Source organism: Amycolatopsis sp. NPDC051371, from assembly GCF_040682155.1.
GTDB lineage: Bacteria > Actinomycetota > Actinomycetes > Mycobacteriales > Pseudonocardiaceae > Amycolatopsis.
Genome location: NZ_JBFBAG010000058.1, coordinates 1 through 53,900, shown reverse-complemented (window position 1 = coordinate 53,900; position 53,900 = coordinate 1). Strand labels below are relative to the sequence as shown.

Here is a 53,900-nt window from a genome sequence, read left to right as displayed (position 1 = left end):
GCCGCGGCCGGACGTCCGGCCGATGCCGCGGCCGCCGTAGGCGTCGCGCCCGAGGGCGAACAGCAGCCGCGAGCCGCCGACGACGCAGGCCAGGCAGCAGCCGAACGCGCTGATCGCGGCGCCGACGCTGATGACGTCGCCGACCCACGCGCCCGCGTACCGGCTGCCGAGGTCGCCGAGCAGGGACGGCGAGTCGTGGAACGCCGTCGCGTCCGTGCCGAACGCCATCATCTCGACCGCGGTGACGACGACGAAGTAGACGCCGCCGAAGATCGCCGTGCCGAGGATCGCGCGCGGGATGTTGCGCTTCGGGTCGTGGGTCTCCTCGCCGAGCGTCGCGGCGGCTTCGAACCCGGCGAAGGACAGGAAGCCGAACACCGCGCCGAGGAACACCCCGGACAGGCCGGAGTCGGGGGTGAAGGTGAAGACGTCCAGGGTGAACCGCGCGCCGCTGGGTGCGTTCCCGGCGAGCAGCCGGACCAGAATTACGACCGTGACCAGCAGGATCACCGCGATGGTCGCGCCTTCGACGGCGAGCAGCGTGCTCGTGCCGCGGCGCGCGGGCACCACGGACAGCAGCCAGGCGCCGATGAGCGCGACCGCCGTCAGCACGAACGGGCCCCACGACGGCGGGTTCGGCCAGATCCCGACCTGCGTGAGGAAAGCGGTGCCGAGCGTGCCCGCGGCCGAGCTCGTGACGACGGCGTAGAACGTGTACGTGCCGAGGAGACCGATGCCGGAGACGACACCGGCGCGCGGACCGAGCGTCGCGCCGACGAACGCGTACACCGAACCGGCGTGCTGGTAGTACTGGCAAAGCTTGACGAAGCCGTACGCGACCAGCAGCACCCCGACCGCCGAAAGCAGGAAGGCGAGCGGGACGGCGCGGCCGGCGGCGGACGCGGTCTGCTGGGGGTTGATGTTGGCGGCCATGCTGGGGGCCATCAACGCCACGGACAGGCCCACGGCCTGCCAGACGGAGAGGGAGCGGCGCAGCCCTGGACGGGTTTCGACGGTGTCTGACACGATCTCCACCTCTTTCCTCCGGTGAAGCAACCAGTGAACATCGACGGGAGCAGGATGAGCCAGCTCGATCGGGCAGAACTCGCACAGCAGGGCGCGCTCCGGGCGGACGGCCTGCGCGCGGCCGGCGTCGAGCTCGTCGCGCTGACCTTCGTGGACAACAGCGGCATCGCGCGGGTCAAGGCCGTCCCGGTCGACCGGCTGTGGTCGGCGGCGGCGTGGGGCGTCGGCGCGTCGACCTCGTTCGACTTCTTCCTGGCCACCGACGACATCACCGACGGGCAGTACTCCCGCGGACCGGTCGGTGACCTGCGGCTGCACCCCGATCTCGACGCGCTCGTGCCGCTGGCCGCGCAACCCGGCTGGGCGTGGGCGCCGGTCCGCAAGTACGACCAGGACGGCGAGCCGCACCCGCAGGACGCGCGGGCGCTGGCCACGTCGGCGACGGCCCGGCTCGCGTCGCTGGGCTACAACGTGCGGACGGCCTTCGAGATCGAGTGGGTGATCACGGCGGCGGACGCGCCGGACGACCCGCGCTCGGCCACGGCGGGCCCGGCCTACGGCTTCGCGCGGCTCTCCGCGCAGGCGGACTACCTGCGTGCGCTGGTGTCTGCTTTGTCCGCTCAGGGGGTGGTGGTGGAGCAGATCCACCCCGAGTACGCGGCCGGGCAGTTCGAGCTGTCGGTGGCGCCGGACGACCCGGTGCGCGCGGCGGACATCGCGGTGCTGACGCGCGAGACGATCCGGACGATGAGCGAGCGGCACGGGCTGCGCGCGTCGTTCACGCCGAAGTTCTCACCGGACGGCGTCGGCAACGGAGGCCACGTCCACCTGAGTCTCTGGGACGGCGATCGGAACCTCTGCTCCGGCGGCGACGGCCGGTTCGGCCTGACGCCGACGGCGGAGGCGTTCGGCGGCGGGATCTTTTCGCGGCTGCCGGCGCTGCTGGCGATCGGCGCGCCATCGGTGGTCAGCTACCTGCGCCTGGAGCCGCACCACTGGGCGGGGGTGTTTTCGGTGTGGGGCCTGGAGAACCGCGAGGCACCGCTGCGGCTGGTCCAGGGCCCGGCCGGGCAGCGCGACCGGGCGGCCAACTTCGAGGTCAAGTGCTTCGACCTGACCGCGAACCCGTACCTGGTGGTGGCGGCGCTGCTGTTCGCGGGCCTGGCCGGGCTGGACACGAAGGAGTCGCTGCCGGAGCCGGTGGACGTCGACCCGGGGACGCTGCCGTCCGCGGTCCGTCTGCCGACCTCTTTGGCGGACGCGGTGACGGCGTTCGAGGCCGACTCGGCGTTGACCTCGGCGTTCGGCGCGGAGTTCGCGACGACGCTGATGGACGTGCGACGCGGGGAGATCGCGCGACTGGGTTCCCTGCCGCCGGACGAGCTGTGCTCGCTCATGCGCTACCTACATTGAGCGCGCCACTTCGTCGCGCAGTTGCGGAAGCTTGGCGTAAAGACGGTCGCCGGGGCATTCGGTGTTGTAGTAGTCGCGGTGGCCCTTGATCTCCTCGACGGGGATGCCGTACTGACGGCAGATGTAAGCGCAGAAGATGACCAGCGCCGCCCACTGCGCTTCGGGCGGCTCGACGCTCGTGTAGGTGCCTTCGTTCTCGATGCCGATGGCGTTGGTGTTCTGCCCGGGACAGTGCGCGCCCTGGATCATGGTGGTGCGGCCGCGCAGGGCGTCGAGGCTGCCGTGCCGCCCTTCGAGCCGGTACCCGCCGCGGCTGACGGTGAAGTGCTGGCCGGTGTCGGACCAGCCGTTGTTGTCCATGTGGTCGTGCTGGTCGTCGCGGGCGACCTGGAAGGCGTGCGCGAGGGAGTAGTCGGTGCTGTTGGCGCCGGCGATGTGGTGGATGAGGATGCGGTTCGCGGGGTGGTCGAGGGTGGTGAGGGCGTCGGAGGGCGGCCGGGCATCCCACTCGGCACAGCTGTAGATGCGGGGTTCGGCTTGGGCTCGGGCCGTCGCGGGAAGCAGGAGTCCGGCGGCTCCCGCGGCGGCCAGGCCGGCGGCGCCGCGGAGGAAGGTGCGCCGCGGGAGGTGGCTGAGGTCCATGGGACGGAGCTTGGCCTTGGCGCGTACAGCTTTTGTACAAGCGCGGGTGCCCGACCAGGCTCTGCATCAGCCTGCCGAAGCCAGCTGCCCCGCCCCGCTGTACAGCCGGATCTTGAACTGGATGTGCTCCTGGTGTTCCCGAAGCCGCGCGATCTGCGACGCCACCCGCTCTTCGTGCTCGCGCAGGACGTCGACCCGCTCTTCGCGCGTCGCCTCACCTGACCGAAGCAGCTCCACGAACCGCAGCATCTCCGCCACCGGCATGCCCGTGTAGCGGAGGCACCGCAGCAGCTGCAGGAACTCCACGTCCTGGTCGGTGAAGACCCGCCTGCCGCCGGCCGTGCGGCCGACGTGGTGCAGCAGGCCGATGCGCTCGTAGTACCGCAGCGTGTCGATCGTGAAACCGGTCTTTTCGGTCACCTGGGCCGGGGTGTAGGACGTCACGGACCCAGAGTGGCACCTGGAGTGCACTCCAGGTCAAGCGGTGGCGACCGCCCGGCGCACACCCTCGGCCAGCTCGGCGGACAGCTTGCGGACGCCGGAAGGGCCCTCGGCCGCCGCCGTGACCAGGGCCGAACCCACGATCACCGCGTCGGCGAACGACGCCACCTGGGCCGCCTGCTCGCCGGAGCGCACACCCAGCCCCACGCCGATCGGCAGGGACGTGTGCGCCCGCGTGCGGCGGACCAGCTCTTCCGCGCCCGCGCCGACCTGGTCGCGCGCGCCCGTCACGCCCATCACCGCGGTCGCGTAGATGAATCCCGAAGCCGCGGCCACCGTGCGGGCGAGCCGCTCCTCCGACGACGACGGCGCCACCAGGAACGTCCGGTCGAGACCATGCGCCGAGGACGCTTCCATCCACGCCCCGGCTTCGTCCGGGATCAGGTCCGGCGTGATCAAGCCGAGCCCGCCCGCCGCGGCGAGGTCGCGCGCGAAACGGTCGACGCCGTAGCGGTTGACCGGGTTCCAGTACGTCATCACCACGGCGCGGCCGCCGCGGGCGGAGATCGACTCGACCACCTCGAACACGTGCTTGAGGCGGAAGCCGTTGTCCAGCGCGGTCACGGACGCGGCCTGGATGGTCGGGCCGTCCATCACCGGGTCCGAATACGGGACGCCGACCTCGATCAGGTCGGCACCGCCGTCGACACAGGCCGCGATCAGGTCCTTCGAGCCCTCAACGGTCGGGAAGCCCGCGGGGAGGTAGCCGATCAGCGCACCCCGGCCTTCCGCCCGCGTCGTCGCGAAGAGGTCGTCCAGCCCGCTCATCCGTTCACCAGCCCGAACCACTTCGCCGCCGTGTCCATGTCCTTGTCGCCGCGACCCGACAGGTTGACGACGATCAGGCCGTCGGGGCCCAGCTCGCGGCCCAGCACCAGCGCGCCGGCCAGCGCGTGCGCCGACTCGATCGCCGGGATGATGCCCTCGGTGCGCGACAGCAGCTTGAACGCGTCCATCGCCTCGGCGTCGGTGACCGGCCGGTACTCGGCGCGGCCGGTGTCCTTCAGCCACGCGTGCTCGGGACCGACGCCCGGGTAGTCCAGCCCGGCCGAGATCGAGTGCGACTCGACCGTCTGGCCGTCCTCGTCCTGCAGCAGGTACGTCATCGCGCCGTGCAGGTTGCCCGGAGTGCCCTTCGTGAGCGTCGCGCCGTGGCGGTTGCCCTCGATGCCTTCGCCGCCCGGCTCCAGGCCGACCAGCCGCACGGACGGGTCGTCGTAGAAGCCGGAGAAGATGCCGATGGCGTTCGACCCGCCGCCGACGCAGGCCGCGACGACGTCGGGCAGGCGGCCGGCCTGCTCGAGGATCTGCTCGCGGGCCTCGGTGCCGATGACGTGGTGGAAGTTGCGGACCATGGTCGGGAACGGCGCGGGACCGGCCGCCGTGCCGAACAGGTAGTGCGTGGTGTCGGCGTTGGTGACCCAGTCGCGCAGCGCCTCGTTGATCGCGTCCTTCAGCGTCCGCGAACCGGTCTTGACCGGGATGACCTCGGCGCCGAGCAGCCGCATGCGCGCCACGTTCAGCGACTGGCGCTCGGTGTCGACCTCGCCCATGTAGACGACGCAGTCGAGGTCGAGCAGCGCGCACGCGGTGGCCGTCGCGACGCCGTGCTGGCCCGCGCCGGTCTCGGCGATGACGCGCTTCTTGCCCATCCGCTTGGTGAGCAGCGCCTGACCCAGCACGTTGTTGATCTTGTGCGAGCCGGTGTGGTTCAGGTCTTCGCGCTTGAGGAACACGCGCGCGCCGCCGGCGTGCTCGCCGAAGCGCTTGGCCTCGGTGAGCAGCGACGGGCGGCCCGCGTAGTCCTTCAGCAGGCGGTTGAACTCGTTCAGGAACTCCGGGTCGTGCCGGGCCTTTTCGTACTCGGCGGCGACCTCGTCGACGACGCCGATCAGCGCCTCCGGCATGAACCGGCCGCCGTACGGGCCGTAGTAGCCGCGCTCGTCCGGGTCGTGCTCGTCGTGCGGTTCGGTCACCGGGAGGGCCTCGGGCAGGCGGGGTGCGATCCGGCGGTGACCAGCTTGACCAGGGAACCCTTCGGGTCGCCGGAAGCGACGAGCCCCTCGCCGACCAGCACCGCGTCGGCGCCGTGGCCGGCGTAGGACATCAGGTCGCCCGGCCCGCGGACACCCGACTCGGCGACCTTGTAGACGTCCATCGGCAGGCCGGGGGCCAGCCGCGAGAAGACGTCGCGGTCCACCTCGAGGGTGTGCAGGTTGCGCGCGTTGACGCCGATGACCTTGGCACCCGCCTCGAGGGCCTTGTCGGCCTCCTCGGCGTTGTGGATCTCCACCAGCGCGGTCATCCCGAGCGACTCGACGCGGTCGAGCAGCGCGGCGAGCGCGTTCTTCTCCAGCGCGGCGACGATCAGCAGCACCATGTCGGCGCCGTGCAGGCGGGCCTCGTGCACCTGGTAGGGGCTGACGATGAAGTCCTTGCGCAGGATCGGGATGTCGACCGCCGCGCGCACCGCGTCCAGGTCGGCCAGCGAACCGCCGAAACGGCGCTGTTCGGTGAGCACGCTGATGACGCGCGCGCCGCCGTCTTCGTAGTCCTTCGCCAGCGCGGCGGGATCGGGGATGTCGGCCAGGTCGCCCTTGGAGGGGCTGCGGCGCTTCACCTCGGCGATCACGCCGATGCCGGACTCGCGCAGCGCGGACATCACGTCGCGGGGCGCCGGGGCGGCCGCCGCGCGGATCTTCAGCTCGTCGAACGGCAGCACGGACTCGCGTGCCGCGAGGTCCTCGCGCACGCCGGCGACGATGTCTTCGAGCACGGTCACCGGGCGCCCCCGCCCGGGTACGCGCTCACGGTTTCCTTCGCAAGGTCGCTCACAAAAACCTTCCCCTTCCCGCCGAAACGATGCTAACCCCCGCATCTGGAGCGCCCGGTTCCGGGTGCGCGCGTTACTCCGAATGCCTCCCCCGGCCCTCCGTCGGATCCTCTCCTTCCGACAGCGCTTCCCACAGCTCGGCGTCCGGGTCACGCGCCTTCTTGCGCGTGGCCGGAGCCGCGTACCGGGCCCCGAGCCGGGCGGCCCGCCCGGCACCCTTGACGGCTGCCAACCCGCCGACGGCGACGAGAATTCCCCCCAGCACGGCCAGGCCGCGGCCCAGCAGCATCTCGGTGACGGGCAGCCCGTCCGCGTAGCCGGAGAACTTGACGCCCGCGACACCCGCCCAGACCGCGGCGACGCCCGCCAGCGCGAGCACGACGCCCAGCACGCGCCGGGCCCAGCCGCCGGTCGCGATCACCCCGGCGACGCCCGCGAGGGCGAGCAGGGCCAGCGGCACGAGCGCCGTCGCGCGCTGCTCGCCGGTCTCGCGGTAGAGCACCGTGCCGCGCACGCCGCCGTCGCGGAACTCGGCGAACCACGTCAGCCGTGACGCACCCCACAGCGCGAGCGCGGCGAGCAGGAGCGCGACCACGATCATCCACAGTGGACGCCGGGACGGGCCTGCCGTCGCCGGCGCCTCGGCCGGCGCCTCAGACACGGGCGGCGTCCGCGGCCGGGTCGAGGGCGCCCGCCGCGACCATCGTCTGCGCGGCGGCGACCGCCGACAGCACGGTCCGGGCCTTGTTCAGCGACTCGGTGTCCTCGTAGTCCGGCACCGAGTCGGCGACCACCCCGCCGCCGGCCTGGACGTGCGCGATGCCGTCCTTGACCAGCGCCGTGCGGATCGCGATCGCGGTGTCCGCGTCGCCGGCGAAGTCGAGGTAGCCGACGACGCCGCCGTACAGCGCGCGGCGGACCGGCTCCAGCTCCTCGATCAGCTCCATCGCGCGGACCTTCGGTGCGCCGGACAGCGTGCCGGCCGGGAAGCACGCCGTGACCGCGTCGAACGCCGTCTTGCCCTCGGCCAGCTCACCGGTGACGGTCGACACGATGTGCATGACGTGGCTGTAGCGCTCGATCTGGAAGAAGTCGACGACGCGCACGGTGCCCGGCTTGCAGACCTTCCCGAGGTCGTTGCGGCCCAGGTCGACGAGCATCAGGTGCTCCGCGCGCTCCTTCTCGTCGGCGAGAAGGTCCTTCGCCAGCTGCGCGTCCTCCTCCGGGTCGGCGCCGCGCCAGCGCGTGCCCGCGATGGGGTGCGTGGTCGCGCGGCCGTCCCGCACGGTGACGAGCGATTCCGGGCTGGAGCCGACGATGTCGAAGCCTTCCAGCCGCAGCAGGTACATGTACGGGCTCGGGTTGGACGTCCGCAGCACGCGGTAGATGTCGAGCGCGTCGGCGGCGGTCGGGATCTCGAACCGTTGCGACGGCACGATCTGGAACGCTTCGCCGGCCTTGATCGCCTCGACGGCCTTCTCGACCGCGGCGTGGAAGTCCGCCTTGGACCGCTTGCGCGTGAACTCGGGCTCGGGCCGGTCGAACGCGGCGACCGTGGCCGGCGCGGGCACCTGCAGCTGCTCGGTCATCGCGCTCAGCCGGGCGACGGCGTCGTCGTAGGCCGCGTCCACGCGCTCGGGCGAGTCGTCCCAGTTGACGGCGTTCGCGATCAGCGTGACCGTGCCCTCGTGGTGGTCGAACGCCGCGAGGTCGGTGGCCAGGAGCATCGTCAGCTCGGGGATGTCGAGGTCGCGTTCGGCCAGCTCCGGCAGCTTTTCCAGCCAGCGCACCGAGTCGTAGCCGATGTAGCCGACCATGCCGCCGGTCAGCGGCGGCAATCCGGGCAGGGGCTCGGTGTGCAACGCTTCGATCGTTTCACGCAGCACGGTGAGCGGGTTGCCTTCGGACGGCAGGCCGACCGGCGGGGTGCCGGTCCAGACCGCCTTCCCGTCGCGGACGGTCAGCGCGGCCGGGGCGCGGACGCCGATGAACGACCAGCGCGTCCAGGAGGCGCCGTTCTCCGCGGACTCGAACAGGAACGTGCCCGGCCGGTCGGCGGCGAGCTTGCGGTAGACCCCGATCGGCGTCTCGCCGTCGGCGAGGACCCGGCGCACGACCGGGATGACGCGGCGGCTCTCGGCGAGGGCGCGGAAGTCCTCACGGGACGGGCTGACCGAGCCGGGACCGGACCCGGCGAATGCGCTGACCATGACCCTCATTGTGCTGCACGCGCCGGGCAGGGGTTCCCTGGACCCCTGAATTCAATGAATGTTGAATTCAGGGGGCGCGTGAGTCATGATGAACGCGTGAGCACCACCGAGCCTACTTCGCGACGCCGCGGGCGGCGCCCCGCCGGCCAGGACACGCGCACGGCGCTGATCGAAGCCGCCCGGGCCGTGTTCTCCGAAAACGGCTACGACGGCGCGACCGTGCGCGCGATCGCCACCCGCGCGGGCGTCGACGCGGCCATGGTCAACCACTGGTTCGGCGGCAAGGAGGGCCTGTTCGCGCGGGCGGTGCTCGAGCTGCCGTTCGACCCGCTGGAACTGCTGAAGGTCCTGCGCGACGGGCCGGACGAGGAACTCGGCGAGCGGATCGTCCGCACCTTCATCACCCGCTGGGACGGCGCGGGCGGCGGGGTGTTCGTGGCGCTCATCCGCAGCGTCACCGGCCACGAGCAGGCCGGGCAGGTGCTGCGCGACTTCTTCCAGAAGTTCTTCACCGCGCTGATCTCCTCGATCGGCTCGGACGACGTCTCGCTGCGCATGACGCTCTGCGCGTCCCAGATGGTCGGCATGGGCATGATCCGGTACGTGGCGAAGTTCGAGCCGTTCGCCACCGAAGAGGTCGAGGTGCTGGTGCGGGCGGTGGCGCCGAACCTGCAGCGCTACCTCACCGGCGACATCAGCTGACCCGCGGCCCGACCGCGTACGCGGGCACGGCGCACGGGCCGGGCGGGACGGTCACCGTCGCGACCCGCCACCCGGTGCGGGCGACCGCACGGGCGCGTCGCCGCCAGCCCGCCGCGGCGACGGAAGCGAACCGCAGCGCGGCGAAGCCGGCGATGAGCGGGATCACGCTGAAGCCGATGAGGGTCCCGTTCTCGTTCGCCTCCTCGGCGGTGCGGGCGTGCTCCGGGTCGGCCGCGTCGTAGAAAACCGTCACGGCGTCACCGGCGTTTCGGCCGCGATCAGCCCGGCGAGCCCGGCGGCGAACACCGCGACCCAGGCCAGGGCCAGGCCTGCCGCGCAGAGGGCGGTCCGGCGCCACCGTCTTTCGAGCTCCATCAGCCGAGAGTAGAACCGACTGCCGGCACCGACGCTGCGAGAAAATGCACACGGCACCGAGGCAACCGGACGGCGCCGCCGAGCGTGTCACTTTTCGCTGACACCATTCGCACATTCGGGGAATCGACGGCATTCGTATCCTTTGCCCATGAAACCGACGTCTTCGGGGCCGGCCGCGAGAACGCTCGCCGCTTCGCTGCGCGAAGAACGCGAAGCGCGCAATGTCGGCCTTCGCCGGCTCGCGGAAATGTTGGGGATCCTGCCGCAGGTGCTTTCGCTGTGGGAGAAGGGGCAACGCCTGCCGAGCGTCGAAGACGTTTCGGCGATCCTCGGTCTCCTGCAGGTGACCGGCGAGCGGCGCGACCGGATCCGGGCTCTCGCCAGGCACGTCCGAGAACCGAACTGGCTCGCGGCGAACAGCACCGACGCCCTGCTGGGCCTGACCACTTTGCTGACCTCCGAAGCGGACGCGTCGCGCGTCACGACCTGGTCTCCGCTGCTCGTCCCCGGCCTTCTCCAGACACCGGACTACATCCGGTCGATCATGGACAACACGCCGGTCACGATCGACGACGCCGACGCCCGGTTGCGGATCCGGCTCCAGCGGCAGCAAGTCCTGTCCCGCCGGTCACCGGTGCGGCTCGACGCGTTGATCGGCGAGCGCGCGCTCCAAGAGAACTTCGGCGGGGCCGGGGTCATGTCCGACCAGTTCGACCACCTGAGAGAAATGTCTTCACGGGACAACATCTCCATTCGCATCGTCCGGGCGGGTATCGGCTACCACCCCGGCATGCTCGGCCCGTTCGACGTCTACGAATTCGACAACGCGATCCCGATCGCCATCATCGAACAGGTGCAGTCGTGCGCCTTCTTCTCCGAGAGCGCCCAAACACGCTCCTATCGACAGACCGCCAAGCTGATCGGCGAGCTGGCACTGAGCGAAGCGGCCTCCCGGGAACTGCTCCAGGAGGCCGCGCAATAGCCCACGACACGGCGAGGCCGTCGTGGCTCGGACGGCCTCGCCGGGCGTGTGCGAGGGAGCGGGGTCAGCGGGCGAGCAACAGCGCGATGAGCGCCAGGGTGCCCGGCAGCACCTGCACGAAGAGGATGCGCTTGTTCGCCGTCGCCGCGCCGTAGAGGCCCGCGATGATCACGCAGACGATGCCGTACAGCTTGAGCTGGAAGCCCGTCGGATCGCTCGCGATCAGGCCCCACACGAGCGCGAGCGCCAGGAAACCGTTGTACAGCCCCTGGTTCGCGGCCAGTGGCGCGCTCTCCTTCGCGAACTCCTCGGTGGTGCCGAAGGCCGCGCGGGCCCGGGGCGTCGTCCAGAGGAACATCTCCAGGACGACGATGTAGACGTGGATCAGGGCGACCAGCCCGACCAGGACGTCGGCGACGATTGTCACGCGTGCTCTTTCTCGTCGGCCAGGAGCAGGCGCTCCTCGGTGTCGAAACAGGTGTGCGTGCCGGTGTGACAGGCCGGGCCGGTCTGGTCGACGCGCAGCAGGACCGTATCGCCGTCACAGTCGATCCGCACCTCGCGGACGTGCTGGTAGTGGCCGGACGTCTCGCCCTTGACCCACAGCTTCCGCCGGCTGCGCGACCAGTACGTGCCGCGGCGGGTGGACAGGGTGGCGGCGAGCGCGTCGTCGTTCATCCAGGCCATCATCAGCACGTCCGAAGTGGCGTGCTCGACGACGACCGCGGCGATCAGGCCGTCGGCGTTGCGCTTGAGGCGCGCCGAGACGGCCGCGTCCAGGGTCATGCCCGTACTCCCAGGATGTGCCGCTTCAGCGGCATCGAGTTGAACAGGACGAAGGCGTAGCCGTACCCGGCGAAGGACAGGCCGGAGAACAGCTTGTTCCACCACAGCGCGGCGCCGAGCAGCAGGAACGCGTGCAGCAGCGCGAACACCACGGTGATGACGAGCCCGCCGATCCGGGCGCTGCCCAGCTTGACCACGAGCCCGGTCGTCACGACGCCGCCGAGGATGAGCGCGAGCGCCGGGAGCCGGAAGATCTCCAGGCCCGAACCGGCGCCGAGCACCGGGATCAGGTCGAGCAGCGCCCAGGCGACCGGCAGCCCGACCAGCAGGACGGCGGTGACCTTGACCTCGACGGGTGCCTGCCAGGACTTCATCGGACCTCGACCCCGCCTTCGCGCAGCGCGTCCTTGACGTCGCCGATCTTGAGCTGTCCGAAGTGGAACACGCTGGCCGCGAGGACCGCGTCGGCTCCGGTGCGGACCGCGGGCAGGAAGTGCTCGACTGCCCCCGCTCCCCCGCTGGCGATCACCGGGACCCGCACGGCCTTGCGGACCAGCTCGATGAGCTCGAGGTCGAAGCCGTTCTTGGTGCCGTCGGCGTCCATGGAGTTCAGCAGGATCTCGCCGACGCCGAGCTCTTCGCCGCGCGCGGCCCACTCGACGGCGTCGATGCCGGTGCCGCGGCGGCCGCCGTGGGTGGTGACCTCGAAGCCGGACGTGGTCGGTTCGCCGCCTTCAGGCACGCGGCGCGCGTCGACCGAAAGGACGATGCACTGGGCGCCGAACCGGCGGGAGGCCTCGTGGAGGAACTCCGGCCGGGCGATCGCGGCGGTGTTGATGCTCACCTTGTCCGCGCCGGTGCGCAGCAGCCGGTTGACGTCGTCGTTGCTGCGGACGCCGCCCCCGACGGTGAGCGGGATGAACACCTGCTCGGCGGTGCGGCGGACGACGTCGAAAGTGGTCTCGCGGTCGCCGGAGGACGCCGTGACGTCGAGGAACGTCAGTTCGTCGGCTCCCTCGGCGTCGTAGCGCCGGGCCAGCTCGACGGGGTCGCCGGCGTCGCGGAGGCCGGCGAAGTTGACGCCCTTGACGACCCGGCCCGCGTCGACGTCGAGACAGGGGATCACCCGCACCGCGACAGACATGGCCACCAGCGTAGTCACGGGCGTTCTAAGCTCGGCCAATGGCACGGGCGGGGCGGCGGCCGGGGCAGACCGAGACGCGCGAGAAGATCCTCGACGCGGCACGGCACCGGTTCGCGGAGCTGGGGTACGACGGCGCGACGGTCCGCGGGATCGCCGCCGACGCGGGCGTGAACGCGGCCCTGCTGCACCACTTCTTCGGCAGCAAGCAGGCCTTGTTCGCGGCGGCGATGAACCTGCCGGTGAACCCGGCGGACCTGGTCCCCGCGATCCTGGTGGGCCCGCGCTCTTCACTGGGCGAACGGCTGGTGCGGGCGTTCCTCGCGGTCTGGGCTTCACCGGAGGGGCGGACGCCGTTCATCGCGATGCTGCGCGCGGCGGCGACGAACGAGCAGGTCGCGTTGATGATGCGCCAGTTCATCGAGCGCGCGGTGCTGGCCGAGGTGGCGCGGGCGCTGGACGTGCCGCGGATCCGGGTGACGGGGATCGCGTCGCAGATGATGGGGGTGGCGCTGCTGCGGTACGTGATCAAGCTGCCCCCGCTGGCGGAGGCGGACGACGAGGAGATCGTCGCCCTGCTGGCCCCGGTGGCGCAGTACTACCTGGAAGGCCGCGAAGCCGTCGGTGGCCCGCCGTAGGCTGTTCATCGGGGGCTGCTCATCACGGCGCGTTCACTTCGTGGCCATCCGATTCGTCTAGTTTGCCGCGCGTGCGCAGACTTCTTCCGGTGGCCGTGGCCGCCGTCTCACTGCTGACCGCCGTCCCCGCCTCCGCGTCGTCTCGTGCTCCTTCGCCGGTGGTGCAGACGCAGGCCTTCGCCGAACCCGCCGACGCCGACGACCCGGCCATCTGGGTCCACCCGCACGACCCGTCGCGCAGCGTCGTGCTCGGGACGCTGAAGGAGGGCGGGCTGGCGGCGTTCGGCCTGGACGCGCGGACGCTGCAGCGCGTCCCGGCGGGCCCGGGCGGCCGGTTCAACAACGTCGACGTCGTCGGCGACCTGGCGGTGGTCAGCGACCGCGGCCAGGACCGCATCCGGGTGTACCGGATCGACCCGCGCGGTGCGGCGGCGGGCGCGCACGTGCTGCGCGACGTGACCGACCCCGCCGCCGCCCGGGTGTTCCCGGAGTCCGCAGTGGACGAACAGCGCACCGCGTACGGCCTCGCGGCGGGCCGCGACCCGGTCACGGGGATCCGCTGGGTGACGGTGACCCGCCGCCACGAGACGCGGGTGGCGCTGCTGCGGCTGGTCGACGAGCCGGGCGGGAAGGTCGGCACGGCTCCGCTGGCGACGGTGGACCTGCCGTCGTCCTTCCGGCTGCCGAACGGGGTTTCCTGGTCGCCGTGCGAGGAGCCGGGCGAGGGCCCGCAACTGGAGGGCTCGGTGCTCGACGGCCGGGTGCTCTACACCGCGCAGGAGGACGTCGGGATCTGGCGGATCCCGCTGAGCCCGGCCGGGTTCGGGCGGCCCGAGCTGGTCGACCGGGTGCGCTCGTACGGCGTCCCGTCGCGCTGGGACGCCGTCGCCGAGGAGTGTGTGCCGGACGGCGCCGACGCGGGCTTCGGCGGCAAGTGGCTCGAGGCGGACGCCGAAGGCCTGGCGGTGGCGCACGGCAAGCTGTTCGCCTCCAGCCAGGGCGACTCGCGGTTCGTCGTGTACGGCCCCGGCCGGACGCGTGACCTGCGGATCGTCGCGGGCCGCGGCACGGACTCGGTGGAGCACTCCGACGGCTCGGCGATCAGCACGGCGTACCTGGGCCGCGAGTTCCCCCACGGTCTGCTGGTGGTCCACGACGGCGAGCGCCGCCCGGCCGCCGGCGACCTCGCGACCACGGGCTTCGCCTTCCTCCGGCTCGAGGACGTCATTCCCCGCTGAGAAACTTCCCACTCCCGTGCATCAGCCCGGCCCGCTCGCGCGTCCAAGAGAGGACGGAAGGGACGCGTGTGCGCTTTGAAGAGTTCGTGGCGGAGCGGCTGGACGGGCTGCTGCGCTACGCCACCGTCCTGACGAACGACCCGCACCTGGCGCAGGACATCGTCCAGGACGTGCTGCTGCGCGCCCAGCAGCGCTGGGCCGGCATCGACTTCCCGCCGACCTACGTGCGGCGGATGATCACCAACGAGTACCTGTCGTGGCGCCGGCGGGCCGTGCGGCGGATGGTGCCGAGCAGCCACGACGTTCTCGACGCGCTCGGCCCGCCGGAAGCCGATCCGTCGGCCGCCTACGACGAGCGCGACGCCATGCTCGGCCTCCTGGAGACGCTGCCTCGCAAGCAGCGCGCGGCGATCGTGCTGCGCTATTACGAGAGCTACTCCGACGCCGAGATCGCCGCTGTCCTGCGCTGCGGGACTTCCACCGTGCGCAGCCAGATCTCCCGCGCCCTCGCGACCCTCCGCCAGGCCCCGCAGCCCACGACCCTCACCGGAGCCCCCGAATGACCCGCAGCGAGCACGAGACCGAGACGCTGATCCGGGACAGCCTCGACCGGCTCGCCGCCCGCGCCCCGGACGGCGACGCGGTCCGGAACGCGCTGGCCCGCGCCGGGCGGCAGCGGCGTCCGGCGGTGAAGCTGGCGCTGGTCGCCGCGGCGGTGGTCGTGCTGGTCGCCGGGGTCTTCGTGGGCACGCAGGCGATCACCACCCCGGACCTCGACCCGGCCGCGAGCCGCCCGGTGCTCGGCTACAGCCCGGGCTGGCTGCCGGACGGCTTCACCGAGCAGTACCGCGAAGGCGGCCCCGGCACCACGCCGCAGGTCCGGCGGTGGTTCGCCGGCCAGGCGGAGGTCACGCTGTCGGTCTACTCGACCGCCGACCCCGAGTGGTCGCAGACCGAGCTGCGGATCGCGTCGATCCGCGACCAGGTCCTGGTGCGCGGCCGCGTCGCCATGGTCACCGGCGACACCGGGACGGCCGCGCTGGTCACCTGGCTCGCCGACGACGACCACGTCTTGACCGCGCGGGTCGGCGGGGTCCCCGACGCCCGCGTGGTGGCCCTGTGGATTGCTCAGGGGGTCACCGCCGCGCCGGTCGGCGTCCGCGGTGAGCTGCGCTTCGGCGCGCTCCCGGCCGGGCTGACCGGGCGCTCGGCCGTGGTCAAGGGCACCGGCCCGGCCGACGCGAGCACCGAGCTGACCGCCGCCGATCCGGCACGGCCGTCGGTGCCCGCGGTCCGCGTCACGGCGAGCGCCGGCTCCCCCGGCGTGAACGGCGCCGCCCCCGTCACCGTGCGCGGCGGCCAGGGGTTCTTCGTGGCGGGACAGGAAGCGTTCGTCGCGGTCAAGCTCCCGTCGGGGCGCTGGCTGACGGTGGCGGGCCCGCGGCCGGAAGCCGAGCTGGTCGCCGTCGCCGACAGCGTCCAGCTCGACCCCGCACCCGACTACCGGTGGCTCGGGCGGCCTACCAGCTGACCATCGGGAACCAGATGATCCCGAGCCGGCCGAGCACGCGAACGTCCCAGTAGAGCAGCGTGAACGTGCCGCCGACGAGCAGCGCCGCGCCGGTCACCGTCGCGATCCGGGCGGGTTTCGCGGCGAGCCAGCGCTGCACGCGCCCGCCCGTGGCGTGCGTCAGGAGCAGGAACAGCAGCGCCATGACGACGATGTTGCCGACCGACTGGAGCGCGAACGCGGCCGCGCCGTAGAAGACGTCGTGCTGCTCGGCGGCGCTGCGGAACATGATCCGGAACAGCGGGTAGGGCCGGCCGATGAGGAACCCGCCGATGAGCGCGCCCATCAGGACGAGCGGCGCCGCGGGGTGGCGGGCGACGAACCCGGCGAACGGGTTCGGGATGATGCCGAGCGCGATCAGGCCCATGACCAGGAAGACCACCCCGACGACGCCGAACGCGACCATCGACTGGATGCTGCGCGGGCTCAGCCCCGTCGTCTGCGCGGTGGAGAACTGCGGCATCCGCGTGCCGACCAGGGCGACGACGACGCCGTAGACGATCGACACGGCGAGCATGCCCGCGGCGATCCAGCCGAGCGGCCTGAGTGTGGTGGCGAAGCGCCGTTTCTCGCCGGCCTGGCCGCCGACCAGCGGGGCGACCGCGCCGAAGGCGGCGATGTTGCAGGCGGTGAAGGAGCCCGCGAGGCCGGAGACGAACGCGAAGAGCGTCCCGGCGAGGACTCCGCTGATCGGCGTGGCCTTCGCGTCGTACCCGAGCAGGCCGTTGGCGACGCTGTCGCCGATGACGGAGTCGACGAACGGCGCCGACCACAGCGCGGTCAGCGCGAAGCCGGCGAGGATCGCGACGACGGCGATCGCGGCTCGGCGCGCGGGATGGGGCCCCGCGCCGAAGAACTGTACTTGCGGACGAACCGGTACCTGCTGCGTGACGGCCATCGACATGCCCCTCCAGGTCGGGGAAACCCCAAGACCACAAAGCGTTTCAGACACGGGCGTTGAAACGCTTCCGCCGGTCGAGTGGGTTCGGGAGGCGAACGGACTACGCGTTTTTCACGCCCCTTGACTCCGGGAACTCACCGGGCGCAGAATTAATCGCATGACTAATTCTGCCCTCGAGGTCACCGGCCTCCGGGTCCGGCGCGGTGGCCGGCCGGTGGTGCGGGACGTGAGCTTCTCGGTGCCGCGCGGCGCCGTCACCGGGCTGCTCGGCCCGAGCGGCTGCGGCAAGACCACGTTGATGCGGGCGATCGTCGGCGTGCAGATCGTCGAAGGCGGCACCGTCACCGTGCTGGGCCTGCCCGCCGGCAGCCCGCCACTGCGGCGCCGGATCGGTTACGCCACCCAGAACCCGGCGATCTACGCCGACCTCACCGTCCGGGAAGCCCTGCGGTACTTCGCCGCGGTGCTGCGCGCGCCGGCGTCCGATGTGGACAGAGTGATCGCCGAGGTCGGCCTGGAAGACCACACCGGCAAGCTCGTCGGGTCGCTCTCGGGCGGGCAGCACAACCGCGCGAACCTCGCCGTTGCCCTGCTCGGCAAGCCGGAGCTGCTCGTGCTCGACGAACCGACCGTCGGGCTCGACCCGCTGCTGCGCGACGAGCTCTGGGCGCTGTTCCGCCGGCTCGCCGACGGCGGCGCCACGCTGCTGGTGTCCAGCCACGTCATGGACGAAGCCGCGCGCTGCGACCGCCTCCTGCTCATGCGCGAAGGCACCCTCCTGGCCGACGACGCGCCGCTCGCCCTGCGCGAGCGCACCGGCGCCGCCGACCTCGAGCAGGCCTTCCTGCACCTGGTGAGGGCCGCGTCGTGAACCCCGCGCTGACGCTCGCGACCACGCGGCGCATCCTCCTGCAGCTGCGGCACGACCCGCGCACCTTCGTGATGCTGATCGTGGTGCCGACGTTGCTGATGATCCTGTTGCGGTACGTCTTCAACTCGACGCTGGTGTTCAGCCACGTCGCGCCCGCGCTGCTCGGCGTGTTCCCGTTCCTGATCATGTTCCTGATCGCGTCGATCACGACGCTGCGGGAGCGGACCACGGCCACCCTCGAACGCCTGATGACGCTCCCCATCGGCCGGCTCGACCTGCTCTTCGGCTACGCGCTGGCGTTCGGCTCGATCGCCGTCGTGCAGGTGGCGCTCGCGGCGGGCGTCTCGCTGTGGTGGCTCGGCCTCGACCTCGCGGGGTCGGTGGTGATGCTGCTGGTGATCGCGGTCCTGGACGCGTTGCTGGGCATGGCGCTCGGGCTGTTCGTCAGCGCGTTCGCCCGCACCGAGTTCCAGGCCATCCAGTTCATGCCGGTGTTCGTGCTGCCGCAGATCCTGCTGTGCGGGCTGTTCGTGCCGCGCGAGGACATGGGCTGGCTGCTGCGGTGGCTCTCGGACGTGATGCCGCTGTCGTACGCGGTCGAGGCGCTGACCCGCGTCACCGCCTCCAGCACGATCGACGCGGTGATCCTGCGGAACCTCGTGGTCGTGGCGTGCTGCGCGCTGCTGGCGCTGGTGCTCGGCGCGGCGACGCTGCGGCGCCGGACGCCGTGACTACCGTGGGCGCATGGCTTCCGAAACGGACCGGCTCGCGGCCGAGCGCTACGTCGTCCTGACCACGTTCCGCCGCGACGGCCGCGCGGTGCCCACCCCGATCTGGGTGGCCGGCGACGGCGGCGAGCTGGTGCTGTGGTCGGAGCGCAAGGCCGGGAAGGTCAAGCGCATCCGCAACAGCGGCCGGGTCGAGGTCCAGGCGTGCGACCTGCGCGGGCAGAAGACGCACGGCGCGGTCGCCTCCGGGCAGGCCCGGCTGCTGGACATTTCGGAGACCGAGCGCGTCCGGAAGGCGATCGCGCGCAAGTACGGCATCGTCGGGCGGGTCACGATGTTCTTCTCGAAGCTGCGCGGCCCGGCGGACCGGACGGTCGGGATCGCCGTCAAGCTGGACGGCTGAAGCTACGGAACCCGCGGCGCAGGTAGTTCGGCAGCGCGTTCGGGTGGTCGAGCGTCGAGGTGTGCAGCCAGACTCGGCGCGCACCCGGTAGCGTCCACGCGTCGGCGACGACGAGGGTGAGCGCGTAGCCGCCGAGCCCCTTGCCGACGAACTCCGGCAGCAGGCCGAAGGTGGTGATCTCGACGTCGCCGCCTTGCCCCGGCTCGACGTCCGCGGCACCCGCGACGTCGCCGCGGTACTCGATGAGCCGGTACTGCCGTTCCGGTTCGGCGAGCCAGCTTTCCCAGTCCTCGTCCGTCCTGGACGCACTCGGCCACCGGTACGGCGCGCCGATCCGGACGTGCAGGTCGCGGATGACGGGTCCGGCCTCGGTGGCTTCGAGCGCGACGCCGTCGACGACCGGCGCGGGGTTGAGCTGTTCGGCGGCGGTCATTTCGAGCTGGGTGACGATCTCCTCCACCCGCGGCAACCTAGGGGAAGCGAGTGCCGCTGTCAGCCCCTTAGACCTGGTCTCAAAACTCGGCGTGTCGCTAGGTGAACCAACGGCCCGCCCCTGGCTCCGCACCGCCCGCCCGTGGGCCCGGCCCGACGGACCGGAGGACTGTCAGAGAGACTGGGGGCCAGTGCCCGCCCTCTCGACCTGGAGCCTTTGATGCCGCAAGGAACCGTCCGTTGGTTCGACGCCGAACGTGGTTTCGGCTTCCTCGCGCCCGAGGACGGCTCGCCGGACGTGTTCGTGCACGCCTCCGAGATCGTCGGGGACGGCGGCGCGAAAATGCTCCGCGAGGGTCAGGCCGTCGTGTTCGAGGTCGGCGAGAACGACCGCGGGCCCCAGGCGCTGCACGTTCGCGTCACCGCCGATGCGGCCACCGGCAGCGCCGTGGGCCTGCTCGGCACCATCAACTGGTACGAGCCGGGCAAGGGGTACGGCTTCGCGTCGCCGGACGGCGGCGGCGCCGACATCTTCGTGCACAGCTCCGCCATCGTGACCGGCGGCGTGGTCACCGAGGGGCAGCGGGTGGCCTTCCTGATCGTCGAAGGCGAGCGCGGCCCGCAGGCCGGGCACGTGATCCCGCTGGGAGCAGGGGCCGGCTCACCCGCTGCGGCTGGTATCGCGGACGGTGCCGACGGCACGGTGGCCTGGTACGACGAGGACAAGGGCTTCGGCTTCATCAACCCCGACTCCGGCGCCGGGGACGTCTTCGTTCACGCCCGGGCCCTGGCCGAGGGGCTGACGTGGCTCGCGGAGGGCGACCGCGTCGCCTACGAGGTGGCTAGTGGAGACAAGGGCCCGCAGGCCCGCGACGTGCACCTGGTCCGGGGCGCCGAGCCCCAGACGGCGCCGCAGCGGTCGGCACCTGCCGCGGCCGCAGGGCCAGCGGCGCGGGACGTGCCCGTACGAGGCGGCGAGGGCGTCGTCGCGCGCTACGACGACGACCGCGGCTTCGGCTTCATCACCCCGGACGCAGGCGGCGACGATCTCTTCGCCCACGCGTCCGTGATCATGGGGTCGGAGCCGCTGCAGAAGGGTGACCGGGTCCGGTACGCGGTGCGTCAGAGCGACCGGGGCCCGCAGGCCGACCGCATCGAACGCCTCTGAAGAGGCGGCCCCACCGATGGCTGATCACTTCCCGACGAGAGTGCTCGTTCATCCCCGTCGATGGTGCCGTCAGCAACGCGGCTGCAGCCTCCTCCAGGAGATCGATCTCCCTCGTGGTGACGGGGGCCCCGTGCCGACCCGAGGACCTGCTCCGCGCTCAGAAGCTCACCAGTCACCCCCACCCAACGACACGGAGCTACCGATGTATCCCAAACGAATGAATGGATGCGTTAGACCTGGTCGCAGAGCTCGATCTTGATGAGCCGGCGGACGTTGATCACGGTGCAGGCCAGCGTGAGTAGCGCCAGCGTGGTGCGTTCGGTCCGGTCGTAGCGCAGCCCGAGGCGTGTGAACCGCAGCAGCCAGGAGAGGGTGCGTTCGACGACCCAGCGGACCCGGCCGAGGCGGGAGTTGCCCTCAATCCGCGCCGGGCGATACGGACCTTGATTCCGCGGCGGGTCAGGTAGCGGCGGCAGCGGCGGTAGTCGTAGCCCTTGTCGGCGTGCAGCTTGTCCGGTCGGCATCGTGGCCGGGCCGCCCGGCCGTGGTGGCCGCGCACGGTCGGGTTCGTGTCCGGCAGCGGCTCGAATAGCATGCTGTCGTGGGTGTTTGCCGCCGACAACATGATGTGCAGCGGTAGCCCGTTCGCGTCGCACAGAACGTGGTACTTGGAGCCGGCTTTACCCCGGTCAGTGGGGCTGCGGCCGGTCAGCTCGCCCCCCTTTTCGACCCCACCGACACCGCGTCGATGCAGCCTCTGGTCCAGTCGAGCTCGTCGACGTTGGACAGCTCGTCGAGCACGAGCTGGTGCAGCCGGTCCCACACGCCGGCGTCCTGCCACTCACGTAACCGCCGCCACGCGGTGTGCCCGGAACCGCATCCGAGCTGCTCGGGTAGGTCTCGCCAGCGGCAGCCGGTGTCGAGCACGAACAAGATCCCCTCCAGCGCGGCACGGTCATCGATCCGGGGCCGCCCACCCGGACCGCGCGGCGCTGGTCGGGACGGGATCAGGGGTTCGATCAGCTCCCAGAGCCGGTCTTCGACCCGCCGCTGCTGCGTCGTCTTCGCCACGACTGCCCACGATCGACGACCAGGACCGGCAGGTTACGCAGTGACACACCCTTAAGTTTTGAGACCAGGTCTTATCGGGGCCACGCTCGCCGCGCGCATCGCCGCGGCCATCGCGGCCGAGTCGTGGTCCGGCCCGCAGCCTTCGACGAGCACCAGGTCACCGGGGATGTGGTCGGCGCGCAGCCGCAGGATCTCGCGGTAGGCGGGTGAGTCGTACCACTCGTGCGCCGCGGCGAGGTCCGGGAACTCGATGACGACGAGCGCGCCGGGCCACTCGCCTTCCATGACCTGCACCGGCGAGCCGTGGACGACGAACTTGCCGCCGTACGGACCGAGCGTCGCCTGGATGCGCTCCAGGTACCGGAAGACGTCCTCGGGCAGCACGGCGGGCGGGCGCAGGTGGGCCAGTCCGTAGGCGGTCATGGCGTTCCTTTCGTTGTCCTGAAAGGAATCCTGACGCTTTCCCCGCACGACGTCGATTACGTCGGAGGGAACTAGACCTTCGCGACCGCGGCGAGGGCCTCGGGCAGCGTGAACGCCCCGGCGTAGAGCGCCTTCCCGACGATGGACCCCTCGACGCCGTCGGAGGCCAGGCCGGCCAGTGCGACGAGGTCGTCCACACTGGACACGCCGCCGGAGGCGATCACCGGCGCGTCGGTGCGGGCAACGACGTCGCGCAGCAGCTCGAGGTTCGGGCCCTTCAGGGTGCCGTCCTTGCTCACGTCCGTCACGACGTAGCGGGACGCGCCGTCGCGGTCCAGCCGCTCGAGGACCTCCCAGAGGTCGCCGCCGTCGGACGTCCAGCCGCGGGCCGAGAGCCGGTGGCCGGCCTCGGTGATCCGCACGTCGAGGCCGATCGCGACGCGGTCGCCGTACTCGCCGATCACGCGGGCGGTCCACTCCGGGTCCTCGAGCGCGGCGGTGCCGAGGTTGACGCGGCGGGCGCCGGTGGCGAGCGCGGCCTTCAGCGAGGCGTCGTCGCGGATGCCGCCGGAGAGCTCGACCTGGACGTCGAGGCGCCCGACGACGTCGGCGAGCAGCTCGCGGTTGCTGCCCTTGCCGAAGGCGGCGTCGAGGTCGACCAGGTGGATCCACTCGGCGCCGTCGCGCTCCCAGGCGAGCGCCGCTTCGAGCGGGCTGCCATAGGAGGTCTCGGTGCCGGCCTCGCCCTGGACGAGTCGCACGGCCTGGCCATCGGCCACATCAACGGCGGGAAGCAGCGTGAAAGTCACGCCCGTAACTCTAGGGCGGAGACCCGCGTCACCCGGTCAGAGGGTCGCGAGCCAGTTCCGCAGCAGCTGCGCGCCCGCGTCACCGGACTTCTCCGGGTGGAACTGGGTGGCCCACAGCGGCCCGTTCTCGACCGCCGCGACGAAGTCCTCGCCGTGGTTGGCCCAGGTGACCTTCGGTTCCTGGCCGGGCAGGCCGGACTCCAGCTCCCACGTGCGGGCGGCGTACGAGTGGACGAAGTAGAACCGCTCGTGCGGGTCGAGGCCGGCGAAGAGCTGCGAGTCCGCCGGCGCGCGCACGGTGTTCCAGCCCATGTGCGGCAGGACGTCGGCGTTCAGCCGGTCGACGACGCCCGGCCACTCCCCCGTGCCCTCGGTCTCGTCGCCGTGCTCGACACCGCGGGAGAAGAGGATCTGCATGCCGACGCAGATGCCGAGCACCGGACGGCCGCCGGCGAGGCGCTTGCCGATGATCCGGTGGCCCTTGACGTCCAGGAGCCCCGCCATGCACGCCGAGTACGCGCCGACCCCGGGCACGACCAGGCCGTCGGCCTCGATCGCGGCATGCGGGTCGGCGGTGACCTCGACTTCGGCCCCGGCGCGCGCCACAGCGCGTTCGGCGGAGCGGAGGTTGCCGGAGCCGTAGTCGAGAATCACCACACGAGACACGCCACCCAGCGTAGCCGTCGCCGTCAGCGGCGCTCGAACGAATAGACGTCCGTCACGGTGTTGCACGGCGCCGGCGGCACGACCTCGACGCGCAGCACGCCGGCGTCGTAGTCGACGCCTTCGGGAGTGAACGTGCCGGTGCAGGTGCTGACCAGCGGAACCTGGCTGATCTCGCGCACCTTCGCCGTGACGTCGTGGCCGTTCACCGGCCGCGGGAGATCGATCTGCAGGAGCTGCAGGTTCGTCGCGTACAGGTCGTTGTACGGATCGCTCGTCGCGCAGATCAGGCGGGTCGGGCTGACGAAGTCGCAGCCCTGGGCGCTGCGGATGTGGTGGTCGAGATGGATGCGGGCGGCGACGGGGAGGTCGCCGGCCTGCTTCGGGCCGCGGGGGTTGAGGAACGGCGTCGGGGAGACGTAGAGGCGGTCGATCTCGCCGAGCGGGCCGGAGACCAGCCACTGGCCGTCGGGGGTGGCCGCGACCTGGGCGTTGGCGTTCGGGGCCGGCTCGTCGGCCTGCAGCGGGTGGACGAACTCCGTCGTCGTCCCGTCGGGCTGGGTGACCAGGTACATCTTCTTCGTGGGCGTCGGGGTGACGGTGTCCTGGTAGACGTCGAAGACGTAGCCGCGCAGCGAGTCCGGGTCGCCGACGTGGCCCCAGCCCTCGTCCTTGAGCGGCTGCGGGATAGTGGCGCCGTTGCGGTAGACGATCTCGGGGGCGTGGCCGGGCAGGCGCAGCGTGGTGATGCCCTCGCCGCTGACCCGGTTCTCGGCGGTCGTGTGCCCGACCTGGCGCCAGGGGTTTTCGTGCGCTGTGGCGACGCCGGTGGCCGTCAGCAGGGTGGCAGTGGTGAGAGCGAGCAGACTGGCCGCGCGCATGTGCGCTCCTCGGGAGTAGAGGCCTTGGCGGCGGCGACGCGATTCTGCCACGGAAGGGTCACCGGCCGGAAGAATCTTGGAGAAGGCCGTTTGAGCGTCCCGGCGACTGGGTATCAAGTCACCCGATCGTGTGGGCTGACCCCGGCACGACCGGACGCCGAGGAGGCGAAGATGGCCGAGGACGACCTGCTGTCCCAGATGCTGCACGCCTGGCGTGACGACATCGAGAGCGTGCCGTTTCCGCAGTTCAGTGAGCTGCTGATCCCTCGCCAGCAGATCCGGCCGCGGTGTTCGCCGTCCGCGTCTGCTGCCCGCGTGACGAACGCCACGCGGAAGACAGACGCCTGACTGTGGTTTCCTGCGGGGGCCGCATCGACGCGTCCCCCGGGAGCCCCCATGAGCCGCACCCCTGATCCGCACGACTTCCTCGACCTCGACGCCGGGCTCGCCGAGGAGGAGCGCGCCATCCGCGACGCCGTCCGCGGGTACGCGAAGGACAACCTGCTGGATCACATCGCGGACTGGTACGAATCGGGCGCGCTGCCGGCCGCCGAGCTGGCCAAGGGCTTCGGTTCGCTGGGACTGCTGGGCATGCACCTGGAGGGTTACGGCTGCGCCGGCACCAGCGCGGTCGCGTACGGCATCGCGTGCCGCGAACTGGAAGCCGTCGACTCGGGGCTGCGGAGCTTCGTGTCGGTGCAGGGTTCGCTGGCGATGTACGGGATCCACAAGTGGGGCAGCGAGGAGCAGCGTCAGGAGTGGCTGCCGCGAATGGCCACCGGCGACGCGCTGGGCTGCTTCGGCCTGACCGAGCCGGACGCGGGCAGCGACCCGGGCTCGATGCGGACCCGGGCGGTGCGCGACGGGTCCGACTGGGTGCTGTCGGGCACGAAGATGTGGATCACCAACGGAACGGTCGCCGACGTCGCGGTGGTCTGGGCCCAGACCGACGACGGAATCCGCGGCTTCGTCGTCCCGACGTCGACCCCGGGGTTCACGGCCAACGAGGTCAAGCACAAGCTGTCCCTGCGGGCGTCCCTGACGGCGGAGCTGGTCCTCGACGGCGTCCGGCTGCCTGCGTCTGCGGCATTCCCCGAGGTCCGGGGCTTGAAGGGCCCGCTGTCGTGCTTGAACGAGGCGCGCTACGGGATCTTGTTCGGCGTGGTCGGCGCGGCTCGCGCGTGTTACGAGTCGGCGCTGGAGTACACGTTGTCGCGGTCGCAGTTCGGCAAGCCGCTGGCCGGGTTCCAGCTGACGCAGCGCAAGCTGGCCGACCTGCTGGTGGAGGTCAACCGAGCGGGTCTGGTGGCGATGCAGATCGGGCGGCTGAAGGACGCGGGGTCGTTGCACCACAACCACGTGAGCTTCGGCAAGATGGCGAACGTCCGCTCGGCTCTTTCCGCGGCGCGCGAGGCGCGTTCGATGCTGGGCGCGAACGGGATTTCGCTGGAGTACCCGGTGATGCGGCACATGGCGAACCTCGAGACGGTGCTGACGTACGAGGGCACGGAGGAGATGCACGCGCTGTCCCTGGGCCAGGCGGTGACGGGGCTGGCGGCGTTCCGCTGATCCGTTTTTGTCGGTGGTCGCCGGTAGCTTCCTCGGCGTGGACTTCTCTTCTTTCGAAACGGTGCTGGAGCTACGGCGCTACACCCTGCACCCGGGGCGTCGCGACGAGCTGATTTCGTTGTTCGAGCGCGAGTTCGTCTCACCTCAGGAAGCGGCCGGGGCGCACCTGTTCGGGCTGTTCCGCGTGCCGTCATCGCCGGACGAGTTCTTGTGGCTGCGGGGGTTCCAGTCGATGTCCGCCCGGAAGGCGGCCCTCGAATCGTTCTACTTCGGCCCGGCCTGGCGGCGCTCCCGGGACGCGGCGAACGCCACGATGGTCGACTCGGACAACGTGCTGCTGCTGCGTCCGGTCCGTCGCGGGCTGGCTTCTCCGCCGCCGGGGTCCGGGGTCTACATGTCCTTTGCGGCGTCGCCATCGGCTTTCGCGGTGTTCGAGACGGAGCCGTCGCCGAACAACTTCCCCCAGCTGCCGGTGCGCACGGACGGGCCGTTCACGGTGTCGTTCAGCCGGGAGGCTTCGGAGTCATCGGTTCCGCTGGAGCCGACCGCGCGATCGCTACTCCGATGAGAGCAGTTCTGTGAGCCCGTTGGGGTAGAGGATCTTGCTGCCGTTCGTGAAGTCCTCGATGGCCACCCACCGCGCGGTGGCGGGGTCATCGAGGATCTTCATCTCCTCGCGGTGGTAGAGACCGTCATCGACGAACGCGGCTTCGTAGACAAAGGCGATCTCGTGCCCGGGTCGATCACGCCAGGTGAAGACGTTCTCGAGCACCCCGAGCCGCTTCCCGACTTTGATCTCGGCGTCGAGCTCTTCGACGAACTCGCGCTTGAGGGCGTCCTTGCTGCTCTCGCCGAACTCGACCCCACCCCCGAGGGGACGGTAGTAGGTCTCGTCCTTGAAGTCGTCCCGCCCTTCGAAGACGAGCAGCGCGTCGTCACGCCAGATGACCGCGAGCGCGAGCGGCCTGATGGTGAGCCCCATGGAGGTCACGCTATCGGCCTGCGGCTCGCGAAGCACCACCCAGCCGATCCCGCCCACTCCCATCGCCAACAGAATCGCCGCGGCGAGCCAGGCCCACTGCGCCCCGAACACCCCGGCCACGGCAACCACAACGATCCCGACGACAGGCACCGCCCAGGGCGAGAAGCCCATCACCACCTCGTCTCGGCTTGTCGACTAGGCCTGAATGCTGGCCTAACATGGTCGAATCCTGGAGGGCGGGGGTGACGGCTGTGCGAACCCTGCGGTTGACGCTCAAGCTCCTTCGGGTGCGAGCGATCCTCGGCTACAGCGATCCCCCGTCACGCCTGCCCGGCAACCGGCGCGGAGACCGCGGCAAACCGAAACCGGTCTGCCAGTACTGCAAGGCCACGCGCAGGAAACACACCGTGAGCGAAACCGCGCCTGGTCGCTACCACTGCGACGAATGCGGGCGGCGAGTCACTCCGGACGGAGCATGACGTCGTCCGTCGCGGATACGACCATGTCCGTCGGCAGCCGAGTCGGGCGCTACTTCAGCCTCGTCAGCATGGTCCCCTCGCTCTTCCTGGTGCTGTGGACAGCGGCACTGACAGCGAGCAATGCCTGGGCCGGCAAGCCCGATATCGACACGCTCAAGGACTGGCTCGCGGCTGTGTCCGTCCGCACCGTTGCCTGGATGGTCCTCCTGACCCTGATCGTCGCCCTTTTCCTGCACCCGCTGCAGTTCGCCATGACTCGGCTGCTCGAAGGATATTGGGGCAGTTCACTGCCCGCTCGCGTCGCACTGCGCTGGCGGATCGGTCGCCACCGCCGTCGGCACGCCCGGCTCAAGAAGCGCATGAAAGCGCTCGAAGATAGATGGCGTTCCGGACTCGACAAGATCCTGACCGGCCGCGGTACGGACCCGGACGACTTCGACAGTGAACGAGCGCCACTCTTCGAATCCGAGGACGGCAACCGCTTCACCGGACTGCACGCGGCACGGGAGTCGATCTACGCAACGTTGAACGCCTATCCCGCGCTATATCCCGCCCGGGACCGGATCCTTCCCACCCGGCTCGGCAACGCCCTCCGCAGCGGCGAAGACTCGGCTGGCCGGCCGTACGGGATCGACGCCATACTCATCGCACCGCACCTGGCGCTCGTCGCCGAGGAAAGCCACGTGCGTTACCTGCGGGACAGCCGGCAACAACTCGACACCGCGGTCCGCCTGTGCGTGGTTTCTTTCGTGGCCTTCTTGCTGACGACGGGCGGATTGCTGACTGACGGCTGGTGGTTGCTGCTCGCCATGATCCCCTACACACTCAGCTATGTCGCCTATCGCGCATCCGTCGCCTCCGCCGCCGACTACATGGTCGCAGTGGCGACCGTCATCGACCTGAACCGATTCAAAGTCTACGAAAGGCTGCATATCGAGCTTCCCGACAGTACGGCGGAAGAACGCCGAAGCAACAGAAAACTCATGAAACTGCTCGACGAGGAACGGACGATCCACCGAAACCGCAAGGTCAGCATCGGCTACCGACATCCCGCCACCGTCGACACCTCCGGTACTCCCCCTACTCCCCCAGGAAATCCCTGATCGACAGCCTCAACGACCCCGCATCCAGCCCATGCGCCAGATCATGGTCCGCGATTCCCCCATAAGTCCGAACCTCCGCATCCCGCCGAACCCCCAACGACCGCAACCGATGCGGCAAGTCCGACAAAGCCTCCGAAACCCAGTAAGCCGAAGTCCCAGCCAGATAAGGCTCCACAAGAACCACTGAAGGCGAAGCCGAAAGCACGGCCGACCGCAAACCAGCCGCGTCAAAAGGCCGAATAGTAGACACATACAACACCGTCACATCCAGGCCCGCGCACGCCCGCAGCACCCGATCCAGCACCGGCCCCACAGCCACCACAACACCGGACGCCCCGAACCGCAGCCGAGTGAAGCCAACCCCGAGATGCGGCGAAGCGTTAGCCTGCGCCGAAAGCCGCAGATAGACCCGCCCATCCCCCGGAACCGACTCCAGCAACAACCGACGAGCCTCGGCAGCATGCCCCGGCACGTGGACCGTCCACCCCGGCAACGAATCGATCAAAGCAACGTCCCCAGGTGACTGATGCGTCCGCCCCTCCGCCGACATGTCGTACGAAGCCCCGTACGACACCAGAACCCCACCCACCTCCTGGTGCGAAAAGTCCAGCTTGATCTGCTCGAAAGCCCGCTCCACCAGGAACGACGGGAACGTGTGCACGATCGGCCGCAACCCCGCCAGCGCCAGACCCGCACCGGCGCTGACCAGCAGTTGCTCCCGGATCCCCACGTTGATCACCCGGCCCGGATGGCGACGAGCGGCGCCGGCCAGCTGGGCCGCCGAGATGTCCGCCAAGACCACAGCCACGTCCGGGTCCGGGTCCGGGTCCGCGTCCAGAATTTCCTCGGTCGTCTTCAGAAACGTTTCCCTCATGGAAAATCAGCCCTTCGGTTCGACGACGGCGATCACGGCCAGCGGCCGGCCGGGGTGGGCACCCGTGAACGCCTCGTACAGCGCCGAGTGGTCGCGGCCGGACACCGTGCGCGTCTCCCAGCCCTCCACCTCGAAACGGCGCCCGATACCTCCCGGCCAGCCGCGCGTCGACGACCGGTTGTCGATCACCACCGTCGTCAGGTTTTCCAGGCCGAAGCGCGCCGCGACGACGATCGCCTCGTGGTTCGAACCCTCGTCCAGCTCGGCGTCGCCGACCAGCGTCACGACCTTCGACGTCAGCCCGCGGGCGCGCAGGCCCAGCGCCGTGCCGAGGGCGATCGGCAGGCCGTGGCCGAGGGAGCCGCTCGAGATCTCGACGCCCGGGACGCGCCGACGGTCCGGGTGGTGGCCGAGGCGCGACAGCGCGTTCGACCACGTCGGCAGCTCAGCCTCGTCGAGAAACCCCTTCACCGCCAGGACCGCGTAGTACGCCATCGGGCCGTGCCCTTTGGACAACAGGAAACGATCACGGTCCGGCGAGCGGAAGTTCGACGGCGTGACGTCGAGCACGCGGTCGTACAGCACCCACAGCACGTCCACAGTGGACTCCGCGGCGGCGTGGTGCTTGTCGTCGCCGGTCATCAGCGAGATCAGTCGCGGCAACTCGGCGTAGCCCGGTTCGGTCGTAGTGGTCATACTCCGACGATGCAACCTCGACTAAACTCGAAGTCAAGGATAGCCTGAGCTGGTGACGAGGCTCGCTGAACATCTCAGCATCGGACAGGTGGCGGACCGCAGCGGGGTGCCGCACACGGCACTGCGGTTCTACGAGGAAAAAGGCCTGATCAGCTCGGAGCGGTCGGCGGGCAACCAGCGCCGCTACTCGCGCTCGGTGCTGCGGCGGATCGCCTTCATCCGCGCCGCGCAACGGGTCGGGCTCTCCCTGGAGGACATCAGCGCGGCGCTGACGTCACTGCCGGCCGACCACGCCCCGACGAAAGCCGACTGGGCACGGCTCTCGCGCGACTGGCAGCACGAGCTCGACGCGCGCATCGACGCCCTGCAACGGCTTCGCGACCGGCTCACCGGCTGCGTCGGCTGCGGGTGCCTGTCGCTACGCAGCTGCGCGCTCTACAACAACGACGACGCGCTGGCGCGCTTCGGGCCGGGAGCGAGCAAACTGCGTCCGGCGGTCGAGGGCGGCATCTAAATCGCTTGCCCGCCGCGGGATCCTGGGAAAGCAATGAACGAAAAAGAAATCACCCGCATCTCGAAGCGGCTGGCGCTGCACCTGCGCCACGACCCCGCCGCCCTCGGCCTCACCCTCGCCCCTGACGGCTGGGTCGACGTCGACACCCTGCTGCGAGCATTGAAGATCACCCGTGAACAGCTCGACGAGGTCGTCGAGACGAACAACAAGCGCCGGTTCGCCTTCGACGCGACCGGCACCCGCATCCGCGCGAGCCAGGGCCACAGCGTCTCGGTCGACCTCGGTCTCGCGGACGCGACACCGCCGGACGTGCTCTACCACGGCACGGTGGCGAAGTTCCTCGACGCGATCCTGCTCGAGGGTCTGCGCCCGATGAAACGTCACGCGCTCCACCTTTCGGCGACGCTCGACACGGCCCGAACGGTGGGAGCCCGGCGCGGAAAGCCGGTGATCCTGCAGGTCGACGCCGCGAGGATGGCCGCGGCGGGACACGCGTTCCAGGTCAGCGCGAACGGCGTTTGGCTGACGACGTCGGTGCCGCCGGAGTACCTCTATCGCATCGGCTGAGCCGGAATCCCGTACCCGAGCGGTCGGCTCGCGTACCCAGCCGGTCGGTTCGCGTACCTGGACCGTCGGCGCGCGTGACGGAAGCCGGAACTCGCGTGATCGAGCGCGTACCTCGCGTGATTGAGCACGTGTCTCGCGTGATCAGAGACGGAACTCGCGTGGCTGGAGCGGTCTCTCGCGTGATTGAGCGGGCATCACGCGTGGCTGGAGCGGCCTCTCGCGTGATTGAGCGGGCATCACGCGTGGCTGGAGCGGCATCACGCGTGACTGGAGGGGCATCACGCGTGATTGGGCGGGCATCACGCGTGACTGGAGGGGCATCGCGGGTGATCAGGCGGTTGACACGGGGGTGGTGAGGCGGCGGCGGGGGCGGCCCAGCAGGCGGCGGCCCACGTCCAGCAGTTCCGTGCGCAGTTCGTCGTCGCCCAGGCTGGCCAGGTCGGGGGAACCGCCGGCCATCGCGAGGCCCGTCAGCGTCACCATCGCGTTGACCCGCGCCGCCGGGGTCGGGTCCGGGCCCGACAGGACGGCGAGCAGCGCCTGACCGAAAGCCTCCACGCCGCCGTGGGCGGACTTCTCGATCGCGCGGATGAGACCCGGGTCGCTCGAGAACAGCGCCACCAGCGCGCGGTGCCGGATCACCAGGTCGACGAACCCCTCCAGCAGCAGGTCCACCTGCGCGCCGCGGCGCTTCTGCGCGGCCGCGCGCAGCACCAGTTCGTCCAGGTCACGCACACCGGGCTCGGCCACCGCCTCGGTGATCTCCGCCTTCGTCTTGAAGTGGTAGTAGACCGCCGCCTTCGTGACCCCGAGCGCGTCGGCGATCATCTGCAGCGACGTGCCCTCGACCCCGTGTTCGGTGAACAGCCGCAACGCGGTCTGCAGCAGTCGGGTCCGGGTGTCCTCGGCCGGGCCGGCGGTCATTCTTCCTCCTCAGCGAGCCGTCGGAGCGTACGTCACTCCCTGTCGATCGGCAAACGACGTCCTAGCCGATCGGCTGGGATAAACCTTGCTGTTCGGCAAGTCACATACTTGCCGATCGGCTTGGAGGTCTCCTTGCCGATCGGCTAGCTTGGGCAGTAATCAGATTGAGTGAACCGACCCCGTTCGGGCGAAACGGAGCTGACTCGTGGCGACCTTCCTGTACCGGCTCGGCCGGTTGTCCTTCCGACGGCGAGCGCTGGTCGCCGCCGTCTGGGCAGCCGTCCTGGTAGCGCTCGGGCTGGGCGCCCTCACGCTGTCCGGCCAGCTGTCGAATTCGGTGACGATCCCCGGCACCGAGTCGCAGCGGGCGATCGACCAGCTGACCGAGAAGTTCCCGCAGGCCAACGCCGGTGGCGCGACCGCGCGCGTCGTCATCGAGGCGCCGGCCGGCACCTCGGTCACCGACGCGAAGGGCAAGGCCGCCGTCGAGTCCCTGGTCGGACGGCTGAAGACCGCGCCGAAGGTCTCCGCCGTCGTCGACCCGTTCCAGGCGCAGTCGATCTCGCCCGACAAGCGCGTCGCACTCGCCCAGGTCAGCTACGGCGCCAAGGCGTACGAGCTCACCGACGGTGACCGGCAGGCGCTGCTCGACGCGGCGAACGCCACCCGCGACGCCGGGTTCACCGTCGAGTTCGGCGGCGACGCCGTGCAGGGCATCCCCGAGACCGGCGCGACCGAGGGCCTGGGCGTCGCGGTCGCCGCCGTCGTGCTGATCATCACGTTCGGCTCGCTGGTCGCCGCCGGGATCCCGCTGCTCACCGCGCTGATCGGCGTCGGCACCGGGATGGGCGGCATCTTCCTCGCGTCCGGGTTCCTGGAGCTGAACTCGAACACGCCGATCCTCGCGCTGATGATCGGGCTGGCCGTCGGCATCGACTACGCGCTGTTCATCGTGTCGCGCTACCGGCACGAACTCAGTCTCGGCCGCGATCCCGAGGAGGCCGCGGGCCGCGCCACCGGCACCGCCGGCTCGGCCGTGGTGTTCGCCGGGCTCACCGTGATCATCGCGCTGGCCGGGCTCACCGTCATCGGCATCCCGTTCCTCGGCCAGATGGGCGTGGCCGCCGCGGTCACCGTCGCGGTCGCCGTGATCATCGCGCTGACGCTGCTGCCCGCGATCCTCGGCTTCGCCGGGCAGCGGGTCGCCGGCGAACGCATCCGGCTGCGCCGCAAGCCGGTCGGAACGACGCACGGCGAGCGTTGGGCGCGGTTCGTCGCGCGCCACCGGATCCCGGTGCTGCTCGTCGCGCTGGCCGGGATGGCCGTCGTCGCGCTGCCCGCGCTCGGCATGCAGCTCGGCCTGCCCAACGACAGCACCGCGGCGCCCGAGTCGACCCAGCACAAGGCGTACGAGATCGCCAGCCGCAGCTTCGGCGAGGGCTCGAACGGACCGCTGCTGGTCGTCGTCGACACCGGCTCGAGCACCAACCGGCAGGCCGCGCTCGGCCAGGCCGCGGCCGACATCCAGAAGCTGCCCGACGTCGCCGCCGTCACCCCGCCGAAGGTCAACCAGAACGGTGACACGGCGTTGCTCACGGTGATCCCGGAGAGCGGCCCGAGCAGTACCCAGACCGAGGACCTGGTGGCCGCGATCCGCACCGAATCCGGCGTGCTGGAGAACGCGACCGGCGCGAAGCTGGCCGTCACGGGGCAGACCGCGGCGAACATCGACGTCTCGGAGAAGCTGTCCGACGCGATGCTGCCGTACCTCGCGCTGATCGTCGGGCTGGCGTTCGTGCTGCTGATGCTGGTGTTCCGCTCGGTCGTGGTGCCGCTGAAGGCCACGATCGGCTTCCTCGGCTCGGTCGCGGCGACGTTCGGCGCGGTGGTCGCGGTGTTCCAGTGGGGCTGGCTGACGGACCTGCTCGGCGTCGAATCGACCGGGCCGATCATGAGCATGCTGCCGATCCTGCTGATCGGCGTGTTGTTCGGGCTGGCGATGGACTACCAGGTGTTCCTGGTGACGCGGATGCGCGAGGAGCACGTCCACGGCGCGGAGCCCCAAGAAGCGATGGTCACCGGCTTCCGCCACGGCGCGCGGGTGGTCGTCGCGGCGGCGCTGATCATGATCAGCGTGTTCGCCGGGTTCATCCTGGCCGAGTCGTCGCTGATCCAGTCGATCGGCTTCGCGCTGGCGTTCGGCGTGCTGGTGGACGCGTTCGTGGTCCGGATGACGCTGGTGCCGGCGGTGATGTCCCTGCTCGGCCGCGGCGCGTGGTGGCTGCCGAAGTGGCTCGACCGCATCCTGCCGGACGTCGACGTCGAGGGCGAGAAGCTCACCAAGCACCTCGACGCCGCTCCCGACGACGACGAGCGAGAGCTGGTCGGCGCAAGCCGCTAGCCGAAGTTCGTGAAGGCCACCTTGAGGAACTTCAAGTTCCTCAAGGTGGCCTTCACGGCTTTTCAGGCCGGGGCGGGGACGCCGTCGAGGACGATCACCGGAAACACCCGGTCGGTGTTCCGCTCGTAGGCGGAGGTGCCGTCGGAAACCGTGCGGTAGAGGCGGTCGCGTTCCTCGCCCGTCGTCACGACGGCCTGGGCCGAGTAGGTGCCGGCGCCGAGCTCGACCGTCACGGCCGGGTCCGCGCGCAGGTTGTGGAACCAGGCCGGATGCCGGGGAGCGCCCGCCTTGGAGCCGACCACGAACACGCGGCCCCGGTCGTCGACCGCGAAGCCGAGCGGCACGGTCGTCCGCCGTCCGGTGCGCGCTCCGGTCGTGGTCAGCAGCAGGATGGGGAACGGCGGTTGACTGACCACGCCGTGGTGGGCCCGGAATTCGCTGATGACGCCTTCGTTGTAGGTGCGGAACTCCTCGTCGGCCGGCACGGCGGTTCTCGTGGCGGGAAGACCGAAGTCCGCCACCAACCCGGGACCGCCGGGGAAGACGGTGATGCGGGCGATCCCGGTGGGCGTGACGTCGAGAACGGCGATCCCGAGGGCCTGGTGGGTTCCGTCGGCGGCGCGGTAGTACGTCGCGGCGGCCGGCCGGCCGTTCGCCCGGGTCGGGGTCATCAGCCAGTCGCCGGGAGCGCCGAGCACGTGCGCCAGGTAGCGCAGGCACCGCACCTTGCCGGAGAACCAGGTCCGCGTGCCCACCAGTTCGATCGCGGCGTCGGCGCGCAGCGCCTTTTCCAAGGCTGCCAGATCGGCGTGCCCGAAACCGGCGATGTACTGGCGCAGCAGGTCCCGGGCGTGCGGGTCGGTCGGCTCGACGACGTCGTCGGGCGACGGCGAGATCTCGTCGAGCCGGGCGCGGGCCCGTTGCAGCGCGCTCTTGACCGCAACCGTCGAGATCTCGAGCATGGCCGCGACCTCGCCGGCGCTGAAACCCAGCACCTCCCGGAGCAGGAGCACGGCTCGTTGCCGGGCCGGCAGGTACTGCAGGGCGGCGACGAGCGCCAGCCGCACGCTGTCACGCGCCGCCGAAAGCGTCGCGGGGTCGACCATCACCCAAGCGTCCGGAACCGACCCCAGCCAGGTCACCTCGGGCGCCGCCAGGGCCGGCGGCGCGTCGGGATCGTCGGCCGGACCACCCAAGCCGGAGGGCAGCGCCCGCCTGCCGCCCTGGCCCAAGGCGGACAGGCAGGCGTTGGTCGCGATGCGGTGGAGCCAGGTGCGCAGCGAGGAGCGGCCCTCGAACGTCCCGAACGACCGCCATGCCCGCAGGTACGTCTCCTGCACGAGGTCCGCCGCATCGTCCGCGGAGCCGACCATGCGGTAGCAGTGCGCCAGCAACTCGCGCCGGAACGGCTCGGCCTGCCGGGCGAATTCCTCTGACCACTCCGTCATCACCATGCAGTGCAGACCCTCCGCGCTCGCGAAAGGAATCGGCCGGCTAGCTCATGAACCAGAAAATCGCGCCGCCGATGGCCAGCAGGGCCGCCACACCCAGCACGCCCGCCATGAACTTGGCCGTCTTCCACGTCGAGTAGACGCCGCCCACCAGGAACCCACCCAGGGCGAGCAGGAGAACTCCGACGACTTCCTTGCTCACAGAACACCCTTCGTGGAGGGGATGCCGCCCGCGCGCGGGTCCGGCTCCGTCGCGGCCCGCAATGCCCGGGCCACCGCCTTGTACTCCGCCTCCGCGATGTGGTGCGGGTCGCGGCCGTGGATCACCCGGACGTGCAGCGCGATCTGCGCGTGGAACGCCAGCGAGTCGAACACGTGCCGCGTCAGGACGAACGGGTAGTTGCCGCCGATCGTGAAGGTGTTGAACTGCTCCGGCTCGCCCACGTGCACGCAGTACGGGCGCCCGGACACGTCGATCGCGGCGTGCGCCAGGGTCTCGTCCATCGGGATCCACGCGTCGCCGAAGCGGCGGATGCCGCTCTTGTCGCCCAGGGCCTGGCGGATCGCCTGGCCCAGCACGATCGCTGTGTCCTCGACCGTGTGGTGCGCGTCGATGTGGACGTCGCCGGTCGCCTCGACCTTGAGGTCCAGGGAGCCGTGGACGCCGAACGCCGTCAGCATGTGGTCGTAGAACGGCACGCCGGTCGAGATCTCGACCTCGCCCGTGCCGTCGAGGTCCAGCTGCACGAAGATCGAGGACTCCTTGGTGGTCCGTTCGACCTTGCCGATGCGGGTCATCGGGAAACTTCCTTACTCGCCTCGAGGAAGGCGTCGTTCTCTTCCGGCGTGCCGATGCTGACGCGCAGGTGTCCTTCGATGCCGGGGTCGCGGATCAGCACGCCCTTGTCCAAATAGGACTGCCAGGCCGCGTGCGGGTCGCTGAACCGTCCGAAGAGGACGAAGTTCGAATCGCTCGGCACGGGGTCGTAACCCAGACCGGCCAACGCCTCCACGACGCGGTCGCGTTCGGCCGCCAGCTTGTGCACGCTGTCCAAAGTGGCGTCCGCGTGGCGCAGCGCCGCTCGGGCGGCCGCCTGCGTGAGCCGCGACAGGTGGTACGGCAGCCGCACCAGCTGCAGCGCGTCGACGACCGCCGGAGCCGCGGCCAGGTAGCCCAGCCGCCCGCCCGCGAACGCGAACGCCTTGCTCATGGTGCGTGAGACGATCAAAGAAGCCGGGTAGTCGGCCAGCAGCTCGACGGCGCTCGGCTGCGACGAGAACTCCGCGTACGCCTCGTCGACGACCACGATCCCGGTGGCCGCGTCGAGCACCGCGCGCAACTCGGACAGCGGGATCGAGCCGCCGGTCGGGTTGTTCGGGCTGGTGACGAACACGATGTCCGGGCGCCGTTCCGCGATGACCGCCGCCGCCGCGGCCGTGTCGAGCGTGAAGTCGGCGCGGCGCGGCGCCGGGAGCCACTCGGTGCGCGTGCCCGAGGCGATGATCGGGTGCATCGAGTACGACGGCTCGAAGCCGAGCGCGCTGCGCCCGGGACCGCCGAAGGCCTGCAGGATCTGCTGCAGCACCTCGTTGGACCCGTTGGCGGCCCAGACGTTCGCCTCCGACAGCACCACCCGCGTCGACACGCTCAGGTAGTCGGCCAGGTCCTGGCGCAGCGCGACCGCGTCGCGATCCGGGTAGCGGTGCAGCTGCCCGGCCTCCGCGCGGACCGCCTCGGCGACGTCCGCGACCAGCTCGGGCGGCGGCGGGTACGGGTTCTCGTTGGTGTTGAGCCGGACCGGGACGTCCAGCTGCGGCGCGCCGTACGGGGTCTTGCCGCGCAGGTCGTCGCGCAGCGGCAGCGCGTCCAGGGTGACCTCTTCGCCGATCGTCATCAGACCGAACCTCCGAAGCGCGCGGCGACGGCCTCGCCGTGCGCGGGCAGGTCCTCGGCGTTGGCCAGCGCGACGACGCGGCCGGCGACCTCGCGCAGCGCGTCCTCGGAGTAGTCCACGACGTGGATGCCCTTGAGGAAGCTCTGCACGGACAGGCCCGAGGAGTGGCGGGCGAACCCGCCGGTGGGCAGGACGTGGTTGGACCCGGCGCAGTAGTCGCCCAGCGACACCGGGGCGTACGCGCCGACGAAGATGGCGCCCGCGTTGCGGACCCGGGCGGCGACCGCGGGCGCGTCCGCCGTCTGGATCTCCAGGTGCTCGGCGGCGTAGGCGTCGACGACGCGCAAGCCGTCGTCCACAGTGGACACCAGGATGACGCCGGACTGCTTGCCGCCCAGCGCTTCGGCGACGCGCTCGGAGTGCTTCGTCGCGGCGACGCGGCTCACCAGGTCCTTGTCGACGGCGTCGGCGAGCTGCTCCGACGTCGTCACCAGGACGCTCGCCGCGAGGGGGTCGTGCTCGGCCTGGCTGATGAGGTCGGCAGCGACGTGCACGGGGTCGGCTGTCTCGTCGGCGAGGATCGCGATCTCGGTCGGACCGGCTTCGGAGTCGATGCCGATCAGGCCGCGCAGCATCCGCTTGGCCGCGGTGAGGTAGATGTTGCCCGGCCCGGTGACGACGTCGACCGGGACGAGCTCGGCGCCGTCGGTGTCCGTGCCGCCGTACGCGAGCAGCGCGACGGCCTGCGCGCCGCCGGCCGCCCACACCTCGTCGACGCCGAGGAGCTCGGCCGCGGCGAGGATGGTCGGGTGCGGCAGGCCGTCGAACGCGGCCTGCGGCGGCGAGCAGACGACCAGCGAGCCGACGCCCGCGATCTGCGCCGGGACGACGTTCATCACCACGGTCGAGGGGTAGACGGCCAGCCCGCCCGGGGCGTACAGCCCGACGCGCTCGACCGGCACCCACTTCTCGGTGACCGTGCCGCCGTCGACGACCGTGGTCGTGACGTCGGTGCGGCGCTGCTCGGCGTGCACCTTCCGAGCGCGGGTGATCGACTCCTCCAGCGCGGCGCGGACCTCCGGGTCCAGCTCGGCCAGCGCCCGCGTCAACCGCTCACGCGGCACCCGCACGGACGCCGGGCGGACCCCGTCGAACTTCTCGGTGTACTCGAGGACGGCTTCGACACCGCGGTCACGGACCGCCTCGACCACCGGGCGCACGTGATGCAGCGCCGCGTCCACGTCGTATTCGGCGCGAGGGAGCGTGGCGCGCAGTTCGGCGGCGGTCGGGACCTGCCCACGCAGGTCGGTGCGGTTCAACATGCCCTCAAGGGTACGAGGTCACACTGAAGCGTCCGTCGGCGATACTCCCCGGTGACGGCCGATCCCAGGATGCAGGAGGCAGCGGTGGCGCGAATCGCGTTGTGCCAGGTCAACTCGGGTGACGACCCGGAGGCGAACCTGAAGCTGATTCGCTCCGGCGTCGAGGCCGCGGTGGCGGGCGGCGCGCGGATCGTCGTGTTCCCCGAAGCGACGATGGCCCGGTTCGGCCGTCCGCTGGAGCCGGTCGCGGAGGCCTTGGACGGGCCGTGGGCGTCCGCGGTCGCTTCGGTGGCCGCCGAGCACGACGTCGTGGTCGTCGCCGGGATGTTCACCCCGGCGGACGAGGGCCGTGTTCGCAACACGCTGCTGGTCACCGGCGGCGGGCAGCACCGCGGCTACGACAAGATCCACCTCTACGACGCGTTCGGCTTCGCCGAGTCGGACACGGTCGCGCCCGGTGCCTCGGTGACCACGTTCGAGCTGGACGGCGTCGTCTACGGCGTCGCGACGTGCTACGACCTGCGGTTCCCGGAGCTGTTCCGCGCGCTGGCCGACGACGGCGCCGACGTCGTGCTGCTGCCGGCGTCCTGGGGCGCGGGCGAGGGCAAGCGCGAGCAGTGGGAGGTGCTGGTGCGCGCACGGGCGCTGGACTCGGGCTGCTGGGTGCTGGCCTGTGGCCAGGCCGACCCGGCGGCGACGGGCGTCACGGTCAACCCGAAGGCGCCGACGGGCATCGGGTACTCGACGGTGTCGGACGGCTTCGGCCGGGTCGTGGCCCAGGCCGGTCCCGCTCCGGAGACCTTGCTGGTGGACGTCGACCCGGCGGTGTCGGCCCAGGCCCGTACGGCGACGGGAGCCCTGGCCAACCGCCGGCTCTGACCGGACCCGAGCGCCCCAATGTGGCCTTCGGTGCGTCAGACGCACCCAAGGCGGCCTTCGGTGCGTGAGACGCAACCAAGGCCACATTGGGGCGCTTGAGGCGGAGCTAGCGGAGCAGGCCTTCGCGGATCGCGACCCGGACGAAGCCCGCGCGCCGGCGCTCGCCCGTCTTGTCGCGGATCCGGTCGAGGTACGACCGGACCGTCCGGACGCTGATGTTGAGGATCTCCGCCACGTCGACGTCGCGCTCCCCCGCCGCCACCAGCCGGAGCACCTGCTTCTCGCGCTCCGACAGCACGATCTTCGGGCCGGCGTGGCGCTCTTCGCTGTCCTGGATGATCATCCCGGCCAGCGTCGGCGACACGTACGCGTTGTCGTCGGCGATCGTGCGGATCGCGCGCAGGAGCTCGTCGCCGTCGACGTCCTTCGACAGGAACCCCTTCGCGCCCGCCTGCATCGCGCCGAGGACCTCCGGCTGTTCCGCGTGCGCGGACACCACCAGCACCTTGTGCCCCATCTGTCCCACTTCCAGGACCGCGGCCGCGTCCTGGACGCCCCGGAGCTTCAGGTCGAGGACCACGACGCTGCCGGCCGGCTGGTCCTGGACCGCGAACCGGGCCACCGAGTCGGCGACCGCGCCGAGCTCGATGTCCGCGGCCTCGGTGAGCACGCGGGTGAGCGCGTACCGGTAGAGCGGGTGGTCCTCGATGACGCCGACGTGGATCTTCCGCGGCGCCTTGACTTCCCCGTCGCTCATTTGCGGCCGCCGCGCCGCGGGCCGGAGCCGCCGATCAGGCCGCGCCGGATGGCTTCCTTGACCAGGCCCGGCCGCCGCCGTTCGCCGGTCTTGTCGCGGATGCGGTCGAGGTAGCCCCGCACGGTCCGGACGCCGATGCCGAGGATCAGCGCGATGTCGACGTCGCGCTCCCCCGCCGCCACCAGCCGCAGCACCTGCTCCTCGCGCGGCGACAGCTCGACGTCGGCCGAGACGGCGGGCCGGTCCGCGTTGTCCTTCATGATCATCCCGGCGACCACCGCGGAGACGTACGCGCCGCCGCCGGCCACCGTCTTGATCGCGATCAGCAGCTCGTCGGCGTCGACGTCCTTGGAGAGGAACCCGCGCGCCCCCGCGGCGATCGCCCCCAGCACGACTTCGGGCTCCGCCTGCGCGGAGACCACGAGCACGTGGTGCCCAAGCTCGCAGACCTCCAGGACCGCCGCCGCCCCGGCGACGCCCGGGAGGCCCAGGTCCAGCAGCACCACGCTGCCCGGTGGCTGCCGGTGGACGTGGAACCGCGCCACCGAGTCGACCACCGCCCCGAGCTCGATGAATTCGGCTTCGGCCAGCACCCGCTCCACCGAAACGCGGTACAGCGGGTGGTCTTCGATGACCGCGACCCGGACCCGGCCCCGGTCCAGATCGTCCTCGGCCGAGCGCTCTTGTGTCATGTGCACGACTTTCACCCCGTTCCACCCGACGGGGCCGGCCGTCCGGCCGTGGCCGGGTCCAGCGCGGGGCCCATCGGCACCAATGCCAGCAAACTACCGTTGACCGGTGATCTATTCACGCTTCCGTAGCCGAGCGAGGCCAATGCCTGCGCGTTCACCACCGGGTACTTCCGGCCCGTATCGGTCACCAGGTACGTGGTGGCCGAGCCGGATTCGACGACGACGGCTCCCCCCGACGGAGGTACGTACACCTCGTCCGCCACCCGTGCTTCGGTCCGGGTGGCGACCTGGATTGCTTTGGCGCCAGGAGAAAGCGGGAATTCGGCCGAAACGAGCAACCGGCTGCCCTGGATGCACAACGCGACGGAGTTTCCGGTGATCGGCGCCTTGCCCGGGATGCGGTCGGGAAAGGCCGCGGGGTCGGCACCGCCGGCGCGGGGCGCGGCGACCTTCGGCGCGGCGGCGACGTCGGCGGCGCGGACGTCGACCGGCGCCGGCGTGCCGGGGTACGCGGCCGCGTTGGCCCCCGTCGTCACCAGCAGGCTCGCCTCGGTCTGCCCGACCGGCTCGAGCCCGTCGCGGCGGACGAGGTAGTACGACGTCGCGGTGCCCGGCGCGGCCATCGCGTCCACGACGGCGAGGACCTCGCCGACGCGGGTGCCGCGGCCGCCGACGTCCGGTCCGCGGCCACCGGCGCCGTCGACCGGCAACGCGGTCAGGTCGCGCCCGGCCGGGACCGTGTCGATCCACCGCGCGGACACCGCGATCGTCGGGTAGCTGTCGAACTGCAGCGCGGTCGCGGCCTCGTCGGAAAGCTTGTAGCGGCGGCCGCCGGCGAGCAGGAACCGGTCGCCCCCGGGCAGCCGGACGATCACGCCCTGGTCGCGCGGCAGCTCGACCGCGGACGCGGGCGCGGAGAGCAGGACGGCGGTGCGCGGCTCGGCCGACGCGGGCGCGTCCTGGGTGGTGCGGCTGCAGCTCGTCCACGGCGTCGTGACGAGTGCGCCGGCGGCGGGCACCGAGTCGGGCGCGCCGGGGATGCCGATCTGGGTGCCGCGGCCGGCCTTGCCGAGGTTCTCCGACGAGACGGACACGGTCGCGTCGCCGTTGCCGCCGGCGAGCAGCCGCGCGGAGGCGTAGTTGAGGACGGGGTGCAGGACGCCGTCGGCACCGAGCACGAACCGGGCGCCGGTGCCCTCCTCGACGATCACCTTGCCGCCGGCCAGCCAGTCTTTACCGCCGGAGGGGTTGAGCAGGCCGATGATCCCGAAGACGGCGGTGACGAGCAGCGCGGCCACGAGCCCCAGCACGGTGCCGAGCACGAGCCGGCGGCTGGGCGAGACGGGGTGGTTGGCGTCGGCGGCGACGAGCGCGGAAACGAGCCTGCGGCGGAGGAACTGGTACGCCTGGATCTGGTCCCGCTGCGTCCACACGCGCTGTGCCCCCGGCTGTGTGCGTCGTCCTCCCGAGTGGTCGACGCTAGGCACCCGGACGGCGCACGGGGAGGGTAATTTTTACGCCCACGCGGCATCCGGGGAGGCAGTAGCGTCGCAGACCCGGGGAAAGGGGAACCCGTGTCCGTCGAAACCGCCGGCGCCGTGCGCCCGGCACCGCCGCGGCCCGCGTCCACGCCGCTGCCCTGGCTGCTGCCGATCCGGCCGTTGCAGGCCGCGCTGTGGGAGATCGCCGGGATCGCCGTCCTGCTCGCGTGGATGGTCGACACCGTTTCGCAGCCGGTGCGGATCGTGGTCAGCGCGGCAGCCGGCCTCTTGGTGCTGCTGACGTCCGTGCGCTTCGCCGGACGGCACCTGGCGGGCTGGGCCCTGACCTGGACGGCGTTCCGGCTGCGGCGCCACGACACGCGCCGCGACAGCCCCGACCCGCTGCTGTCCGTGGCCGGGACGGTGAAGGTGCGCCAGCACGTCGACCGCGCGGGCAACCGCTTCGGCGTCGCCGAGGTCGACGGCGGGTGGAGCGCGCTGGTCCGGCTGACGCAGGGGCCGGGGGCGCCGGGCCCGCTGGTCGAGGCGTTGCGCTCGGCCTACCGGCGGACGGACGTTCCGCTGGCGTCGGCGCAGCTGCTGACGTGGGCCATCCCGCGTGGCGACCAGGTGCTGCGAGTCCGCTGGCTGGCGGTGCGGTACCGGCCGGACCTCGCGCCGATCGCGGCGTTGGCCCGAGGTGGCGGCGACCTCGGGGCGTTGCGGAGCACGGCGTCGGCGGCGTTGAGCCTGATGGGCGCGCTGGCCGAGGCCGGGTACCAAAGCACAGTGCTGGAGGCCGGGGAGCTGGCGAAGGAGCTTCGGGTGGCGCTGGGTGTCCAGGGGGCCGCTTCCGGGCCGCCGGACCGGTGGAAGTCGTGGACCTGGGGTGACTCGGCGCAGGTGTGTTTCCGGCCGCGGTCGTCGCGAGTGGTGGATTTCGCGGTGCCGGGGGCGGCTTTCACGGCGACGTCGTACACGCTGACGCGGACTTCCGGTGGGCGGGAGAAGGCCGAAGTGACGGTGCGGGTGGGGGCTCGGCCTGGTTCTCCAGTCCCGTCGCCGAAGATTCCGGCGGTTCCGCTGCACGGGCGGCACGGCGCCGCGGTGAGGCAGACACTTCCGCTGGCGCTGGACTCCTGAAACGACATGAACGACCCTTTCATGTCGTCTGGTGGCATGAAAGGGTCGTTCATGTCATCGCGGAGGCCGCAGACTCAGCCGCGGACGGCTTCGTAGACCCCCGCGATCATGCCCACGAAAGGCACCAGCGAAAGCAGCACCAAGAACTCCGAGACGTCCAAAAGCCTTGACCAGTAAGGCGAACGCAACCCACGCGCGACCCGCGTCGCGTACACCAGGCACACCACCGCCGCCAGGACGACCGCGCAGCCCGCCGCGAAGACCACCGTCCGGTTGCCCGAGGCCACCAGCCACACCCCGGCGCACACCAGGGAAAGCACGCCGAAACCGACCAGCACCAGGCGTTGGACACGGCCCGCGTACGACCGCGACCGCAGGATCCACGCCACGCCCAGCAATCCCGCCAGGCCGGCGTCCCACGGGCCGGCCGTGGACAGCACCACCGACGACGCCAGCACCACCAGGCCCAGGCCCACCAGCAACCCCGTCAGCACGGCCTGCGCCCGGGACGTCCGGCCGATCATCTCCGTCCCCACCGACGGCTGCTCGTCCGCGCGGAACGCCTCCATGTCGTCCGGGACCCGGGGCAGCGGCAGGCGGGCCAGGCGCAGCGCCAGCATCGGGGCCACCGCCGCCAACGCCGTGCTCAGCACCGCGACCACCGCCGCCGCCGACACGGGAGAAACGCCGGCCAGCAGGACCACGCCCGTCGTGATCGCACCGAACCCCGCCGCGCTCGTGATCGCCACGAACCACGGCAGCCGGTCGGCCACCGAGACCGCCGCCAGGACGCCGTACACCGTCACCGCCGCCAGCCCCGCCGCCAGCGGACCCGCCGACAGCGAGAACAGCGGATGCGGCGCCAGGATGGACATCCCGGCCAGCAGCGCGACGCCGACGCCGGCCACCGCTCCGGCCGCGCCGGCTTCCGCGTCTCCGTAGGCACGGCTGAGCGCGCCGCCGCCGAGGAGCAGCACCAAGGCCAAGAGCCCGGTCCCGATCGGCGCCAGGACGCTGCCGGACGCCGCCGCCTGGACCAGCAGCCCGCCGGCCAGCAGCAGCACGACGGCGGCCACCAGCCCGGACCGCCGGGCGACCGACGGCCCCCAGCCACCGGCCGAATCGGCGACGCTGGCGATCGAGTCGACGACGTCGTCGAACAGCAGCGGACCCCGCGGACGTTCCCGCGGGGTCAGGTGGAGCACTTCGCCGTCCCGGATCTGGGCCGCGGCCACGCTCAGGCCCAAGGCCAGTGGCGCGCCGCCCAGCCGGGACAGCACCCAGCCCGGATGTTCGGCCGACGCCTGCCCGGACGCCCCGGCCAGCCGCACCAGCTGGGGCACCAGCTCGGCGAACGTCGACTGCTGTGGCAAGGCGACGTCGACGCGGGCCCTCGGTGTCACCACCGTGACCCGGCGCGTCGTCCCGGTCAAAGAAGCCGTCATCAGACGTTCTTCGCGGCCGAGATCACCGGGGCGAACTTGGCGTTCGACGCCTCGGCGAGCTTCTGCAGTCCGGCGTTCACCGCCTCGAGGACGATCTCCGAGAGGTTGCGGGCGTCGTACTCGCGGATCGCGCGGGGGTCGATGTCGATCGAGGTGAAGCGGCCGTCGCCGCGGAGGGTGACGGTGACCTCGTTCTGCCGCGAGTGCGCCTTGACCTCCATCGCCTCGACCGTGCGCTGGATCCGCTGGACCTCTTCGGTCTGCTTGCGCACCTGCGCGAGCAGCTCGTCCATGTCCGGCACCGCGTACGGATCGGTCACTGTTGCATCCCTTCGTGCTGGCGGACGCGGACACTGCCCACGAACCGCTGGAAACCGGGTGAGAGCCGCCGCGCGGTCGCGGGCGCGGCCGTGCAGGCGAGCTCGAGCACCAGCCGGTCCGCCGGCGTGGGGCCGGGAACCGTCAGGTGCACCTGGGTCTGGATCAGCTCTTCGCCTTCGCCGGTGCGCAGGCGCAGCAGCTGCATGACGCCGGGCGCGGCCGGGGCGCCGACGTCGCGGCGGCTCAGTACCTCCAGGCCGGCCATCGTGCGCGAAAGGCGTTCGACGGCTTCGGCGGCGATGGCGTCGATCGACGCCTCGTCGGGCCGCTGCTGGACGCTCACGGTGATGTTCGGGACGAACTCGCCCGGCGAAGCGTCGTGCACGGCGACGAACACCGCGCCCGAGTCGCCCGGGTCGACGGCCGTCCAGCCGTCCGGGATGACGAAGTCCAGGGGAAGGGTCATCACAGCCCCACGTAGGAAACGGCATCGTCCCAAGCGGATCCGACGGCGGTGGCGGCGTCGTTCGCCGCGGTCCCGACGTAGTCCGCGGCCGCGCCGCCGTACTCGGTGATGGTGTGGCCGAGCTTCGGCAGGTCGATGTCGATCTTCGCGCCGACGCCGGCGCCGAGGCCGAGCGCCGCGCCCGCCTTGAAGTTGACCTTGATGTGCCCGGCGTCGTAGGTGGCCTGGGCGTCGAGCTGCGCGCCGATGCCGTACTGCAGGGTGCCGTTCGCGCCGACGCCGATGCCCGCGACGTCCGCGGCGACCTCGCCTTCGACCTTGCCGCCGGCGAAGACGTTCGCGTGCGCGCCCAAGCCGTGCGCCCCGATGGTGCCGGACGCGCTCGCCTCGCCACCGGCGAAGACCGTGCCCTTGGCGTGCGCCGCGGCGGGACCCCAGTCGCCCTTGGCTTCGAGCTCTTCCTTCACCGCGGCCAGCTCGGTGTGCCCGGACGCGCCGACGTCCCAGCCCTTCGACGTGATCTTGCCGTCGTACTCCGGGGTGAGCCCGTCCTGCTCGTGCTTGAACTTGTAGTACGTGATCTCGGTGCTGTTGCCGAGCTTGTCCTTGAACCCCTCAGGCTTCGGCTGGCCGAACGGCGTGTCCGCCTTCTTCGGCGCGCGCGTGCCTTCCAGGCCGTCCCAGGTGAGCTTCTTCCAGCCCGAGTTGCCGAACCACGACGGCGCGCCCCGCGGCCGCTTCCGGCCGTCGAGGGTGCTGCCGTTGAGCCAGCCCAGCGGGCCGCCCGTCTTCTTGCCCAGCTTGTATTCGAGCCGTTGGGTGCCCTCGGGCGGGAACAGCTCGGCGAGCGCGTCGGAGAACTCGTCGACGACCTGGCGGGCAGCTTGGACGCTCTGCTCGCCCAGCTGCCGCGCGGCCTGGATGAACGCGCCGACCGAGCCGGAGTTCACCGCGCGCGCCTGCGCGGTCAGCTGCTGGGCGTACTGGTCGAACTGCGCGATGACGGAGTCGACCGCGGCCTTCGCCGACTGGACGAGCTGGGCCGCCGTCGAAAGCCGTTTCGCCTGGTCGTCGAGTTTCGTGGCGGCATCGGTGAGCTCCTTGCCGAGCTCGCCGGCCGCCGTCGCGAACGCGGTGTAGGCGTCGCCGTCCCAGTCCGCGTGCAGCGTCTTGGCCGACTCGTCGATTTCGCGCGCCTTGCCCGACACCGTCGAAGCCTGGGTGGCGACGCGCTGCGACGCGGCGCTCAGCGCCCCGGGGTCACCGGTGACCCGTCTCTGACACTCGACCAGGACCTGCCGGTAGCCGGACAGCACGGAGCTGACCACCCCCGACGCGTCGACGACCCCCGAGGACCACATGGGCTAGTTCCCGGCCGCGTCGTAGCCGACGTGCTGGCTGAAGTGCTTGCCGTTGTAGTCCATGGCGATGTCGATGTCGAAGTCCTGGCCGCCCGGAGCCTCCACAGTGGACTCACCGGTGGTGAGGTTGGTGTGGATGACGACCTCGTCGGCCCCGCCCGAAGGCACGGGAGCGGGCGCGGGCTGGGTGACCGGAGTCGGCTGCGTCGGCACTGTGGCGCCGTTCTGCCCCGGGTTCACGGCGATCCAGCTGTTCGACGGGTCGAGCGACGTGCCGGGGCCGGTCACCGGCGTCGTCGCGCCGCCGCTGGAACCGCCGCCGGGCGCGAGCGCGGGCGGGGTGTAGTCGGTGAACGAAGGCTGCTGCGGGATCCCCCCGCCGCTCCCGCCCGCCACCGCCTGCTGCCCGGCCGGGCTTGCCACCGACGGCGGGGCCTGGGGCGCCGTGACCGGGGTGGTCCCGATCGACGGCGTCGTCGCGCCCGAGCTGCCGGAGTCGTGGTGGAAGAGCTTTTCGATCTGGCCGATGACCTGCGCGAGCTGCGTGATCTGCTGGGCGAGGTCGACCGCACCGAGCGCCTTGAGCAGCGCGCCGATCGCGGTGATGAACGCCCGCAGCGACGCGCTCGTCGCGGTCGACAAAGCGACCGCCGCGCCGTAGGTCCACCAGTTCGACATCAGCGCGGCGACCGTCGGGTTCACCGCGGAGACCACCGCGCGGTAGGCCTCCTGCGCCGTCTTGATCAGCGTGCCGGAGACGCCGAGCAGCTCGGCGCCCTTCTGGACCACGTTGATGATCTTGGTGAGCTGGTCGAGCGATTCGCCGATCTTCTTCAGCGCCGACTCGCTCGCCGCGCCCGACCAGATCTTGCCGAGCTGGTCGGCGGCCTTCGTGAGCTCGGTGTACATGCTCAGGAACTGCTCGGCCTTCTTGACCAGGTCGACCACGTGCTGCGCGATCTGCTCCGGCTGGCCGGTGACGATCTGCGGCAGGATGGTGATCGGCCCGCCCGAGGACGCGGTCGCGTCCATCGCGCTGGAGTTCGGGAAAGTCAGCATCGGACCTCACAAAGGTTCTGTAGTGCCAGACAGGACGATCAGACGACGGAGGCGGGCCGGTAGACGCTGACCTTCGCCAGCCCGCCGATGCGGGCGTCGAGGAGCCCGTGGTTGTAGAGGCGGCCGCCGTCGCCGGCGACGCCGATGACCGGCTGGCGGTCGGAGAACAGCAGCGGCTCGACGACCACGACGTCCCCGCTGTGCACGCCGCCGGGAACGTCGGAGAAGGTCCGCGCGGTGCCGGCGTAGACCTCGATGAGCCCGACGCGCGCCTGGTTGTCGGCGTCGCCGGCCAGCCAGTCGTTGAAGTCGGCGACACCGTGGAAGCGCGTGTCGGTGATCGGGTGGTCCCCGAGCCGGCCGAGCTGCGCGTCCCCCAGGTAGCGCAGCACGTTGCCGACCGACGACGGCTCGCCGTGGGCGCCCGCGCTGTCGTTGATCGCCAGGGTGGCGAGCTCCGAAGCGTGCGAGCTCCCCCAGATCGACGACGTCGGCGTGGTGGACCCGTCGTGGCCGCCGCCGTAGCCGGCGGCCGCGGCCCGGTCCGCCGCCTGGTAGGCGTCGGCACTGGCCTTGACCAGCCCGTTGACCTGCTGCAGCAGCTGCAGGAGCGTGCGGACGGCGGTGACCTGGCTGGAGTGCAGGGCGGCGTTCGCGGCGGCGACGGCGCTGCCGAAGCCCGCGAACGACATCGGCTGCACGACGAGCCGTTCGAGGTCGGCCACGGCGTTGATGCCGTGGGCGATGATGCCGCCGACGTTGCCGACGGACGAGCGCATCGCCTCGGGCTCAGCCCGGTACTCGCCGGCCATGGCTCTCCTTCCGCGGGTGGCTGCTCGGCAGAGCGTAAGTTCGGCCCCGGAAGCGGGCGGACGGCAAAAGTACCCACCGCGGCGTGTCGGCAAGTGGCCAAAATACCGGTCAGAGCCACCCCGATCTGCTGGAGCCTTACTTCATGAGCCTGTCGCCGGAGCGCCCTCCCGAGATCGTGCTGCAGTCGCCGCCGATGCTCCCGAAGAGCTCGTCCGGCGGGATGATGCAGCTGATGATGTTCCTGCCGATGATGCTCGGCATGGGCGCGATGTCGTTCGTCTACATCGGACGCGACGGCGGCGTGATGACCTACATCTTCGGCGCGCTGTTCATCTGCGCCATGGGCGGCATGGTCGTGATGTCGCTGGGCCGCGGCGGCATGGCGAAGAAGGCGCAGATCAACGACGAGCGCCGCGACTACCAGCGGTACCTCTCCGGCCTGCGGGCCCAGGTCCGGGACATCGCCGACGGCCAGCGCGCCGCGATGGTCGCCGTCCAGCCCGATCCCGCCGACCTCTGGGCCTACGTCGAGACCGGGAAGCTGTGGGACCGGCGGCGCACCGACGGCCAGTTCGCGCAGGTGCGCGCGGGTTCCGGGCCGCAGCGGCTGGCGACCCCGCTGAAGGCGCCGCAGACCGTGCCGCTGGAAGACCTAGACCCGGTCTGCTCCACCAGCCTCAAGCACTTCATCCGCACCTACTCGACGGTCGACGACCTGCCGGTGGCGCTGTCGCTGCGCTCGTTCGCCGCGGTCACCGTGGCCGGGCGGCGGCCGGACGTGCTCGGCCTGGTGCGGTCGCTGCTGTGCCAGCTCGTCACCTTCCACTCCCCCGCGGACCTGCGGGTCGCGGTGTGCGTCCCGGCGGACCGGCAGCACGACTGGGAATGGGCGAAGTGGCTTCCGCACGCGACCGCGGCCGGTGCGGCCGACGCCGTCGGCTCCCGGCGCCTGGCCGCCGACTCGGCGGCCGGCCTGGCCGAACTGCTCGGCGCGGACCTCGGCGAACGCCCCGCGTTCAGCCGTCGCGCGGCGGCCGAGCTCGACCTGCCGCACCTGGTGGTCGTCGTCGACGGCGGCAACGCCCACGGCGAGCCCCGGCTGATCGGCGAAGACGGCCGGCTCGGCGTCACGGTGCTCGAGATCGGACAGGAACACCCGCGGACGTACTCGACCGAGCGGCTGCTGAGCCTGCACACCACCCCCGATTCCCTGGGCATGGTCGTCGGCGACGCCACCGAGCAGCGGCTCGGGTTCCTCGGCCGCCCGGACATCCTGGACCGCGGCGCCGCGGAGGCGCTGGCCCGGATGCTGACGCCGTTGCACACCCCGGCCGCGGTCGTCGGCGACAAGCCGATGTCGGCGACGTTCGGGCTGTCCGGGCTGCTCGGCATCGGCGACCCGCGCGACACCGACACCACCATCACGTGGGCGCCGCGCGCGGCGCGTGACCGGCTGCGGATCCCGCTGGGCGTCAACCCGGAGGGCCGGCCGGTGGAGCTGGACCTCAAGGAGTCGGCCGAGGGCGGGATGGGCCCGCACGGCCTGGTCATCGGCGCGACCGGGTCCGGCAAGAGCGAACTGCTGCGGACGCTGGTGACGGCGCTGGCGGTGATGCACTCGTCGGAGACGCTGAACCTGGCGCTGATCGACTTCAAGGGCGGCGCGACCTTCGCCGGGATGACCGACCTGCCGCACACCTGCGCCGTCATCACGAACCTGTCCGACGACCTCGCGCTCGTCGACCGCATGGCCGACGCGCTCAACGGCGAGCTGCTGCGGCGCCAGGAACTGCTGCACGCGGCCGGGAACTACGCGTCGGTGCGCGACTACGAGAAGGCGCGGGCGGACGGCGCGGCGCTCGACCCGCTCCCGTCGCTGCTGGTGATCATCGACGAGTTCAGCGAGCTGCTGTCCGCGCGGCCGGAGTTCATCGACCTGTTCGTCGCGATCGGCCGGCTCGGGCGCTCGCTCGGTATTCACCTCCTGCTGGCGTCGCAGCGGCTGGAGGAGGGCCGGCTGCGCGGGCTCGATTCGCACCTGTCGTACCGGATCGGCCTGCGGACGTTCTCGGCGTCGGAAAGCCGGACGGTGCTGGGCGTCGCCGACGCCTACCACCTGCCGCCGGTGCCGGGGTCGGCGTACCTGAAGTCCGACACCGAAACGCTCATCCGGCTCAAGGCCGCGTACGTCTCGGGGGAGCTGCCGCCGCGCAGCACGGTCGTGCGCGAGGACGGGCAGGAGCTCGGCGTGCTGCCGTTCTCCTTGGCCCCGGTGGAAATTCCGGTGACGACCGAGATCTCGGACGTGCCGAAAGCCGACGGCACCGGCGAGACGATCATCCACGCGATGCTGTCGCGCCTGGAGGGCCGCGGGCCGGCCGCGCACCAGATCTGGCTGCCGCCGCTGGCCGAACCGCCGACGCTGGAGCAGCTCCTGCCGCCGCTGGGCGAGGACGCCGCGCGCGGCCTGTGCCCGCTCGGCTGGGGCGGCAACGGGAAGCTGACGATCCCGGTGGCGCTGGTGGACAAGCCGTTCGAGCAGCGCCGGGACATGCTGTGGGCCGACTTCTCCGGCGCGGGCGGGCACGCGCTGATCGTCGGTGCCCCGCAGAGCGGCAAGTCGACGCTGATGAAGGACATCGCGGGCATGCTCGCGCTGACGCACACCCCGGCCGAGGTGCAGCTGTTCGTGCTGGACATGGGCGGTGGCGCGCTGGCCCCGATCGCCGGGCTGCCGCACACGTCCGGGTACGCCACCCGCCGGGACGCGCAGCGCTGCCGCCGGGTCGTCGCCGAGCTGACGACGTTGCTCGAACAGCGCGAGGAGTTCTTCGCCGCCCACGGGATCGAGTCGATCACGACGTTCCGCCAGCGCCGCGCGGAGTTCACCGAGAGCACCGACGGGCGCGAGTTCGGCGACGTCTTTCTGTTCGTGGACAACTGGACCACGATCCGGCAGGAGTACGAACAGCTGGAGGAGCAGATCACCGGGCTGGCCGCGCGCGGGCTCGGGTTCGGCATCCACGTGATCGTCTCGCTCAACCAGTGGATCGGCGTCCGCGCCCAGTTGCGCGACGCGATCGGCACGCGCTTCGAGCTGCGCCTCGGCGACCCGATGGACTCCTCCATCGACCGCAAGGTCGCGGTGAACGTCCCGGCCGACCGGCCCGGGCGCGGTATCACGGCGGAGAAGCTGCACTTCCTCGCGGCGCTCCCCCGCATCGACGGCGACCAGCGCCCGGAGACGGTCGGCGCGGGCGGCGTCGACCTCGTCCGGAAGATTTCCGAGGCCTGGAAGGGACCGCGTGCGCCGCAGGTTCGGCTGCTCCCGCCCGAGGTCCCGCTGGACACGCTGCCCGCGGCCCCTTCGCGCCAAGTCACTCTGGGGATCGCCGAATCGACGTTGCGCCCGGTGTGCCTGGACTTCTCGGCGGACCCGCACTTCGTGGCCTTCGGCGACGTCGAGTCCGGGAAGAGTTCACTGCTGCGTGCGCTGGCTCATGGCATCACGTCGGCGTACACCCCGGACGAGGCGGCGATCATCGTCGCGGACTACCGCCGCGGCCTGCTCGGCGCGGTGCCGGAGCCGCACCTGCTGGGTTACGCGGGCGCCGAAGGCAAGCTGACGGAGCTGATCTCCGAGTGCGCGACCGCGATGCGCAACCGGCTGCCGGGTCCTTCCGTGACGCCGGAACAGCTGCGCAACCGGTCGTGGTGGCGTGGGCCGGAGCTGTTCGTCCTGGTGGACGACTACGAACTGGTGGCTACCGTGGGGCGCAATCCCTTGCAGCCACTACTGGAGTTCCTGCCGCAGGCTCGGGACATCGGCCTGCACGTGATCATTGTGCGGGGTTCCGGTGGGGCTGGGCGGGCGTTGTTCGAGCCGGTGCTGCAGCGGTTGCGGGAGCTGGGTTCGCCGGGGTTGATCATGTCGGGGACGAAGGACGAAGGGGCGCTGCTGGCGGACGTCAAGCCTTCGCCGCAGCCGCCGGGGCGGGGGACGCTCGTTTCTCGGCGGCATGGGACCGGTTTGGTTCAGGTGGCTTGGACCAAGCCTGCCGAGTCTTAGGTGGCTGGGTTTTAGGGATACGGCTTCGCCGGGGCGTAGGAAATCGGCGCTTCGTGTTGTTGCCTTCCGCTCGGTGCGAGAGCGCCGATTCCCCACGCGACGGTGCCCCTGCCGCGTCTGCCGTGTTCCACCTGATCGGTAACTGTTCAGGCCCTTTCCGGGCTGTGAACGGGTCTGTGGGATGATCTTGTTGTGGGGGAAGGTGTCCGTCCGTCGTATGACGAGCTGGC

The 53,900-nt window shown here is 71.2% G+C and carries 60 protein-coding genes and 2 pseudogenes (1 of these 62 running past the window's edge); 22 read left to right on the top strand and 40 right to left on the bottom strand.

From position 1 onward, the window contains the following. Positions 1-1,026, bottom strand: partial view of an APC family permease gene (locus AB0M59_RS45720; RefSeq protein WP_364628223.1) — the 5' portion only. 414 nt of this gene lie to the left of the window's left edge; 1,026 of the gene's 1,440 nt are visible here — the first part of the coding sequence; it begins with the start codon at positions 1,024-1,026; the stop codon falls past the left edge of the window. Between the two features lie 54 nt (positions 1,027-1,080). Here AB0M59_RS45720 and AB0M59_RS45715 point away from each other — a divergent pair, with 54 nt between their 5' ends. Beyond that, positions 1,081-2,439, top strand: coding sequence for a glutamine synthetase family protein (locus AB0M59_RS45715; protein ID WP_364628221.1), 1,359 nt, complete (start codon positions 1,081-1,083; stop codon positions 2,437-2,439). Here the strand turns inward: AB0M59_RS45715 and AB0M59_RS45710 are convergent. The 7 genes from AB0M59_RS45710 to AB0M59_RS45680 form a co-directional block, all read right to left on the bottom strand. Continuing rightward, complete coding sequence (locus tag AB0M59_RS45710) at positions 2,431-3,081, bottom strand: peptidoglycan recognition family protein (protein ID WP_364628219.1); 651 nt, start codon at positions 3,079-3,081, stop codon at positions 2,431-2,433. The two genes, AB0M59_RS45715 and AB0M59_RS45710, sit on opposite strands and share 9 nt — an antisense overlap. 66 nt (positions 3,082-3,147) lie before the next feature. Continuing rightward, positions 3,148-3,525: a MerR family transcriptional regulator gene (locus AB0M59_RS45705; RefSeq protein WP_364628217.1), complete on the bottom strand. Its 378-nt coding sequence runs from the start codon at positions 3,523-3,525 to the stop codon at positions 3,148-3,150. Positions 3,526-3,558: 33 nt separating this feature from the next. After that, positions 3,559-4,350 carry a tryptophan synthase subunit alpha gene (gene trpA / locus AB0M59_RS45700; protein ID WP_364628215.1) on the bottom strand — a complete coding sequence of 264 codons (792 nt, stop codon included), beginning with the start codon at positions 4,348-4,350 and terminating at the stop codon, positions 3,559-3,561. Continuing rightward, positions 4,347-5,576 (bottom strand): tryptophan synthase subunit beta, encoded by a 1,230-nt coding sequence (gene trpB, locus AB0M59_RS45695; protein ID WP_364628249.1) that lies wholly within the window; start codon positions 5,574-5,576, stop codon positions 4,347-4,349. Before trpB ends, trpA begins: the two co-directional genes overlap by 4 nt. After that, positions 5,555-6,364, bottom strand: coding sequence for an indole-3-glycerol phosphate synthase TrpC (trpC, locus tag AB0M59_RS45690; RefSeq protein WP_364628213.1), 810 nt, complete (start codon positions 6,362-6,364; stop codon positions 5,555-5,557). The genes trpB and trpC overlap by 22 nt, the downstream gene beginning before the upstream one ends. Before the next feature lie 124 nt (positions 6,365-6,488). Continuing rightward, the gene (locus tag AB0M59_RS45685) at positions 6,489-7,016 is read right to left on the bottom strand and encodes a Trp biosynthesis-associated membrane protein (RefSeq protein WP_364628247.1); all 528 of its coding nucleotides are present in this window, start codon (positions 7,014-7,016) and stop codon (positions 6,489-6,491) included. A 52-nt stretch (positions 7,017-7,068) separates the two neighbouring features. Beyond that, positions 7,069-8,625: an anthranilate synthase component I gene (locus tag AB0M59_RS45680; RefSeq protein ID WP_364628212.1), complete on the bottom strand. Its 1,557-nt coding sequence runs from the start codon at positions 8,623-8,625 to the stop codon at positions 7,069-7,071. A gap of 96 nt (positions 8,626-8,721) precedes the next feature. Between AB0M59_RS45680 and AB0M59_RS45675 the strand changes: the two genes are divergently transcribed. Next, the gene (locus tag AB0M59_RS45675; protein ID WP_364628210.1) at positions 8,722-9,327 is read left to right on the top strand and encodes a TetR family transcriptional regulator; all 606 of its coding nucleotides are present in this window, start codon (positions 8,722-8,724) and stop codon (positions 9,325-9,327) included. On the opposite strand, the gene AB0M59_RS45670 is transcribed toward AB0M59_RS45675, so the two are convergent. Both AB0M59_RS45670 and AB0M59_RS45665 read right to left on the bottom strand, forming a co-directional pair. Continuing rightward, complete coding sequence (locus tag AB0M59_RS45670; protein ID WP_364628208.1) at positions 9,320-9,580, bottom strand: hypothetical protein; 261 nt, start codon at positions 9,578-9,580, stop codon at positions 9,320-9,322. The genes AB0M59_RS45675 and AB0M59_RS45670 overlap by 8 nt on opposite strands. Next, positions 9,577-9,702 carry a hypothetical protein gene (locus AB0M59_RS45665; protein WP_364628207.1) on the bottom strand — a complete coding sequence of 42 codons (126 nt, stop codon included), beginning with the start codon at positions 9,700-9,702 and terminating at the stop codon, positions 9,577-9,579. Before AB0M59_RS45665 ends, AB0M59_RS45670 begins: the two co-directional genes overlap by 4 nt. Before the next feature lie 148 nt (positions 9,703-9,850). On the opposite strand from AB0M59_RS45665, the gene AB0M59_RS45660 reads away from it, so the two are divergent. After that, positions 9,851-10,684: a helix-turn-helix transcriptional regulator gene (locus AB0M59_RS45660; protein ID WP_364628205.1), complete on the top strand. Its 834-nt coding sequence runs from the start codon at positions 9,851-9,853 to the stop codon at positions 10,682-10,684. A 64-nt stretch (positions 10,685-10,748) separates the two neighbouring features. Here the strand turns inward: AB0M59_RS45660 and AB0M59_RS45655 are convergent, their stop codons facing one another. Genes AB0M59_RS45655 through hisF form a run of 4 tightly spaced genes read right to left on the bottom strand, consistent with a single transcriptional unit; the run spans position 10,749 to position 12,614 of the window. Next, entirely contained in the window at positions 10,749-11,111 is a 363-nt protein-coding gene (locus tag AB0M59_RS45655; RefSeq protein ID WP_364628204.1) for a DUF1304 domain-containing protein, read from the bottom strand. Then, on the bottom strand, positions 11,108-11,470 hold the full coding sequence (hisI, locus tag AB0M59_RS45650; protein WP_364628202.1) for a phosphoribosyl-AMP cyclohydrolase: 363 nt from the start codon (positions 11,468-11,470) through the stop codon (positions 11,108-11,110). Before hisI ends, AB0M59_RS45655 begins: the two co-directional genes overlap by 4 nt. Then, on the bottom strand, positions 11,467-11,844 hold the full coding sequence (locus tag AB0M59_RS45645) for a hypothetical protein (protein WP_364628200.1): 378 nt from the start codon (positions 11,842-11,844) through the stop codon (positions 11,467-11,469). Before AB0M59_RS45645 ends, hisI begins: the two co-directional genes overlap by 4 nt. Further along, the gene (gene hisF, locus AB0M59_RS45640) at positions 11,841-12,614 is read right to left on the bottom strand and encodes an imidazole glycerol phosphate synthase subunit HisF (protein ID WP_364628198.1); all 774 of its coding nucleotides are present in this window, start codon (positions 12,612-12,614) and stop codon (positions 11,841-11,843) included. Before hisF ends, AB0M59_RS45645 begins: the two co-directional genes overlap by 4 nt. Positions 12,615-12,652: 38 nt before the next feature. Here hisF and AB0M59_RS45635 point away from each other — a divergent pair, with 38 nt between their 5' ends. The 4 genes from AB0M59_RS45635 (at position 12,653) to AB0M59_RS45620 (ending at position 16,018) form a co-directional block, all read left to right on the top strand. After that, a complete protein-coding gene (locus AB0M59_RS45635) occupies positions 12,653-13,249 on the top strand; it encodes a TetR family transcriptional regulator (RefSeq protein ID WP_364628197.1) in 597 nt (198 codons plus the stop codon). 89 nt (positions 13,250-13,338) lie between these two features. Further along, positions 13,339-14,487 carry a phytase gene (locus tag AB0M59_RS45630; RefSeq protein WP_364628246.1) on the top strand — a complete coding sequence of 383 codons (1,149 nt, stop codon included), beginning with the start codon at positions 13,339-13,341 and terminating at the stop codon, positions 14,485-14,487. A 68-nt stretch (positions 14,488-14,555) separates the two neighbouring features. After that, positions 14,556-15,050 carry a SigE family RNA polymerase sigma factor gene (locus AB0M59_RS45625; protein WP_364628195.1) on the top strand — a complete coding sequence of 165 codons (495 nt, stop codon included), beginning with the start codon at positions 14,556-14,558 and terminating at the stop codon, positions 15,048-15,050. Further along, the gene (locus AB0M59_RS45620; RefSeq protein WP_364628194.1) at positions 15,047-16,018 is read left to right on the top strand and encodes a hypothetical protein; all 972 of its coding nucleotides are present in this window, start codon (positions 15,047-15,049) and stop codon (positions 16,016-16,018) included. The genes AB0M59_RS45625 and AB0M59_RS45620 overlap by 4 nt, the downstream gene beginning before the upstream one ends. Here the strand turns inward: AB0M59_RS45620 and AB0M59_RS45615 are convergent. Beyond that, the gene (locus AB0M59_RS45615; RefSeq protein WP_364628192.1) at positions 16,008-16,955 is read right to left on the bottom strand and encodes a hypothetical protein; all 948 of its coding nucleotides are present in this window, start codon (positions 16,953-16,955) and stop codon (positions 16,008-16,010) included. The genes AB0M59_RS45620 and AB0M59_RS45615 overlap by 11 nt on opposite strands. Before the next feature lie 160 nt (positions 16,956-17,115). Here AB0M59_RS45615 and AB0M59_RS45610 point away from each other — a divergent pair, with 160 nt between their 5' ends. The 3 genes from AB0M59_RS45610 to AB0M59_RS45600 are packed head-to-tail and all read left to right on the top strand — an operon-like array spanning position 17,116 to position 18,960. Then, entirely contained in the window at positions 17,116-17,829 is a 714-nt protein-coding gene (locus AB0M59_RS45610; protein ID WP_364628190.1) for an ABC transporter ATP-binding protein, read from the top strand. Continuing rightward, complete coding sequence (locus AB0M59_RS45605; protein ID WP_364628188.1) at positions 17,826-18,560, top strand: ABC transporter permease; 735 nt, start codon at positions 17,826-17,828, stop codon at positions 18,558-18,560. Before AB0M59_RS45610 ends, AB0M59_RS45605 begins: the two co-directional genes overlap by 4 nt. 13 nt (positions 18,561-18,573) lie before the next feature. After that, positions 18,574-18,960, top strand: a complete 387-nt coding sequence (locus AB0M59_RS45600) for a PPOX class F420-dependent oxidoreductase (RefSeq protein ID WP_364628187.1) — start codon at positions 18,574-18,576, stop codon at positions 18,958-18,960. On the opposite strand, the gene AB0M59_RS45595 is transcribed toward AB0M59_RS45600, so the two are convergent. Then, a complete protein-coding gene (locus AB0M59_RS45595; RefSeq protein ID WP_364628185.1) occupies positions 18,944-19,420 on the bottom strand; it encodes a GNAT family N-acetyltransferase in 477 nt (158 codons plus the stop codon). The two genes, AB0M59_RS45600 and AB0M59_RS45595, sit on opposite strands and share 17 nt — an antisense overlap. A gap of 192 nt (positions 19,421-19,612) precedes the next feature. On the opposite strand from AB0M59_RS45595, the pseudogene AB0M59_RS45590 reads away from it, so the two are divergent. Continuing rightward, positions 19,613-19,810: pseudogene (locus tag AB0M59_RS45590) on the top strand (cold shock domain-containing protein); the annotation flags it as partial. 30 nt (positions 19,811-19,840) lie between these two features. Further along, positions 19,841-20,560, top strand: coding sequence for a cold shock domain-containing protein (locus AB0M59_RS45585; protein ID WP_364628244.1), 720 nt, complete (start codon positions 19,841-19,843; stop codon positions 20,558-20,560). A 230-nt stretch (positions 20,561-20,790) separates the two neighbouring features. Here AB0M59_RS45585 and AB0M59_RS45580 read toward each other — a convergent pair. The 6 genes and pseudogenes from AB0M59_RS45580 to AB0M59_RS45555 all read right to left on the bottom strand — a co-directional run bounded on the left by AB0M59_RS45580 (position 20,791) and on the right by AB0M59_RS45555 (position 24,407). After that, positions 20,791-21,383, bottom strand: a pseudogene (locus AB0M59_RS45580) (IS5 family transposase). Beyond that, positions 21,269-21,631 (bottom strand): transposase, encoded by a 363-nt coding sequence (locus tag AB0M59_RS45575; protein ID WP_364628183.1) that lies wholly within the window; start codon positions 21,629-21,631, stop codon positions 21,269-21,271. The pseudogene AB0M59_RS45580 and the gene AB0M59_RS45575 overlap by 115 nt, the downstream one beginning before the upstream one ends. A gap of 51 nt (positions 21,632-21,682) precedes the next feature. Further along, on the bottom strand, positions 21,683-22,054 hold the full coding sequence (locus AB0M59_RS45570) for a DUF1330 domain-containing protein (RefSeq protein ID WP_364628181.1): 372 nt from the start codon (positions 22,052-22,054) through the stop codon (positions 21,683-21,685). Positions 22,055-22,125: 71 nt separating this feature from the next. Beyond that, a complete protein-coding gene (gene priA, locus AB0M59_RS45565) occupies positions 22,126-22,863 on the bottom strand; it encodes a bifunctional 1-(5-phosphoribosyl)-5-((5-phosphoribosylamino)methylideneamino)imidazole-4-carboxamide isomerase/phosphoribosylanthranilate isomerase PriA (protein WP_364628179.1) in 738 nt (245 codons plus the stop codon). Between the two features lie 36 nt (positions 22,864-22,899). Further along, positions 22,900-23,520 carry an imidazole glycerol phosphate synthase subunit HisH gene (gene hisH, locus AB0M59_RS45560; protein WP_364628242.1) on the bottom strand — a complete coding sequence of 207 codons (621 nt, stop codon included), beginning with the start codon at positions 23,518-23,520 and terminating at the stop codon, positions 22,900-22,902. Between the two features lie 32 nt (positions 23,521-23,552). Continuing rightward, positions 23,553-24,407 (bottom strand): hypothetical protein, encoded by an 855-nt coding sequence (locus tag AB0M59_RS45555; RefSeq protein ID WP_364628177.1) that lies wholly within the window; start codon positions 24,405-24,407, stop codon positions 23,553-23,555. Between the two features lie 171 nt (positions 24,408-24,578). Between AB0M59_RS45555 and AB0M59_RS45550 the strand changes: the two genes are divergently transcribed. From AB0M59_RS45550 to AB0M59_RS45540, 3 genes are read left to right on the top strand one after another with little or no spacing between them, the layout of a single operon-like run. Continuing rightward, a complete protein-coding gene (locus tag AB0M59_RS45550; protein WP_364628175.1) occupies positions 24,579-24,755 on the top strand; it encodes a hypothetical protein in 177 nt (58 codons plus the stop codon). A 48-nt stretch (positions 24,756-24,803) separates the two neighbouring features. After that, positions 24,804-25,976: an acyl-CoA dehydrogenase family protein gene (locus AB0M59_RS45545; RefSeq protein ID WP_364628173.1), complete on the top strand. Its 1,173-nt coding sequence runs from the start codon at positions 24,804-24,806 to the stop codon at positions 25,974-25,976. A gap of 37 nt (positions 25,977-26,013) precedes the next feature. Further along, positions 26,014-26,544: an NIPSNAP family protein gene (locus AB0M59_RS45540; RefSeq protein WP_364628171.1), complete on the top strand. Its 531-nt coding sequence runs from the start codon at positions 26,014-26,016 to the stop codon at positions 26,542-26,544. Here the strand turns inward: AB0M59_RS45540 and AB0M59_RS45535 are convergent. Further along, on the bottom strand, positions 26,533-27,129 hold the full coding sequence (locus tag AB0M59_RS45535) for an NUDIX hydrolase (protein WP_364628169.1): 597 nt from the start codon (positions 27,127-27,129) through the stop codon (positions 26,533-26,535). The genes AB0M59_RS45540 and AB0M59_RS45535 overlap by 12 nt on opposite strands. A gap of 304 nt (positions 27,130-27,433) precedes the next feature. Here AB0M59_RS45535 and AB0M59_RS45530 point away from each other — a divergent pair, with 304 nt between their 5' ends. Beyond that, positions 27,434-28,540 (top strand): hypothetical protein, encoded by a 1,107-nt coding sequence (locus AB0M59_RS45530; RefSeq protein WP_364628168.1) that lies wholly within the window; start codon positions 27,434-27,436, stop codon positions 28,538-28,540. Here the strand turns inward: AB0M59_RS45530 and AB0M59_RS45525 are convergent. Continuing rightward, entirely contained in the window at positions 28,518-29,414 is an 897-nt protein-coding gene (locus AB0M59_RS45525) for a transketolase (protein ID WP_364628166.1), read from the bottom strand. The genes AB0M59_RS45530 and AB0M59_RS45525 overlap by 23 nt on opposite strands. A 6-nt stretch (positions 29,415-29,420) precedes the next feature. Continuing rightward, the gene (locus AB0M59_RS45520; protein ID WP_364628164.1) at positions 29,421-30,110 is read right to left on the bottom strand and encodes a thiamine pyrophosphate-dependent enzyme; all 690 of its coding nucleotides are present in this window, start codon (positions 30,108-30,110) and stop codon (positions 29,421-29,423) included. 52 nt (positions 30,111-30,162) lie between these two features. Here AB0M59_RS45520 and soxR point away from each other — a divergent pair, with 52 nt between their 5' ends. Continuing rightward, positions 30,163-30,624 carry a redox-sensitive transcriptional activator SoxR gene (soxR, locus tag AB0M59_RS45515; protein ID WP_364628163.1) on the top strand — a complete coding sequence of 154 codons (462 nt, stop codon included), beginning with the start codon at positions 30,163-30,165 and terminating at the stop codon, positions 30,622-30,624. A 33-nt stretch (positions 30,625-30,657) separates the two neighbouring features. Then, entirely contained in the window at positions 30,658-31,191 is a 534-nt protein-coding gene (locus tag AB0M59_RS45510) for an RNA 2'-phosphotransferase (RefSeq protein WP_364628161.1), read from the top strand. Positions 31,192-31,521: 330 nt separating this feature from the next. On the opposite strand, the gene AB0M59_RS45505 is transcribed toward AB0M59_RS45510, so the two are convergent. Further along, positions 31,522-32,115 carry a TetR family transcriptional regulator gene (locus AB0M59_RS45505; RefSeq protein WP_364628159.1) on the bottom strand — a complete coding sequence of 198 codons (594 nt, stop codon included), beginning with the start codon at positions 32,113-32,115 and terminating at the stop codon, positions 31,522-31,524. A gap of 205 nt (positions 32,116-32,320) precedes the next feature. Between AB0M59_RS45505 and AB0M59_RS45500 the strand changes: the two genes are divergently transcribed. Continuing rightward, positions 32,321-34,516, top strand: coding sequence for an MMPL family transporter (locus AB0M59_RS45500; RefSeq protein ID WP_364628157.1), 2,196 nt, complete (start codon positions 32,321-32,323; stop codon positions 34,514-34,516). Between the two features lie 62 nt (positions 34,517-34,578). Here AB0M59_RS45500 and AB0M59_RS45495 read toward each other — a convergent pair whose 3' ends face one another. Genes AB0M59_RS45495 through hisD form a run of 5 tightly spaced genes read right to left on the bottom strand, consistent with a single transcriptional unit; the run spans position 34,579 to position 39,184 of the window. Then, positions 34,579-35,964: an RNA polymerase subunit sigma-70 gene (locus AB0M59_RS45495; protein ID WP_364628156.1), complete on the bottom strand. Its 1,386-nt coding sequence runs from the start codon at positions 35,962-35,964 to the stop codon at positions 34,579-34,581. A gap of 46 nt (positions 35,965-36,010) precedes the next feature. Further along, positions 36,011-36,169: a hypothetical protein gene (locus tag AB0M59_RS45490; RefSeq protein WP_196425226.1), complete on the bottom strand. Its 159-nt coding sequence runs from the start codon at positions 36,167-36,169 to the stop codon at positions 36,011-36,013. Continuing rightward, the gene (gene hisB / locus AB0M59_RS45485) at positions 36,166-36,765 is read right to left on the bottom strand and encodes an imidazoleglycerol-phosphate dehydratase HisB (RefSeq protein ID WP_364252804.1); all 600 of its coding nucleotides are present in this window, start codon (positions 36,763-36,765) and stop codon (positions 36,166-36,168) included. Before hisB ends, AB0M59_RS45490 begins: the two co-directional genes overlap by 4 nt. Then, entirely contained in the window at positions 36,762-37,862 is a 1,101-nt protein-coding gene (locus tag AB0M59_RS45480; RefSeq protein ID WP_364628154.1) for a histidinol-phosphate transaminase, read from the bottom strand. Before AB0M59_RS45480 ends, hisB begins: the two co-directional genes overlap by 4 nt. Then, positions 37,862-39,184 (bottom strand): histidinol dehydrogenase, encoded by a 1,323-nt coding sequence (hisD, locus tag AB0M59_RS45475; RefSeq protein WP_364628152.1) that lies wholly within the window; start codon positions 39,182-39,184, stop codon positions 37,862-37,864. The genes AB0M59_RS45480 and hisD overlap by 1 nt, the downstream gene beginning before the upstream one ends. 84 nt (positions 39,185-39,268) lie before the next feature. Here hisD and AB0M59_RS45470 point away from each other — a divergent pair, with 84 nt between their 5' ends. Continuing rightward, the gene (locus tag AB0M59_RS45470; protein ID WP_364628150.1) at positions 39,269-40,063 is read left to right on the top strand and encodes a carbon-nitrogen hydrolase family protein; all 795 of its coding nucleotides are present in this window, start codon (positions 39,269-39,271) and stop codon (positions 40,061-40,063) included. 106 nt (positions 40,064-40,169) lie between these two features. On the opposite strand, the gene AB0M59_RS45465 is transcribed toward AB0M59_RS45470, so the two are convergent. From AB0M59_RS45465 to eccB, 3 genes are read right to left on the bottom strand one after another with little or no spacing between them, the layout of a single operon-like run. Next, positions 40,170-40,820 (bottom strand): response regulator transcription factor, encoded by a 651-nt coding sequence (locus AB0M59_RS45465; RefSeq protein ID WP_364628148.1) that lies wholly within the window; start codon positions 40,818-40,820, stop codon positions 40,170-40,172. Further along, on the bottom strand, positions 40,817-41,512 hold the full coding sequence (locus tag AB0M59_RS45460) for a response regulator transcription factor (RefSeq protein ID WP_364628146.1): 696 nt from the start codon (positions 41,510-41,512) through the stop codon (positions 40,817-40,819). Before AB0M59_RS45460 ends, AB0M59_RS45465 begins: the two co-directional genes overlap by 4 nt. Positions 41,513-41,523: 11 nt before the next feature. Next, positions 41,524-42,945 carry a type VII secretion protein EccB gene (gene eccB / locus AB0M59_RS45455; RefSeq protein ID WP_364628145.1) on the bottom strand — a complete coding sequence of 474 codons (1,422 nt, stop codon included), beginning with the start codon at positions 42,943-42,945 and terminating at the stop codon, positions 41,524-41,526. A 141-nt stretch (positions 42,946-43,086) separates the two neighbouring features. Between eccB and AB0M59_RS45450 the strand changes: the two genes are divergently transcribed. Further along, the gene (locus AB0M59_RS45450; protein WP_364628143.1) at positions 43,087-44,136 is read left to right on the top strand and encodes a type VII secretion protein EccE; all 1,050 of its coding nucleotides are present in this window, start codon (positions 43,087-43,089) and stop codon (positions 44,134-44,136) included. Positions 44,137-44,210: 74 nt separating this feature from the next. Here the strand turns inward: AB0M59_RS45450 and eccD are convergent, their stop codons facing one another. Genes eccD through AB0M59_RS45420 form a run of 6 tightly spaced genes read right to left on the bottom strand, consistent with a single transcriptional unit; the run spans position 44,211 to position 49,600 of the window. After that, positions 44,211-45,581 (bottom strand): type VII secretion integral membrane protein EccD, encoded by a 1,371-nt coding sequence (eccD, locus tag AB0M59_RS45445; protein WP_364628142.1) that lies wholly within the window; start codon positions 45,579-45,581, stop codon positions 44,211-44,213. Beyond that, the gene (locus tag AB0M59_RS45440) at positions 45,581-45,901 is read right to left on the bottom strand and encodes a YbaB/EbfC family nucleoid-associated protein (RefSeq protein ID WP_086674669.1); all 321 of its coding nucleotides are present in this window, start codon (positions 45,899-45,901) and stop codon (positions 45,581-45,583) included. The genes eccD and AB0M59_RS45440 overlap by 1 nt, the downstream gene beginning before the upstream one ends. Beyond that, positions 45,898-46,368, bottom strand: a complete 471-nt coding sequence (locus AB0M59_RS45435) for a hypothetical protein (RefSeq protein WP_364628140.1) — start codon at positions 46,366-46,368, stop codon at positions 45,898-45,900. The genes AB0M59_RS45440 and AB0M59_RS45435 overlap by 4 nt, the downstream gene beginning before the upstream one ends. Then, positions 46,368-47,729, bottom strand: coding sequence for a WXG100 family type VII secretion target (locus AB0M59_RS45430; protein WP_364628138.1), 1,362 nt, complete (start codon positions 47,727-47,729; stop codon positions 46,368-46,370). The genes AB0M59_RS45435 and AB0M59_RS45430 overlap by 1 nt, the downstream gene beginning before the upstream one ends. A gap of 3 nt (positions 47,730-47,732) precedes the next feature. Next, positions 47,733-48,788: a hypothetical protein gene (locus tag AB0M59_RS45425; RefSeq protein WP_364628136.1), complete on the bottom strand. Its 1,056-nt coding sequence runs from the start codon at positions 48,786-48,788 to the stop codon at positions 47,733-47,735. A gap of 38 nt (positions 48,789-48,826) precedes the next feature. Continuing rightward, positions 48,827-49,600, bottom strand: coding sequence for a WXG100 family type VII secretion target (locus AB0M59_RS45420; RefSeq protein WP_360684999.1), 774 nt, complete (start codon positions 49,598-49,600; stop codon positions 48,827-48,829). Positions 49,601-49,743: 143 nt separating this feature from the next. Here AB0M59_RS45420 and eccCa point away from each other — a divergent pair, with 143 nt between their 5' ends. Then, entirely contained in the window at positions 49,744-53,670 is a 3,927-nt protein-coding gene (gene eccCa / locus AB0M59_RS45415) for a type VII secretion protein EccCa (RefSeq protein ID WP_364628134.1), read from the top strand. Positions 53,671-53,900: the final 230 nt, after the last annotated feature.

What these genes read in the sequence shown, in the direction of transcription:
- AB0M59_RS45570 (WP_364628181.1), bottom strand. Translation starts at nt 22,054, where the DNA reads ATGACCGCCTACGGACTGGCCCACCTGCGCCCGCCCGCCGTGCTGCCC.
- AB0M59_RS45435 (WP_364628140.1), bottom strand. Translation starts at nt 46,368, where the DNA reads ATGACCCTTCCCCTGGACTTCGTCATCCCGGACGGCTGGACGGCCGTC.
- AB0M59_RS45610 (WP_364628190.1), top strand. Translation starts at nt 17,116, where the DNA reads ATGACTAATTCTGCCCTCGAGGTCACCGGCCTCCGGGTCCGGCGCGGT.
- AB0M59_RS45660 (WP_364628205.1), top strand. Translation starts at nt 9,851, where the DNA reads ATGAAACCGACGTCTTCGGGGCCGGCCGCGAGAACGCTCGCCGCTTCG.
- trpA (WP_364628215.1), bottom strand. Translation starts at nt 4,350, where the DNA reads ATGAGCGGGCTGGACGACCTCTTCGCGACGACGCGGGCGGAAGGCCGG.
- AB0M59_RS45710 (WP_364628219.1), bottom strand. Translation starts at nt 3,081, where the DNA reads ATGGACCTCAGCCACCTCCCGCGGCGCACCTTCCTCCGCGGCGCCGCC.
- AB0M59_RS45425 (WP_364628136.1), bottom strand. Translation starts at nt 48,788, where the DNA reads ATGCTGACTTTCCCGAACTCCAGCGCGATGGACGCGACCGCGTCCTCG.
- AB0M59_RS45525 (WP_364628166.1), bottom strand. Translation starts at nt 29,414, where the DNA reads ATGAGGGAAACGTTTCTGAAGACGACCGAGGAAATTCTGGACGCGGAC.
- AB0M59_RS45715 (WP_364628221.1), top strand. Translation starts at nt 1,081, where the DNA reads ATGAGCCAGCTCGATCGGGCAGAACTCGCACAGCAGGGCGCGCTCCGG.
- hisD (WP_364628152.1), bottom strand. Translation starts at nt 39,184, where the DNA reads ATGTTGAACCGCACCGACCTGCGTGGGCAGGTCCCGACCGCCGCCGAA.
- AB0M59_RS45615 (WP_364628192.1), bottom strand. Translation starts at nt 16,955, where the DNA reads ATGGCCGTCACGCAGCAGGTACCGGTTCGTCCGCAAGTACAGTTCTTC.
- AB0M59_RS45680 (WP_364628212.1), bottom strand. Translation starts at nt 8,625, where the DNA reads ATGGTCAGCGCATTCGCCGGGTCCGGTCCCGGCTCGGTCAGCCCGTCC.
- AB0M59_RS45530 (WP_364628168.1), top strand. Translation starts at nt 27,434, where the DNA reads ATGACGTCGTCCGTCGCGGATACGACCATGTCCGTCGGCAGCCGAGTC.
- AB0M59_RS45460 (WP_364628146.1), bottom strand. Translation starts at nt 41,512, where the DNA reads ATGACACAAGAGCGCTCGGCCGAGGACGATCTGGACCGGGGCCGGGTC.
- AB0M59_RS45550 (WP_364628175.1), top strand. Translation starts at nt 24,579, where the DNA reads ATGGCCGAGGACGACCTGCTGTCCCAGATGCTGCACGCCTGGCGTGAC.
- hisB (WP_364252804.1), bottom strand. Translation starts at nt 36,765, where the DNA reads ATGACCCGCATCGGCAAGGTCGAACGGACCACCAAGGAGTCCTCGATC.
- AB0M59_RS45555 (WP_364628177.1), bottom strand. Translation starts at nt 24,407, where the DNA reads ATGCGCGCGGCCAGTCTGCTCGCTCTCACCACTGCCACCCTGCTGACG.
- AB0M59_RS45480 (WP_364628154.1), bottom strand. Translation starts at nt 37,862, where the DNA reads ATGACGATCGGCGAAGAGGTCACCCTGGACGCGCTGCCGCTGCGCGAC.
- AB0M59_RS45430 (WP_364628138.1), bottom strand. Translation starts at nt 47,729, where the DNA reads ATGTGGTCCTCGGGGGTCGTCGACGCGTCGGGGGTGGTCAGCTCCGTG.
- AB0M59_RS45620 (WP_364628194.1), top strand. Translation starts at nt 15,047, where the DNA reads ATGACCCGCAGCGAGCACGAGACCGAGACGCTGATCCGGGACAGCCTC.
- AB0M59_RS45535 (WP_364628169.1), bottom strand. Translation starts at nt 27,129, where the DNA reads ATGGGCTTCTCGCCCTGGGCGGTGCCTGTCGTCGGGATCGTTGTGGTT.
- AB0M59_RS45600 (WP_364628187.1), top strand. Translation starts at nt 18,574, where the DNA reads ATGGCTTCCGAAACGGACCGGCTCGCGGCCGAGCGCTACGTCGTCCTG.
- AB0M59_RS45635 (WP_364628197.1), top strand. Translation starts at nt 12,653, where the DNA reads ATGGCACGGGCGGGGCGGCGGCCGGGGCAGACCGAGACGCGCGAGAAG.
- AB0M59_RS45420 (WP_360684999.1), bottom strand. Translation starts at nt 49,600, where the DNA reads ATGGCCGGCGAGTACCGGGCTGAGCCCGAGGCGATGCGCTCGTCCGTC.
- AB0M59_RS45645 (WP_364628200.1), bottom strand. Translation starts at nt 11,844, where the DNA reads ATGAAGTCCTGGCAGGCACCCGTCGAGGTCAAGGTCACCGCCGTCCTG.
- eccCa (WP_364628134.1), top strand. Translation starts at nt 49,744, where the DNA reads ATGAGCCTGTCGCCGGAGCGCCCTCCCGAGATCGTGCTGCAGTCGCCG.
- AB0M59_RS45685 (WP_364628247.1), bottom strand. Translation starts at nt 7,016, where the DNA reads ATGATCGTGGTCGCGCTCCTGCTCGCCGCGCTCGCGCTGTGGGGTGCG.
- AB0M59_RS45495 (WP_364628156.1), bottom strand. Translation starts at nt 35,964, where the DNA reads ATGACGGAGTGGTCAGAGGAATTCGCCCGGCAGGCCGAGCCGTTCCGG.
- hisF (WP_364628198.1), bottom strand. Translation starts at nt 12,614, where the DNA reads ATGTCTGTCGCGGTGCGGGTGATCCCCTGTCTCGACGTCGACGCGGGC.
- AB0M59_RS45520 (WP_364628164.1), bottom strand. Translation starts at nt 30,110, where the DNA reads ATGACCACTACGACCGAACCGGGCTACGCCGAGTTGCCGCGACTGATC.
- hisI (WP_364628202.1), bottom strand. Translation starts at nt 11,470, where the DNA reads ATGACCCTGGACGCGGCCGTCTCGGCGCGCCTCAAGCGCAACGCCGAC.
- AB0M59_RS45510 (WP_364628161.1), top strand. Translation starts at nt 30,658, where the DNA reads ATGAACGAAAAAGAAATCACCCGCATCTCGAAGCGGCTGGCGCTGCAC.
- AB0M59_RS45505 (WP_364628159.1), bottom strand. Translation starts at nt 32,115, where the DNA reads ATGACCGCCGGCCCGGCCGAGGACACCCGGACCCGACTGCTGCAGACC.
- AB0M59_RS45665 (WP_364628207.1), bottom strand. Translation starts at nt 9,702, where the DNA reads ATGGAGCTCGAAAGACGGTGGCGCCGGACCGCCCTCTGCGCGGCAGGC.
- AB0M59_RS45545 (WP_364628173.1), top strand. Translation starts at nt 24,804, where the DNA reads ATGAGCCGCACCCCTGATCCGCACGACTTCCTCGACCTCGACGCCGGG.
- eccD (WP_364628142.1), bottom strand. Translation starts at nt 45,581, where the DNA reads ATGACGGCTTCTTTGACCGGGACGACGCGCCGGGTCACGGTGGTGACA.
- AB0M59_RS45465 (WP_364628148.1), bottom strand. Translation starts at nt 40,820, where the DNA reads ATGAGCGACGGGGAAGTCAAGGCGCCGCGGAAGATCCACGTCGGCGTC.